The organism is Marinobacter salinexigens (assembly GCF_008370345.1).
Taxonomy (GTDB): Bacteria; Pseudomonadota; Gammaproteobacteria; order Pseudomonadales; family Oleiphilaceae; genus Marinobacter; species Marinobacter salinexigens.
The window spans coordinates 1-57,671 of sequence record NZ_VTUU01000013.1 but is presented as its reverse complement, the minus strand read 5'-3'; the positions used below and the strand labels follow the sequence as shown (position 1 = coordinate 57,671).

47 protein-coding genes and 1 pseudogene (1 of these 48 running past the window's edge) are annotated in these 57,671 nt (G+C 53.6%); 28 read left to right on the top strand and 20 right to left on the bottom strand.

The genetic code is table 11. The features are described 5' to 3' along the window. From selD to FWJ25_RS17720, 4 genes are all read right to left on the bottom strand, one after another. A protein-coding gene (gene selD / locus FWJ25_RS17735; RefSeq protein ID WP_149601603.1) for a selenide, water dikinase SelD crosses the window boundary here: on the bottom strand, positions 1-1,903 show its 5' portion. It extends 374 nt beyond the left edge of the window; the window shows 1,903 of its 2,277 coding nt (coding positions 1-1,903); the start codon lies at positions 1,901-1,903; the stop codon falls past the left edge of the window. After that, entirely contained in the window at positions 1,903-2,520 is a 618-nt protein-coding gene (locus FWJ25_RS17730; protein ID WP_149601602.1) for a helix-hairpin-helix domain-containing protein, read from the bottom strand. The genes selD and FWJ25_RS17730 overlap by 1 nt, the downstream gene beginning before the upstream one ends. Positions 2,521-2,562: 42 nt before the next feature. Then, positions 2,563-2,961: a hypothetical protein gene (locus FWJ25_RS17725; RefSeq protein ID WP_149601601.1), complete on the bottom strand. Its 399-nt coding sequence runs from the start codon at positions 2,959-2,961 to the stop codon at positions 2,563-2,565. Between the two features lie 171 nt (positions 2,962-3,132). Then, a complete protein-coding gene (locus FWJ25_RS17720) occupies positions 3,133-4,653 on the bottom strand; it encodes a GNAT family N-acetyltransferase (RefSeq protein WP_149601600.1) in 1,521 nt (506 codons plus the stop codon). 143 nt (positions 4,654-4,796) lie between these two features. On the opposite strand from FWJ25_RS17720, the gene FWJ25_RS17715 reads away from it, so the two are divergent. Continuing rightward, the gene (locus tag FWJ25_RS17715) at positions 4,797-6,683 is read left to right on the top strand and encodes a methyl-accepting chemotaxis protein (protein ID WP_149601599.1); all 1,887 of its coding nucleotides are present in this window, start codon (positions 4,797-4,799) and stop codon (positions 6,681-6,683) included. 20 nt (positions 6,684-6,703) lie between these two features. Here the strand turns inward: FWJ25_RS17715 and FWJ25_RS17710 are convergent, their stop codons facing one another. Both FWJ25_RS17710 and recQ read right to left on the bottom strand, forming a co-directional pair. After that, positions 6,704-7,555 (bottom strand): transporter substrate-binding domain-containing protein, encoded by an 852-nt coding sequence (locus tag FWJ25_RS17710; RefSeq protein ID WP_246166880.1) that lies wholly within the window; start codon positions 7,553-7,555, stop codon positions 6,704-6,706. Positions 7,556-7,771: 216 nt separating this feature from the next. Then, positions 7,772-9,637, bottom strand: a complete 1,866-nt coding sequence (gene recQ / locus FWJ25_RS17705) for a DNA helicase RecQ (protein WP_149601597.1) — start codon at positions 9,635-9,637, stop codon at positions 7,772-7,774. A 213-nt stretch (positions 9,638-9,850) separates the two neighbouring features. Between recQ and FWJ25_RS17700 the strand changes: the two genes are divergently transcribed. Both FWJ25_RS17700 and FWJ25_RS17695 read left to right on the top strand, forming a co-directional pair. Further along, a complete protein-coding gene (locus FWJ25_RS17700) occupies positions 9,851-11,068 on the top strand; it encodes a lysophospholipid acyltransferase family protein (protein WP_149601596.1) in 1,218 nt (405 codons plus the stop codon). 12 nt (positions 11,069-11,080) lie between these two features. Beyond that, positions 11,081-11,740 (top strand): alpha/beta hydrolase, encoded by a 660-nt coding sequence (locus FWJ25_RS17695; RefSeq protein WP_149601595.1) that lies wholly within the window; start codon positions 11,081-11,083, stop codon positions 11,738-11,740. Positions 11,741-11,747: 7 nt separating this feature from the next. Here FWJ25_RS17695 and glgP (FWJ25_RS17690) read toward each other — a convergent pair whose 3' ends face one another. From glgP (FWJ25_RS17690) to glgB, 3 genes are read right to left on the bottom strand one after another with little or no spacing between them, the layout of a single operon-like run. Continuing rightward, entirely contained in the window at positions 11,748-14,300 is a 2,553-nt protein-coding gene (gene glgP / locus FWJ25_RS17690) for an alpha-glucan family phosphorylase (RefSeq protein WP_149601594.1), read from the bottom strand. Between the two features lie 37 nt (positions 14,301-14,337). Next, a complete protein-coding gene (gene glgA / locus FWJ25_RS17685; RefSeq protein WP_149601593.1) occupies positions 14,338-15,804 on the bottom strand; it encodes a glycogen synthase GlgA in 1,467 nt (488 codons plus the stop codon). Further along, positions 15,801-17,687 (bottom strand): 1,4-alpha-glucan branching protein GlgB, encoded by a 1,887-nt coding sequence (gene glgB, locus FWJ25_RS17680; protein ID WP_149601592.1) that lies wholly within the window; start codon positions 17,685-17,687, stop codon positions 15,801-15,803. Before glgB ends, glgA begins: the two co-directional genes overlap by 4 nt. A 208-nt stretch (positions 17,688-17,895) precedes the next feature. Between glgB and glgC the strand changes: the two genes are divergently transcribed. The 6 genes from glgC to glgP (FWJ25_RS17650) all read left to right on the top strand — a co-directional run bounded on the left by glgC (position 17,896) and on the right by glgP (FWJ25_RS17650) (position 26,091). Continuing rightward, entirely contained in the window at positions 17,896-19,161 is a 1,266-nt protein-coding gene (gene glgC, locus FWJ25_RS17675) for a glucose-1-phosphate adenylyltransferase (protein WP_149601591.1), read from the top strand. After that, positions 19,151-20,869 (top strand): glycoside hydrolase family 57 protein, encoded by a 1,719-nt coding sequence (locus FWJ25_RS17670; RefSeq protein ID WP_149601590.1) that lies wholly within the window; start codon positions 19,151-19,153, stop codon positions 20,867-20,869. The genes glgC and FWJ25_RS17670 overlap by 11 nt, the downstream gene beginning before the upstream one ends. Then, complete coding sequence (malQ, locus tag FWJ25_RS17665; RefSeq protein WP_149601589.1) at positions 20,866-22,257, top strand: 4-alpha-glucanotransferase; 1,392 nt, start codon at positions 20,866-20,868, stop codon at positions 22,255-22,257. Before FWJ25_RS17670 ends, malQ begins: the two co-directional genes overlap by 4 nt. Positions 22,258-22,364: 107 nt before the next feature. After that, positions 22,365-22,727: a PilZ domain-containing protein gene (locus tag FWJ25_RS17660; protein WP_149601588.1), complete on the top strand. Its 363-nt coding sequence runs from the start codon at positions 22,365-22,367 to the stop codon at positions 22,725-22,727. A gap of 34 nt (positions 22,728-22,761) precedes the next feature. Further along, positions 22,762-23,532, top strand: a complete 771-nt coding sequence (locus FWJ25_RS17655) for an SDR family NAD(P)-dependent oxidoreductase (RefSeq protein WP_149601587.1) — start codon at positions 22,762-22,764, stop codon at positions 23,530-23,532. A 27-nt stretch (positions 23,533-23,559) separates the two neighbouring features. Further along, positions 23,560-26,091 carry an alpha-glucan family phosphorylase gene (gene glgP / locus FWJ25_RS17650; RefSeq protein ID WP_149601586.1) on the top strand — a complete coding sequence of 844 codons (2,532 nt, stop codon included), beginning with the start codon at positions 23,560-23,562 and terminating at the stop codon, positions 26,089-26,091. Here the strand turns inward: glgP (FWJ25_RS17650) and FWJ25_RS17645 are convergent, their stop codons facing one another. Then, complete coding sequence (locus FWJ25_RS17645; RefSeq protein ID WP_149601633.1) at positions 26,092-27,504, bottom strand: TrkH family potassium uptake protein; 1,413 nt, start codon at positions 27,502-27,504, stop codon at positions 26,092-26,094. 249 nt (positions 27,505-27,753) lie between these two features. Between FWJ25_RS17645 and FWJ25_RS17640 the strand changes: the two genes are divergently transcribed. From FWJ25_RS17640 to FWJ25_RS17630, 3 genes are read left to right on the top strand one after another with little or no spacing between them, the layout of a single operon-like run. Next, positions 27,754-28,293 (top strand): porin family protein, encoded by a 540-nt coding sequence (locus FWJ25_RS17640; protein ID WP_149601585.1) that lies wholly within the window; start codon positions 27,754-27,756, stop codon positions 28,291-28,293. A 23-nt stretch (positions 28,294-28,316) separates the two neighbouring features. Beyond that, the gene (locus tag FWJ25_RS17635; RefSeq protein ID WP_149601584.1) at positions 28,317-28,889 is read left to right on the top strand and encodes an acyl carrier protein phosphodiesterase; all 573 of its coding nucleotides are present in this window, start codon (positions 28,317-28,319) and stop codon (positions 28,887-28,889) included. Beyond that, positions 28,889-29,488, top strand: a complete 600-nt coding sequence (locus FWJ25_RS17630) for an ATP-dependent zinc protease family protein (RefSeq protein ID WP_149601583.1) — start codon at positions 28,889-28,891, stop codon at positions 29,486-29,488. The genes FWJ25_RS17635 and FWJ25_RS17630 overlap by 1 nt, the downstream gene beginning before the upstream one ends. Positions 29,489-29,494: 6 nt before the next feature. Here FWJ25_RS17630 and FWJ25_RS17625 read toward each other — a convergent pair whose 3' ends face one another. Next, entirely contained in the window at positions 29,495-30,493 is a 999-nt protein-coding gene (locus tag FWJ25_RS17625) for an AraC family transcriptional regulator (protein ID WP_149601582.1), read from the bottom strand. A gap of 106 nt (positions 30,494-30,599) precedes the next feature. On the opposite strand from FWJ25_RS17625, the gene FWJ25_RS17620 reads away from it, so the two are divergent. From FWJ25_RS17620 to FWJ25_RS17600, 5 genes are all read left to right on the top strand, one after another. Next, positions 30,600-31,658: a 2Fe-2S iron-sulfur cluster-binding protein gene (locus tag FWJ25_RS17620; protein ID WP_149601581.1), complete on the top strand. Its 1,059-nt coding sequence runs from the start codon at positions 30,600-30,602 to the stop codon at positions 31,656-31,658. Positions 31,659-31,684: 26 nt separating this feature from the next. Then, positions 31,685-32,869 carry an alkane 1-monooxygenase gene (locus FWJ25_RS17615; RefSeq protein WP_149601580.1) on the top strand — a complete coding sequence of 395 codons (1,185 nt, stop codon included), beginning with the start codon at positions 31,685-31,687 and terminating at the stop codon, positions 32,867-32,869. Between the two features lie 199 nt (positions 32,870-33,068). Continuing rightward, positions 33,069-33,398: a hypothetical protein gene (locus FWJ25_RS17610; RefSeq protein ID WP_149601579.1), complete on the top strand. Its 330-nt coding sequence runs from the start codon at positions 33,069-33,071 to the stop codon at positions 33,396-33,398. A gap of 178 nt (positions 33,399-33,576) precedes the next feature. Continuing rightward, entirely contained in the window at positions 33,577-34,440 is an 864-nt protein-coding gene (locus FWJ25_RS17605) for an ABC transporter substrate-binding protein (protein WP_149601578.1), read from the top strand. A gap of 104 nt (positions 34,441-34,544) precedes the next feature. Beyond that, positions 34,545-34,832 carry a YebG family protein gene (locus FWJ25_RS17600; RefSeq protein WP_149601577.1) on the top strand — a complete coding sequence of 96 codons (288 nt, stop codon included), beginning with the start codon at positions 34,545-34,547 and terminating at the stop codon, positions 34,830-34,832. On the opposite strand, the gene FWJ25_RS17595 is transcribed toward FWJ25_RS17600, so the two are convergent. Next, positions 34,829-35,926, bottom strand: a complete 1,098-nt coding sequence (locus FWJ25_RS17595) for an aldo/keto reductase (RefSeq protein WP_149601576.1) — start codon at positions 35,924-35,926, stop codon at positions 34,829-34,831. The genes FWJ25_RS17600 and FWJ25_RS17595 overlap by 4 nt on opposite strands. Positions 35,927-36,072: 146 nt before the next feature. Here FWJ25_RS17595 and FWJ25_RS17590 point away from each other — a divergent pair, with 146 nt between their 5' ends. Both FWJ25_RS17590 and FWJ25_RS17585 read left to right on the top strand, forming a co-directional pair. Further along, positions 36,073-36,990, top strand: coding sequence for an AraC family transcriptional regulator (locus FWJ25_RS17590; protein WP_246166879.1), 918 nt, complete (start codon positions 36,073-36,075; stop codon positions 36,988-36,990). A gap of 720 nt (positions 36,991-37,710) precedes the next feature. Then, positions 37,711-38,979, top strand: coding sequence for a tyrosine-type recombinase/integrase (locus tag FWJ25_RS17585; protein ID WP_149601574.1), 1,269 nt, complete (start codon positions 37,711-37,713; stop codon positions 38,977-38,979). 13 nt (positions 38,980-38,992) lie between these two features. Here FWJ25_RS17585 and FWJ25_RS17580 read toward each other — a convergent pair. Then, positions 38,993-39,658, bottom strand: a pseudogene (locus FWJ25_RS17580) (enoyl-CoA hydratase-related protein); the annotation flags it as partial. Positions 39,659-39,976: 318 nt separating this feature from the next. On the opposite strand from FWJ25_RS17580, the gene FWJ25_RS17575 reads away from it, so the two are divergent. Beyond that, positions 39,977-40,891, top strand: a complete 915-nt coding sequence (locus FWJ25_RS17575; RefSeq protein ID WP_149601573.1) for a pirin family protein — start codon at positions 39,977-39,979, stop codon at positions 40,889-40,891. 26 nt (positions 40,892-40,917) lie between these two features. Here the strand turns inward: FWJ25_RS17575 and FWJ25_RS17570 are convergent, their stop codons facing one another. Continuing rightward, positions 40,918-42,315, bottom strand: coding sequence for an aminotransferase-like domain-containing protein (locus FWJ25_RS17570; RefSeq protein ID WP_149601572.1), 1,398 nt, complete (start codon positions 42,313-42,315; stop codon positions 40,918-40,920). A 352-nt stretch (positions 42,316-42,667) separates the two neighbouring features. Between FWJ25_RS17570 and FWJ25_RS17565 the strand changes: the two genes are divergently transcribed. From FWJ25_RS17565 to FWJ25_RS17535, 7 genes are read left to right on the top strand one after another with little or no spacing between them, the layout of a single operon-like run. Beyond that, positions 42,668-43,150, top strand: coding sequence for an MSMEG_0572/Sll0783 family nitrogen starvation response protein (locus tag FWJ25_RS17565; RefSeq protein ID WP_149601571.1), 483 nt, complete (start codon positions 42,668-42,670; stop codon positions 43,148-43,150). Between the two features lie 16 nt (positions 43,151-43,166). Then, a complete protein-coding gene (locus tag FWJ25_RS17560) occupies positions 43,167-44,174 on the top strand; it encodes a Nit6803 family nitrilase (RefSeq protein WP_149601570.1) in 1,008 nt (335 codons plus the stop codon). Further along, positions 44,137-45,231, top strand: a complete 1,095-nt coding sequence (locus FWJ25_RS17555; RefSeq protein ID WP_188093660.1) for an MSMEG_0568 family radical SAM protein — start codon at positions 44,137-44,139, stop codon at positions 45,229-45,231. The genes FWJ25_RS17560 and FWJ25_RS17555 overlap by 38 nt, the downstream gene beginning before the upstream one ends. Positions 45,232-45,251: 20 nt before the next feature. Further along, complete coding sequence (locus tag FWJ25_RS17550) at positions 45,252-45,878, top strand: MSMEG_0567/Sll0786 family nitrogen starvation N-acetyltransferase (protein WP_149601569.1); 627 nt, start codon at positions 45,252-45,254, stop codon at positions 45,876-45,878. A gap of 2 nt (positions 45,879-45,880) precedes the next feature. Then, complete coding sequence (locus FWJ25_RS17545) at positions 45,881-46,879, top strand: sll0787 family AIR synthase-like protein (protein ID WP_149601568.1); 999 nt, start codon at positions 45,881-45,883, stop codon at positions 46,877-46,879. Positions 46,880-46,882: 3 nt separating this feature from the next. Then, positions 46,883-47,167 carry an MSMEG_0570 family nitrogen starvation response protein gene (locus FWJ25_RS17540; protein ID WP_149601567.1) on the top strand — a complete coding sequence of 95 codons (285 nt, stop codon included), beginning with the start codon at positions 46,883-46,885 and terminating at the stop codon, positions 47,165-47,167. A gap of 36 nt (positions 47,168-47,203) precedes the next feature. Further along, a complete protein-coding gene (locus tag FWJ25_RS17535) occupies positions 47,204-48,493 on the top strand; it encodes an MSMEG_0569 family flavin-dependent oxidoreductase (protein ID WP_149601566.1) in 1,290 nt (429 codons plus the stop codon). Between the two features lie 78 nt (positions 48,494-48,571). On the opposite strand, the gene ccoG is transcribed toward FWJ25_RS17535, so the two are convergent. The 6 genes from ccoG to FWJ25_RS17505 all read right to left on the bottom strand — a co-directional run bounded on the left by ccoG (position 48,572) and on the right by FWJ25_RS17505 (position 56,469). Further along, positions 48,572-49,954, bottom strand: coding sequence for a cytochrome c oxidase accessory protein CcoG (gene ccoG / locus FWJ25_RS17530; protein WP_149601565.1), 1,383 nt, complete (start codon positions 49,952-49,954; stop codon positions 48,572-48,574). Between the two features lie 109 nt (positions 49,955-50,063). After that, positions 50,064-51,575 (bottom strand): MFS transporter, encoded by a 1,512-nt coding sequence (locus FWJ25_RS17525; RefSeq protein ID WP_188093659.1) that lies wholly within the window; start codon positions 51,573-51,575, stop codon positions 50,064-50,066. Positions 51,576-51,577: 2 nt separating this feature from the next. Continuing rightward, positions 51,578-52,120 carry a DUF934 domain-containing protein gene (locus FWJ25_RS17520; protein WP_149601563.1) on the bottom strand — a complete coding sequence of 181 codons (543 nt, stop codon included), beginning with the start codon at positions 52,118-52,120 and terminating at the stop codon, positions 51,578-51,580. Continuing rightward, positions 52,117-53,799 (bottom strand): nitrite/sulfite reductase, encoded by a 1,683-nt coding sequence (locus FWJ25_RS17515; protein ID WP_149601562.1) that lies wholly within the window; start codon positions 53,797-53,799, stop codon positions 52,117-52,119. The genes FWJ25_RS17520 and FWJ25_RS17515 overlap by 4 nt, the downstream gene beginning before the upstream one ends. A 109-nt stretch (positions 53,800-53,908) precedes the next feature. Then, on the bottom strand, positions 53,909-55,312 hold the full coding sequence (locus FWJ25_RS17510) for an aminotransferase-like domain-containing protein (RefSeq protein ID WP_149601561.1): 1,404 nt from the start codon (positions 55,310-55,312) through the stop codon (positions 53,909-53,911). Positions 55,313-55,581: 269 nt separating this feature from the next. Continuing rightward, positions 55,582-56,469 carry a LysR substrate-binding domain-containing protein gene (locus tag FWJ25_RS17505; RefSeq protein WP_149601560.1) on the bottom strand — a complete coding sequence of 296 codons (888 nt, stop codon included), beginning with the start codon at positions 56,467-56,469 and terminating at the stop codon, positions 55,582-55,584. 118 nt (positions 56,470-56,587) lie between these two features. Here FWJ25_RS17505 and FWJ25_RS17500 point away from each other — a divergent pair, with 118 nt between their 5' ends. Further along, positions 56,588-57,463 carry a PhzF family phenazine biosynthesis protein gene (locus FWJ25_RS17500; protein WP_149601559.1) on the top strand — a complete coding sequence of 292 codons (876 nt, stop codon included), beginning with the start codon at positions 56,588-56,590 and terminating at the stop codon, positions 57,461-57,463. Positions 57,464-57,671 lie beyond the last annotated feature (208 nt).

Here is a 57,671-nt window from a genome sequence, read left to right as displayed (position 1 = left end):
ACCCCGTCACATCGGTACAGGCCTTTGAACCATAGCGCCTCAGGCACTCTGCAGCGGTTTTGTTTGATTGCACCATGGAGGAAAGCGCGGAATCAATCCAGCGACCTTTCGCTGCCAGGCGGGCGTGAGCCGCAAACAGAGTTCCGGTGCCAATGGGTTTAGTCAGAATGAGCACATCGCCTGCCCGAAGGCCGCCTTTGCTCATGACATCTTCGGGATCTATCAAGCCATTAACCGCAAAGCCCAGTGCAAGCTCCTTTCCTTCGCCGGTATGCCCGCCCACCAGCGCGCAGCCTGCTTCGTTCAACACTTCGATGGCCCCAGACATCATCTGGAAAACCACATCCTCAACCTTGGATTCAATGCCGTAGGGTACGGTCGCAACAGCGGTGGCACTCTGGGCTTCTGCGCCCATAGCAAACACATCCCCGAGGCTGTGATTTGCTGCGATGCGCCCAAAAACATAGGGGTCATCAATAAAGGCACGGAAGAAGTCGACGGTGTGAACTACAGCCTTTCCGGGCGGAACCGTCAGGACTGCAGCATCATCCGGGGCATGAAGGCCAATGATGATGTCGTCACGTTCAATGGGTTTCAGTTCACCCAAAGCGCGGGAAAGCACCGTGCTGCCAACTTTCGCGCCACAACCACCGCAACGCATGGCAACCGCAGAAATGGCTTGAGACGCTTCTTCGGCGGACTGCGCAGCTCCGGTGTCGGGCAGTTTCGTGTCTTCTTCCATCGGCGGAAGGTCACTGAATTTCGCCATAAACCGGCGATCGATCCAGTCCTTCCAGCGCCAGACCCAGGCGCCGTCAAACTCTCGGTCGCCCTTTGAAGCCACCGCGTATTTATCGCCGGTACTGATCAGCGCGAGCCACGTTTTCTGCGGCTTAAAGTCTTTCGGTGCCTTTCCGAGCGACATACGTTTAAGGTTATCGGCAAGCGGAGGACCCTGCCGAACCGCAAATACCCCGGCCTTTTCACGCGGGTGGTTGACTACGTTTGCGATGTCGCCAGCGGCAAAAACACTGTCATCGGTTTCCGTTTGAAGAGTATCCCGAACACGGATAAACAAACCGTCGTCCAAGGCCAGGCCGGTGTCCTTTAACCACTCGGGGCCCCCGGCACGGGTTACCCAGAGCACTTCGTCCGTTTGCAGTATATCGCCGGATTCTGTGACCAACTGGCCGTTGCGCACCTGTTGCACGGGAGACCCAAGATGCAGTTTGACTCCGCGCTCGGCGAGTGTTCGGGAAAACACCGAACGAACCTTAGGGTTGTGGGTCGGGAGAATCTCGTCAGCGCTATCAAACAGGTGGAAATGAAGCTGACTGGGATCTTTACCCCTTTGCTTCAGCTCATTCTGCAATCGAAACTGCATGGCCAGTGTGAGTTCGACACCGCCCGCGCCAGCTCCGACCACGCCTACCGTGAGTGGCCCCTCATGGTTCTCCATGCGGGAGAGCAGGGCGAGCCAGCGTGCGTTGAAACCATTAATGGGTTTGACCGGAACCGCAAACTCCGATGCGCCTTCCACCTCGTTAACCCGAGGGGAGGAACCAATATTAATGGAGAGCAGGTCGTAGGGAACATCCGGGCGGTTACGGCATTTTACCCGCTTCAGATCCCGGTCGAGGCCGACAACCTCATCCCTGTAAAAACGTGCGCCTGCATACTCCGCGAGGCGGCTGAGATCGATATGGACATCGTCGTAGCTGTAATGCCCTGCGACATAGCCCGGGAGCATGCCGGAATAGGGTGTGTGGGTATCCCTGCAAATGAGGGTAAGGCGCACGCCGGGGACCGGGTTCATAGCAAACCGTTTAAGCACCCCGACGTGGCTATGCCCGCCACCTACCAGGACAATGTCCCGTAATACAGGTTGGTCAGGCGTTCGCATCAGAGCAGTTTCTTGGCTTCAGCGCTGAACTGATCGGAGCCTTTAACTTTGGAGAATGCTTTGAGTTTTTCCTGATCAGCAGCCGATGGATTGGCAATCTGGTCGATGGAAGTAATACCGGCTTCCTTCATTTTTTTCGCGGTTGCCGGACCGATGCCTTTCACCAGGGTTAAGTTGCCCTTGTCCAGCTTCTTGGGGGCGGCAGGGGCTTTCTTTTTGGCAGCAGGCTTCGCCGCAGGTTTTGCAGCGGGCTTTTTAACAGGTGCTTTTTTGGCCGGAGCTTTCTTGGCTGCCGGCTTGGCGGCTTTCGGTTCCACTTCTGGTGCTGGCAGATCCTTCGGAGACACGCCCAGACGCTCAAGCACGCCGTTCTGCAGATCCTGGAATTCCTTCAGACGACGTTCAAACTCGTCGTTGAAGCGTTTCATTTCGCGTTCCCGCAATTCATCAAAGTCTTTAAGGAGCTTCTTCACCGGGTCCTGAATCTGGTGCTGCAGCGAATCGAATTGCTTAAGTGCGTCACTGATTAGGGATTCGATCTGGGAGGAGGTCTTTTCGATCTCCTTGTTGACCTTTTTCACGATCTTATCAACGCTCGGTTTGGCTTTCTTGGCCATGGAATTGTCTCCTTCGGGGACGGGTGGGAACGGGAAACGGAATCAGGCCATTTGCCGGAAGCCGGAGATAGGCCCTGAAGAACGCCTGGATTTGAGGCTCTGTTTCTTTGAAAGAACCTCCCGAATACGCCGCAACTTCTCAGAAAGAGCGGAGCGGTTTCCAGAATCAGGCTCAACAAAATCAATGGAGTAGAAGAAGTTGCTACAGTGTTTTCTACGTTCAGTAACCAGCCCGGAGACACCTTCTGCCCGGATCTGGTCAAAGGGCATGTCCATAACGACATCCAGCATGATTGTGTCACCCGGGTCGAAAACCTTGTCTGTTTTCAGGACGCAGCCGTACGCATCCAGTTCGTACAGCAAGGCTTCAACAAGTTCTTTCCGGAACAGGCCATGCCTGACGCGGAAGCGGGCGACAAGATCGGGTAGTGCTTCGTTCATGAACATTTTCTCTGCTGATTTCCTTATCCAACTTCTGCCTATCTAACCCAAGACAAGACTGGATATTGCCTAAACAATAGACACTGATGGATTCTTTGGCAATATCATCAGTGTCCTACACCGCTTCTCTCATGAGATTTATCAATGTATTGGCCCTTCAGTTGAGGCCAATCAGTTTTTTCTCACATCATACATATCAACACGCCGGTCTTTCAGGTTTGTAACAGAACCCTCGTTTCTGACCAGTTTCAGCTTCTCAAGATCCATGTCTGAGAACATGATCATTTCAGTATTCGGTGTGGTTTCAGCCATCACTGCATCATGGGGGAACGCAAAGTCGGACGGTGAAAAAACGGATGACTGGGCATACTGCACGTCCAGGTTTTCAACCTTCGGAAGGTTACCGACGCTTCCCGTGATCACCACATAACACTCGTTCTCGATGGCTCTTGCCTGAGCACAATGCCTTACCCGCAGATAGCCGTTTTTGGTATCCGTCCAGAAGGGGACCATAATGATGTCCACGTCCTGACTGGCCGCAATGCGGCCCAGCTCAGGGAATTCGATATCGTAACAGATCAGTATCGCGACGCGCCCGGCATCGGTATCGAAAACCTGGAAATCGTGCCCGCCTTCAATAACCCAATCCCGACGCTCATGAGGGGTGATGTGGATTTTACGCTGCTCGTCCACACGGCCATCCCGATGGCACAGGTAGGACACGTTGTATACCCGGTCATTTTCTATCAGGGGCATCGATCCGGTAATGATATTGATGTTGTAACTCACCGCCATTTCCGACATTTCGTTGCGGAACTGTTCAGTAAACCCGGCCAGGAAGCGGATAGCCCGAGTCTGGTCCACCTGATCTGTCAGCCCCATCAGCGGTGCGTTGAAAAATTCAGGGAAGAGGGCAAAGTCACTTTTGTAGTCGGATAGCGCATCGACAAAGTATTCCACCTGCTTCAGCACTTCCTCAACCGAACTGAACTCCCGCATCTGCCATTGTACGGCACCGAGTCGCACCTGAGTTTTCTTGACGTTCAGAACCAGTGACGGTGGGGTGTAGAGAATGTTTCGCCATTCCAGCAACGTCGCATACCCGAGGGATTTTTCATCCTCCGGCAGGTATTTGTGCATCAGGCGGGTCACCTGGAAATCGTTGGAAAGCTGGAAAGTCAGAATCGGGTCGTAGATTTCCTTTCTGTCCACCCGCTGGATGTACTCTTCCGGCGTGCACTGGTCTGAATACTTGTAGTAACTGGGTATCCGGCCACCGGCCAGAATGGCCCGAAGGTTCATCGAACGGCAAAGCTCCTTTCGGGCTTCGTACAGCCGTCGTCCAAGCCGGTAGCCCCGGTATTCCGGGTGAATAAAAACATCAAGTCCGTAGAGCGAATCCCCGTTGGCGTTGTGCCAGATCTTCTCGTTCCGAAGGATCAGGTCGTCATAGGTGTGTGGGTTGCTGAAGCGCTCGTATTTCACGCACACCGTCAGCGCGACAGCGACCAGCTGCCCGCTGTCTTCTATGCAGATCTGACCGTCAGGGAACTGCTCAACCAGTGCCTTGATCGTCTCTTCCGGCCATGCTCCGCCGATATCGTCGTAGATGCGGTCCATCAGTTCCTGAAGCTGGGGATAGTCTTCGAGCGTCAGGTTACGGAGATTAAGGTGCAGCTCCTCGTGGGCCATTAAGCTGGGCTCCCTGAAGGTAAATGTAGATAAACAAACATGGGGATTTTGGCCTAAGTTTATCAGAAGAAATTAAAGTCTACGTACCACGGGCCGAAACCTATTGTAGTTTCGAACGATTCCCATTGGTTGAGGATAAAACTGTGCAGCTGAGCTTTGGGCAAAAACTTCTGATCGCATTTGGTATTTTGCTGCTGCTGGTGATGGCGGCGTTCACTTTCTCTGGAGATGTTCGGCTGAAGAATACGACGTCCACTTACGTTGAAGCCTTGATTGACGATACGGTCGCGCAGAGCACGTCCAGCATTGCAGAGTGGCTCAATACCCGGCTGGCGATGACGGAATCTGCCGCCAAAGGCCTTGAGTCAGCTGAAGACGATGTGCAGGCCAGAACATTATTGCAGGCCATGACAGCCGGTGGCGGTTTTCGTGATGTGTATGTCGGCACCAGCGATGGCTACATGCTCATGAAGACCCAGGCTGATAACGACACGCTTCCATCAGACTACGACCCCAGAACACGTCCCTGGTATCAAAAAGCTGAGAGTACCGGGCAAGCATCGTTCACCGATCCGTATCACGATGCCAGCACGGGAGACACTATCATTTCGACCATGGCCCCGGTCAAGCGTGGTGCATATGAAGGCGTAGCAGGTGCCGATATCGGCCTGGGTGCCATCGATCAGATCCTGAAAACCATCACACTGGCCGATACCGGATATGCAGCATTGATTGGTGACGATGGAACCATTCTGTTTCATCCGGACCAGGAGTTCATTGGCAAGCCCATCAAATCCCTGATCGGCTCAGATCCGATGCTCGATGGGTCTGAACACAACTACGAACTCGACGGAGCTTCGTGGAGTGCCAGCTTCCATGAGATCAGCGAAGCGCGGGGGGTTAAATGGTACCTTGCTACCTTCGTCAACGAGGACAAAATAAGCGCGCCCGTTCAGAACGCCCGGATGGCGGGGCTGATCATGGCTGCGATCGGGCTGCTGGTATCGCTGGTCATTCTGCACATTGGAATCAAGGCTCTGATGGCTCCCGTCCGTCGACTGAACACGGCTATGGCGGCTATTGGGAGCGGTGACGCGGACCTTACCCAGCGCCTGGATCATAGTTCCAGAGATGAGTTTGGCCAGTTAGCCGAGAGTTTTAACCGCTTTGTGGAGAACATTCAGACCGTGGTCCGCGATGTTCAGCACGGCAGTAAGGAGCTGGGTGAAAACGTAGCCGCGTTACGTGACACGTCCAGTAAAAGCCGGCATAGCGTGGAAGGCCAGCAACACGAAGTGGATATGGTTGCCACTGCAATCAATGAAATGTCTGCAGCGGCAGGGGAAATCGCTCAGAACGCCCAGCAGACTGCTGACGCTGCAAATACAGCGGATCATGACAGCCGGGCCTCCCTTGAAACCGTTGCAGCCTCGCGGGATGCCGTTCAGAAGCTGGCCACTGAGGTGACGGCTGCGGCCAATGTGATCGACACGCTCGGCAAAGATGTTTCCTCAATTACCACAGTACTTGAAGTGATTCAGGGTATAGCGGAACAAACCAATCTTCTGGCTCTGAACGCCGCCATTGAAGCGGCACGGGCAGGTGAGGCAGGGCGTGGTTTTGCGGTGGTCGCCGATGAGGTTCGCAATCTGGCCCAGCGAACTCAGGCCAGCACCGAGGAAATCAATAATATGATCGAACGGCTGCAAAAGGGCGCGAACGACGCAGTGGATGTGATGAAAGCTTCAACCGCTGTTTCCAACGTGAGCATGGAAAAAGCACAGGATGCCATGGAGGCTCTTAACCGGATCGCAGAGGCCATCACGTCCATCAGCCAGATGACCTCCCAGATTGCAACGGCATCGGAGGAGCAGACGTCTGTGACCGAAGAGCTCAATTCATCAATTACCCGTATCTCGGATCAAGGCCAGGAGGCGGCTGCCGCTGCAAGCGAAAATGATGTGTACAGCGGCCATATTGAGCGAATCGGAGATGGCCTGAATCGGAACGCCTCTCGATTCCGGGTTTAGGTCCTGGGGCGAAACTCCGTCTAACGGGAAAGGATGTCGAGGCGGCGCTGGAGGTTTTCCAGCGCCATTCGGCTGATATTCCAGGAGTCTTCGGTCAGATAGGGGTTGTCCAGCACGATAACACTTCGCTGGTGGAGGCTAAGAAGTTCAACCGCCCGGCCGTAATACTTCTTGAGGAATTCTGCAAAGCTGCCGTCAATAATGGCTCTTTCCATTCCAAGCTGTAAGCGATGAGCGGTTTCATGGTCGCCCGGTGCGACAAACAAATAAGAAGGCATGGGGTAAGCAATCAGCAGGTTTGGTTCAATCACGAGGTCAGGATCTTTCTCCTTCTCCATGTCGTAAAGCACTTCACTGACCCCGCGGGCGAAACATTCAAACCGCCCTTTTCGTATCATTCCAAACAGGATCTCGAAGCGGGTATGGGTGATTACCTTGACCCCATTCGCCTGAAGCACCGGCGTATCCGGCCAGTGTGACCCTTGGCCGATGCGAATATTGGAGTTCGACAGATCATCGAGATTTTTGATGTTGCTGAACATTGGGAGGTTCTTCGGCATCACCAGGCAAACCCGAAAACCGAGCAGGCCACCATCGATGGGGATTGGAATCGGGGTGAGAAACGTCTCCCGCTCGGCGGTGGTAGCCACATTGGCGATGTCTACCAAGCTGGAGCGATTCGTACTGAGTTCACGGAGCACTCGCCCCTGGCTAAGTTCTTCGCTGCGCAGGAGGCGGAAGTCGCCATATTCAGGCGTTTTCCTGAGAGAAAGTTCTACCAGCGCCCGGATGGCGGGGCTATCGTAGTTTCGATACCAGAGGATGTAGTCTTTCGACGGAACGGTATTCGCACGTAGGGAAGGGCTGGCCAAAATGCAGGCACAAAGCAAAACTGTTAGCGCTTTATTAATGTGGAAGCGTTTTATATTGTTGTTTGTCTGGACCGTGGTGGGCTGTTCCAACATCAGAATCCTTTCTATCAGGGCCTATTCCCCTAGCGGAACGGTGCTGCTTTATCCCTAACTTTAGAACAGAATCTTCAATAAAAACGCTAAAACATTCAAAAATAGTGTTAAAAATTTCACCGCCTAGTTCAGGCTGGCGAGCGTTTCAAGAAATACCTCACCGTACTTTTCCAGCTTGGCCGCACCGACACCGTTCACTTCAGACAATTCTTCCAGCGTTGCCGGGCGGCGTTCGAGCATGTCAAACAAAGTTGCATCATGGAATATCACATAGGGAGGAACACCCTGTTGCTCCGCCAGCGCTTTCCTGCACGCCCGCAAGGCTTCCCAGCCAGCCTGATCGGTAATCTGATCCCGAATTTCTGAACCTGAAGGCTTTCGACCTTTGCTTCCCCGTGATTCCGATTTTACCACCGGATCTTTCCTCAACTGGATCGACTCTGCCCCTTTGAGTAGCGGGCGGCACTTCTCGGTGAGCTGCAGAGCGCCGTAGCCCTCAGGGTCGGCACGAAGATAGCCATTAGCCACCAGTTGGCGAAACACGGATTTCCACTCATTGGTGGATAGCTCGGTACCAATGCCGTAGGTAGAAACCTGATTGTGACCAGACTGAATAATCCGTTCATTTTCAGAACCTCTCAAGACATCAATCAGGTATGTGACTCCGAAGCGCTGGCCGGTACGGTACACACACGAAAGAGCTTTCTGAACCGCCAGCGTGCCATCCCAGGTTTCTGGCGGCGTCTGGCAGGTGTCACAGTTACCACAGGGTTCTTCGAGCTGGTCTCCGAAGTAGTTCAATAACACCTGGCGGCGACAACCGGTGACTTCACATAGCCCGAGCATGGCGTCCAGCTTCTGCCGCTCAATACGCTTGAAGTGATCGGTTCCCTGAGACGCTTCAAGCATTTGCCGCAGTTTAATAACGTCCTGCAAGCCATAAACCATCCACGCGGTGGACGCCTTGCCGTCACGACCCGCCCGGCCGGTTTCCTGATAATAAGCTTCGAGACTTTTCGGCAAATCAAGGTGCGCTACAAAACGCACGTCTGGCTTATCGATACCCATTCCGAAGGCAATGGTTGCCACGATGATAATTCCGTCTTCCCGTAGAAATCGCTCCTGGTGATTCGCCCGGTCTTCTGCTGATAAGCCCGCATGATAGGGCAGTGCGTTATAGCCTTTATCTGCAAGCATGCGAGCAGTGGCCTCAACCTTGTTTCTGGAAAGGCAGTAGACAATGCCGCAGTCTCCTTCATGTTCTCCATTAATAAAGGACAGTAACTGCTTGTTAGCGTTTGTCTTTGGTGAAATCCGGTACTGTATGTTCGGTCGATCAAAGCCACTGACGAAGTGGCGGGCACCGGTCAGGGACAGGCGTTCTGCGATCTCTTTACGGGTGCGCTCGTCTGCTGTCGCCGTCAGTGCAATTCGGGGAATGCCCGGGAATTGCCCGGCGAGCATGCTCAGTTGGAGATAGTCGGATCGGAAATCATGGCCCCACTGTGAAACACAATGGGCTTCATCAATGGCAAACAGCGAAATGGATACCCGGTGAAGAAGATCAATGGTTCGTGGCTGGATCAGGCGCTCGGGGGCACAATACAGCAGATCGAGTTCGCCGGTAGTGAGGGCATATTCGGTTGCTCGAGCTTGCTCGAAATCCATGGTTGAATTGAGATAGGCGGCCCTCACACCCAGTTCGCGCAAGGCCGCGACCTGATCCTGCATCAGTGCGATCAGAGGGGAAACGACAATAGCGGTGCCAGGGCGAACCAGTGCCGGCACCTGGTAACACAAAGATTTACCGCCACCGGTGGGCATCAACACCAGGGCATCGCGGCCTTCAACGACTTCACGGATGATATCGCCCTGAAGAGGACGGAATGTCTCGTATCCAAACACCTCATGAAGCACCTGTTCCGGATCTTTCTGTTGTCCGGTGGGGCGTTCGGTAGAGAGTTGTTCGAAATCCTGATCAAAAAACATAAAGTGACCCGATTGTCCGGCCAAAGCCGGGTTTGGTGCAGGGATACGGAAACTGCCTGAATTGAGGTGGCAGATAATATCAGATTAAGTGCTGGTCATGCGGTTACAGACGTTTGAATGAGGCAATCAAAAGAGAGAAACGCTACAATAACGCGCCTTTGAACAACTGCTCCCTGGCAGCCAGTGCCAGCTTTCGATAACAACAGGGCTTACATGCAGGAATTTGATGCCATCCGTCCGTATTCGGACGAAGAAACCGGCCCCGCTATTCACCGTCTGGTCAATGACCAGGAATTTCTGGATATGGTTGGCCGCTTCAAGTCGCCAACGGTCGCTCGTTGGGCTCCGGGCGTTCTGCGTATGTTTGTACGTCGATGGCTAATCAGCCATTTCGGCCACTACACCCGGATTGATGATCTCCAGGCCCGTCTATCGGGATACGTCACGGATCTGGTCGAGGATACCACGACCCGTGTGACGACCAGCGGCCTTGAGAATCTCGACAAGAAAAGTGCCCACCTGTTTATCTCCAACCATCGGGATATTGTTTTTGATCCGATGGTGGTTAACCATCTGCTGTTTCATAACGGATTTAATACCACTCGTATTGCCATTGGAGACAATCTGCTGGCCAACCGTGTGTTTGCTGAGATGATGCGTCTCAACAAAAGCTTCGTTGTTCGCAGGAACATGACCAGCCCGAGGGAAATGCGTGATGCCTATCTGACGCTCTCCGGCTTCATAAACCACAGTATCGAGACCAATCACAGCATCTGGATTGCACAGCGGGAAGGGCGTGCGAAAGACGGCCTGGATTTTACCGACCCGGCCATCATCAAGATGTTTTACATGAGCCTCAAGAAGAGCGGACTCAGCTTTGCTGAAGCCATGAACCGCCTGCATGTCGTGCCCGTGTCCATCGCCTATGAATACGACCCGTGTGATGCCGACAAAGCCAGGGAGCTGGAAACCCGGGCAAGAGCGGGTTCCTACACCAAGGCTGAGGGTGAGGACACCGAGCAGATCATGCGTGGTCTGACAGGCTTCAAGGGCCATGTGCACGTGCACTTTGGTGCACCGATCACCGACGCGCCAGCGAACGCCAAAGACATGGCAGATCGTATCGATCGGGAGATGCACGCCAATTATCATTTGCACGCCTCGAACCTCGTAGCTTACCAGATGAGAGGCATCCACCCGGAAGCCCATGACACGCCGGACAGCGTCAGTGATTCCGTTGTGACGGCGGAAACCTGGTCTGCGGCGGAAATAGAAGCGGCTGAGGCTGAACTTGAGCGCCGGCTTGAGGCCTGTGACCCGGCCATTCGCCCCTATCTGCTGGACATGTATGCCAACCCGGTTGTGACGGCTTTGGAAGCCAATGGGGAATCAGCCGAGCAGAAAACTCCCGTAGCCCCTAAACGAGCTTGATGAGGTACCCACGTGCAGGATTTGCAGTACATCGAAATAGAAACCGCTTCTAACCCAACCGCAGCCGTCATCTGGCTTCACGGCCTGGGAGCGAGCGGACATGATTTTGAGCCTGTGGTACCCGAACTGGGCCTACCGGACGATGCTGCGGTGCGCTTCATTTTCCCTCACGCGCCCAATCTCCCGGTCACTATCAATGGTGGCATGGTGATGCCAGCATGGTACGACATCAAAGCGATGGATATTGACCGTGTGGTTGATACCGGGCAACTCAGGCAATCTGCGGATGCGGTGGCCAGGCTTGTCGACCAGGAAATAGAGCGGGGTATCCCGTCAGAAAACATCATCATTGCAGGCTTTTCCCAGGGTGGGGCTGTTGCCTACGAATTAGCCCTCACATACCCTAAGCGACTGGCAGGCCTGATTGCCCTGTCGACGTACTTCGCTACCGCAAAAACCGTTGAACCCAATACCGTTAATGCCGGCATTCCCATCAACATATACCATGGCACATTCGATCCCGTGGTGCAGGAATCGCTGGGGGTGCAGAGTGTTGAAACACTGAAGTCCATGGGATTTGATCCCAGCTATCAGACCTACCCCATGGAACACAGCGTTTGCCTGGAGGAAGTGGTCGATATCGGTCGCTTCATCCGCCGACACGCCCTTTAATCTGGCATCAAACCCAGAGCATGGCGCCCATTTCCAGAGGGTGGGTGAGGGCGTCATGGTAGGGGTACATCCGAAGTTTCAGTGACTGAAGACCGGGATAGGGTGGCGATACCCGGGCAGAATAGACCGTTTTCCCGTCCGACTCTGATTCATACTCGAGCAACACCAGCCCTGGGCCCGGTGATTCGTGGGTGCCGGTGCATTTGGGTGCAACCAGGCATTCGACGCGCACATCCATCGCCGTCAACCCATTCAGAGCGGCCTCCACACGAATTTCGACAGTTTCATCGTGGGAGCACTGGCTCACCACGGTTCCGCTTATGTTAAAGGAAACTCCTGGCCAGGCCTGGTGTACCCGCTGCTTCCAGGCTGCCAGCTCAATCGCCAACGCTCCCTGATTTACCGAGAGCTTCTGCCCCTGCGCTGAGGCAGTGCAGTAATACTGATCCACGTAGTCCATCACCATTCGCTGACTGTTGAATCTGGGCGTGATGGTTTTCATGGAGTTTTTGGAACGCTTAACCCATCCGCTGGAATAGCCCAGCGCTGCCCGGTCGTAATAGAGCGGCACGATTTCGAATTCCAGAAGATCCAGGAGGTCCCGGGCTTCTTCTTCGTTCCTGAATTCGTGGTCAAGCTGGGTATCTCTTGGCGTGATGGCCCAGCCATTGGAACCGTCGTAGCCTTCTCCCCACCAGCCGTCCAGTACACTCAGGTTAAGTGCTCCGTTCAGCGCGGCCTTTTCGCCGGAAGTACCGCTGGCTTCCTTGGGATATTCCGGGGTGTTCAGCCATACGTCGACTCCGCTCAGCAAACGGCGGGCCATGGCCTGATCATAATCTTCAAGCAGAACGATGTGGCCCATGAAGGCAGGATTCATCGACAGGTCGTGAATGACTTTGATCAGGTGCTGGCCGGGCTTGTCCTTTGGATGGGCTTTACCCGCAAACACCAGGACCACGGGCTGGTCAGGATGGGTGAGGATAGATTCAAGGCGCTGCAGGTCTGAGAAAATGAGTGTAGCGCGTTTATAGGTGGCAAAGCGGCGGGCGAACCCGATCACCAGCGTATCTTTTTCTGGTGATACCAGTTGCCGGGTCATTCGTTCAGTTACCGAGTGCCCGGTACCATTGCGTCTATGCTGACGCCCCAGGCGGTCAACGACAAACTCGGCCATTTGCTGTTTGAGGGCCTTGTGGACGCTCCAGTAATGATAATCCGGGATGTTGTCGACAAATTCCCAGAATCCGGGACTGCGCAGTTCGCTTTTCCAAGAAGGAGCCTGAATATCGAAAAGGCTTGCCCATTCTGGTGCCAGAAACGTGGGCACATGGACGCCATTGGTAATGTACCCAATCGGATTCTCCGCGGGCGGGACCTGAGGCCAGATAGCCCCCTCCATTTCAGAGGCAACGCCACCGTGGATACGACTGACGCCATTATGGAAACGTGAGCCGCGCAGGCCCAGGCTGGTCATATTGAAACTTTCCCCACCGTTTTTGCCACCCAGATCAAAGACTTTGTCAAAGTTCAGTCCGGCTTCGTTCAGGTAATCGCCCATGGCGTGTTGCATGAGGCCTTTAGAGAAGATGTCATGACCGGCCGGAACAGGCGTATGGGTTGTAAACAGCGTTGCTCCTGCAACGGCTTCCAGCGCGGCCTCGAACTCCAACCCTTCCAACATTTTGACCCTGCAACGTTCGAGTATCTGGAAGGCTGCGTGCCCTTCATTGATATGCCATACCGTTGGCTTGAGCCCTAATGCCTGAATCACGCGGGTACCACCAATGCCCAGCAACATTTCCTGCCCGATCCGGGTCGATTCATCACCTCCGTATAATTGAAGGGTCAACTCCTGGTCCTCCGCTGAGTTTTCCCTGGTATGGGTATCGAGGAGGTAAAGCCTGATGTGACCAACTCGTGCTTCCCATACGCATGCGGTGACTGTGCGGCCGGGGAAGGGAACCGTGACTTTGAGCCATTCGCCCGAAACCATCACAGGAGAAATTGGGAGCTCATCACTGGAATGGGAGTGGTAGCGGGCAATCTGATGGCCCTGAGGATCAATGGTCTGTATGAAGTAACCCTGCTGATACAGAAGACCAACCGCCACAAAAGGCAATCCCAAATCGCTGGCCGCCTTACAGTGATCTCCGGCAAGGATACCCAGGCCCCCGGAATAGATAGGGAAACTCTCGTGGAAGCCGAATTCGGCGCAGAAATAGGCCACAAGGGCTTCATCAGGATTCAGCTTATCTGAAACTTCGGGAACCGGAGAGGCTTCCAGATAGGCGTCGTAGCTACTCAGAACCCGCCGGTATTCGCCGAGAAAGGCGCGATCTTCTGCCGCTTCTTCAAGAGATGCCTGCGCTACCCGCCGCAAAAACAGTTTCGGGTTGTGTTCCACCTTTTGCCAGAGTGGAAGGTCAATACGAGCAAACAGGCTTCTTACCCCGTTATCCCAGCTATAGAACAGGTCGTTGGCAAGTTCATCAAGCCGTTCAAGGGCTTCAGGAAGACGCGGGCGAGCCTCAAGACGGAATTCAGTAGCCTTTTGCATGATTGCCTCCTGTGCGGGCAAATAAGTGCCAGGTACGTCAGGGATCCTGTGTAAGTTGTTCCCGTTCAGTCACTATGCTCTGGTATAGCTCACCGTACAGAGTCGCGCTTCTCTTCCATGAGTAGTCGCCGGCCATACCGTTCTCCTGTAACCGGTGCCAGGCTTTGCGGTTGTTCATGCAATCAAGAGCCCGTTCTATGGCGTGCAGCAGCGCCCCTGAGTGAGGTTCCCGAAAGCGGAAGCCATTCGCCTTATGGCCATCCACTTCTGCCGGATCAAACACCGTATCGCCAAGACCACCGACCCCATGAACCACCGGAATAGTTCCATAACGCAGGCTGTACAGCTGGTTCAGGCCGCAAGGTTCATAACGGGATGGCATCAGGAAAATATCCGCGCCCGCGGTAATCCCGTGGGAGAGTCCTTCGTTATAGCCCAGGGTGAGCGATAGTTGCTGCGGCCAGTCACGGGCAAGTTGTCTGAGCGGCACCTGATAACGTTCCTCGCCGGCGCCCAGAACAACAAACTGGCAGCCACGTTCAAGCAATGGGGGAATGACGTCCAACAGCCAGTCGATGCCTTTTTGCTCTACCAGACGGCCAACGAAACCCAGTAACGGAGCACCGTCCATGGCCAGGCCCAATTCCTGACGCAGACGAGTCTGGCATTGAGCCTTGTTTTTAAGGTGATCGATGCCGTAATGAAACTCAAGATGTTCATCCTCTTCGGGGTTCCACTGCCGGGTATCGATGCCGTTAAGAATGCCCACCAGCGCCTGCTGCCTGTGCCGCAGTAGGCCATCCAGGCCATATCCAAACTCCGGCCTCTGGATTTCATTGGCATACCCCGGGCTGACTGTGGTTACCCGGTCACTGAATACCAGGCCACCTTTAATGAACGAAAGCTGCCCGTGAAATTCCAGTTGATCAAATTGCCAGAGCGAATCCGGCAGCCCCAGAGCCCGGAAGGTTTCGTGGGAGAATAGCCCCTGATAGGCCAGGTTATGGATGGTGAAGACCAAACCGGGCCGGTGTTTGTAATGGGACAGGTAAGCCGGGATCAGTCCCGTTTGCCAGTCGTTGCAATGCACGATGTCCGGAACCCAATTAATTCCGGCCTGGCCGAGGGACATCATCACGCCAACCCTGGCAAACAGGTGGTATCGATGAGCGTTGTCCCACCAGTCTTCACCCTCATCGTTCTGGTAGGGGTTGCCGTCACGTTGAAAAAGCGAAGGGCAGTCCACCAGCCACAAAGAAACCGCCGTTCCCGGCAGGCGGGTACGCCAAAGGCTGACTTCGTACTGTCCGATGGAGAAGCGGGCCTGCCGACGCGAACCCGCACTCCGGGCCGCGCTTAGCGCAGTAGGGTAGCCAGGCAGAAGTATATTGACGTCATAGCCGTTGCGACACAGAGCCTCGGGCAAACTTGCCGAAACATCGGCCAGGCCACCGGTTTTTACCAACGGAAAAACCTCGCTGGTGGCAAATAAAACCCGGATCATGACGCAGGTCTCAGTATGACCGCACCCAACGGTGGCAAGGTCAGTTCAATGGATTGTGATCGCCCCATCCAGGGTTGGTCATCAGTAACCATTGGAAAAGGATTACCCAGATTACTTCCACCATAATATTCGGAGTCTGAATTAAAGACTTCCTGCCAGGTGCCCGGGGATGGAACGCCGATCCGGTAACAAAAACGGGGAACTGGCGTGAAATTGAGAACAATAACCGTCGACTCATCTCCACTACAGCGCACGTAACTAACGGCAGACTGCGTCGAGTCGTGACAATCAATCCACTCAAAGCCGGACGGATCGAATCCCTGTCCATGGAGGGACGGTTCACGTCGGTAAAGGCCGTTAAGGTCCTGAACGAGCTTTTTCAGGCCTTGATTCTCGGGGGTGACCAGGAGCCCCCAGTCCAGTTCACGGCTTTCATTCCATTCCCGGCTTTGGCCAAACTCACCACCCATAAACAACAACTTGGCACCGGGATAGGTGAATTGGTAGCTGAACAAAAGCCGAAGGCTCGCACGTTTCTGCCAGTCGTCACCGGGCATTTTGTTGATCAGGCTTCCTTTTCTGTGGACCACTTCATCATGGGAAAGCGGGAGCATGAAGTTCTCAGAGAAGGCGTAAAGTAACCCAAATGTCAGCTTATCGTGGTGAAATTGCCGATGTACGGGGTCGTGATGAAGGTAATTCAGGGTATCGTGCATCCACCCCATGTTCCATTTGAGGTTAAAACCCAGGCCCCCCAACTCTGGTGGCCGGGTCACAGCCGGCCAGGAGGTCGATTCTTCCGCAATCATCAGTGTTCCGGGGAAACGTTGCTGGCATACCCGATTCAACTCTTTCAGAAACTCTATCGCTTCCAGGTTTTCATGGCCCCCGTGGACATTTGGAAGCCACTCACCTTCCGACCTTGAGTAATTGAGGTAAAGCATGGAGGCAACCGCATCGACCCTGAGACCGTCAATGTGGAAGGCATCGAGCCAGAAAAGGGCACTACCAATCAGGAAATTACGCACTTCGTGGCGGCCATAGTTGTAGATCAGCGTGCCCCAATCCTTATGTCGCCCTTTACGGGGGTCTTCGTGTTCGTACAGGGCAGTTCCATCAAACCTGGCCAACGCATGTTCATCGGTAGGGAAATGGCCAGGAACCCAGTCCAGAATGACGCCGATACCGTGGCGATGGCATTCGTCCACCAGGTAACGCAGGTCATCCGGGCTGCCGAATCGACTGGTAGGCGCATAGTAGCCGGTTGTCTGGTAGCCCCAGGACTCATCCAGTGGATGTTCTGTGACGGGGAGGAGTTCGATATGAGTAAACCCCATTTCAAGAACGTATGGCACCAGTTGGTCAGCGAGTTCTCGGTAGGTTAACCAGCGGCCCGATCCGTGGTGTCGCCAGGAGGCCGCATGAACTTCGTAGATCGAAACCGGCGAATGTTGCCAGTTCCAGCGGCCTCTGCGAGCCAGCCAATCGCCGTCACCCCAGCTGAACCGGGCTCGTTCGGTGACAATCGCTGCATTTGAGGGCCTCAGTTCAAAGCTTTGACCATACGGATCCGTCTTGATCAGCCTGCGGCCGCTCTTGCTGGTAATTGAAAACTTATAGATGGCTCCTGCATGCACTGCGGGTACAAACGCGGACCAGACGCCACTCGACCCGTGAGCCAGCATGGGGTGGTGATCCGCGTTCCAATCGTTGAAATCGCCGATAACGCTGACTCTGATTGCATTGGGAGCCCAAACAGCAAACTGGACACCTTCAACACCATTTTCACTGCGGGGGTGAGCGCCCAGCACATTGTAGATATGCCAATGACGCCCCTCACCGAAGAGGTGCAGATCGAACTCGCTCAGAGAGGGGCTATCCATAGATCTCACTCCCCATAGATCTCACTCCCGACATCCCATAAATACCATTGAACGCGAAAGCATGTGATCAAAAATTGATCCACGCCAATTCTACGTCATAATCTCGAGACAATGTTCTACTATTATTATCGACGTCAAAAAGATGTCGAACTCATCGTTCGGTACACGCAAAGGGGCAGAAAGCGCACGGGCTTTCAGGGAAGCTGCTATGCATACGACCAAGCGTTACGTCAGCCGCCTGACGCGGCAAACACTTGCGCTGGTGCTTGCCGGGGGGCGCGGCTCACGCCTCCAGGACCTCACCAAGTGGCGGGCCAAACCCGCTGTTCCATTTGGTGGCAAGTTCCGGATCATTGATTTTCCACTCTCAAATTGCATCAACTCCGGCATTGGTCAGGTCGGGGTGATCACCCAGTACAAATCCCATTCCTTAATTCGCCACATACAACGCGGATGGAGTTTTCTGCGGGCAGAAATGGATGAGTTTGTGGAACTCCTTCCCGCTCAGCAAAGAATTGAAACGTCCTGGTACGCTGGCACCGCCGATGCGGTTCTGCAGAACATGGACATTATTCGTAGCCATAACCCCGAATACGTGCTGATTCTGGCCGGTGACCACGTCTACAAAATGGACTACGGGACCATGCTCGCTGCCCACGTTGAGGGCGAAGCGGACATCACTGTGGGGTGTATAGAAGTCCCGATATCCGATGCGTCCGCGTTTGGTGTGATGGCGGTTGATGAAGAGCTGCAAATTACCGAGTTTGCTGAGAAGCCGGAGCATCCGCGATCCATGCCGGGGGACCCGAATACGGCCCTCGTTTCTATGGGTATCTATGTGTTCAGTACCCGGATACTGCAGGAAGAATTACTGCGGGATTACGGACTGGACGACGAATCGTCCCATGACTTTGGCAAAGACATTCTGCCATCGGTCATCAAACGGCTCCGTGTGGTGGCGTTTCCATTCCGCGACCCGGTTCAGGGCAAAGTGGCTTATTGGCGCGATGTCGGAACGGTGGATGCACTCTGGCAGGCTAACCTTGAGCTGATCGGCGTGAGTCCGGAACTCAATATGTATGACTCGCAATGGCCAATATGGACTTATCAGGAGCAACTGCCGCCGGCCAAGTTTGTCTTCGATGATGAAAACCGGCGCGGCATGGCTGTGGACTCCATGGTGGCCGGGGGCTGCATTGTGTCAGGTGCCACGGTGCGGCATTCTCTGCTGTTTTCACAGGTCACGATTCATTCTTTCAGCACTATTGAGGATTCAGTGATCTTTCCGGATGTAGAGATCGGACGACACTGCAAGATCAGAAAGGCTCTGATTGATCGTGGTTGCCGCATACCGGAAGGTACCCGGGTCGGGTTTGATGAGGCCGAAGACAGCAAACGGTTTCACGTTTCCCCCAACGGCGTAGTACTGATCACACCTGAAATGCTCGGGCAGGATTACCCTCATGGGCTCTGATCCCCGCACTCCTGTCGTGCTTTGCTGGCACATGCATCAGCCCTGCTATCAGGACCTGAAATCCGGAGAGTTCCGGTTTCCCTGGGTATACCTGCATTCCATCAAGGATTACAGCGACATGGCTGCGCATCTCGAAGCGCACCCAGAGGCCCGGGCAGTGGTTAATTTTGCGCCTATCCTTCTGGAACAGATTGAAACCTACCTCTTGCAGATCGAGCGTTGGCGCCATGGCGCCGGGCCCATTGGCGATCCCTTGCTGGCGTCCCTGGTAGCAGAGCAGCTTCCAGAACCAGGGTCACCCGGATTCCTCGACCTTATGGAAAAATGCCTCAGGGCCAATAACGAGCGGATCATCCAACGATTCCCGCCCTACGCGAGGCTTTCCGAGCTTGCCGGAATTTACCGTAATAAACCCGAAATGCAGCGTTATATCTCGCCATCACTGCTCACGGATTTGCTCGCCTGGTATCACATAGGCTGGATGGGAGAAACGATACGCAGAGAAAACCTGAACCTCCAATGTTTCCAGGAGAAGGGCTGCGGGTTCACCATGGAAGACCGGATTGCATTGCTCGACCTGATTTTCGAGACGCTTACCAGTATCGGGCCTCGATACCGTCATCTGGCACAGAAAGGCCAGATAGAGCTTTCTGTCAGTCCATACACCCACGCCATGTTGCCGCTGATTCTGGATTTGTCGTCTGCCTGTGAGGCCATGCCTGATATCACACTTCCAGAACACCAGGCGTATCCGGGTGGTACAGAACGTGTGCACCAACAGCTTCAGAGCGCGAAGAGGATATTTGGGCGTTTTTTTGGACTCGAGCCAACAGGTTGCTGGGCATCCGAAGGAGGACTTAGCCAGAAGACACTGGACCAGTTAGAGCGTCATGGATTCCGGTGGACTGCCAGTGGTGATTCCGTGATCCACAACAGTCTCAACCAATCCAGAGCGACGGCCCCTGGCTCAGAGAATGCCGGCATCCATCAACCGTACACGTTTGGTCATTGTGGAACGACGGTGTTTTTCAGGGATGATGGCCTGTCGGATCTGATCGGGTTCACCTATGCCGACTGGCATGCCCGGGATGCCGTAAGTGACCTGGTACAGCATATGGAAAATATTGCAAACCACGGTGAAACGTCGAAGGAACCCACCGTCATTTCCATCATTCTGGACGGGGAAAATGCCTGGGAGCACTTCCCGGAAAATGGCTTTCATTTTCTTGATGAGCTGTACAGGGTACTGGAGCACCACCCCCATCTCCGGTTAACCACCTATGGCTCCTTGATGGAGGAGGGTGGCCTTAGACCGGTGAATTTGCCACATCTGGTCGCTGGTAGCTGGATATATGGCACTTTTTCGACGTGGGTTGGCGATCCGGACAAAAACCGGGCCTGGGATTTACTCTGTGAAGCAAAAGCACATTACGATCGCGCGATGGACAATGGAGCACTCAGCGCTGAGCGGAAGCAGGCTGCTGAACGTCAATTGGCTATCTGCGAAGGATCAGACTGGTTCTGGTGGTTTGGAGACTACAATCCAAGCCAGATCGTCAGAGATTTCGAACACCTCTACCGGCGACATCTGGTTAATCTCTACGACCTCATCGGATATGAAGCACCTGCATCCGTATTCCAGCAACTGAGCCAGGGGGGCGGTGAACCAGCCCGTGGCGGGGCTATGCGACCAGGACATTCGACGTGAGTGAAGGCGGCGATGGCTTTGATCTGTTTTCGACCCGAAGAGCCGGCGTCCTGCTGCATCCTACCTGCCTTCCGGGGAAGCAGGGCGTACTCGGGGAAAGTGCCCGCAGATTTGTAGACTTCCTGGCGGATGCCGGGATGACCGTGTGGCAAACCTTACCACTGGGCCCGACGCACTCTGATCTGTCGCCCTATCAGGCGTTGTCTGCCCATGCAGGCAATCCGGACCTGATCGACCTCACAGATCCAATTGCCCGCACACCACTACCCGAAGCAGGCTTCGACCAGTTTCGGGAAGACAATCAATACTGGCTTGAGCCATTTTCTCAATTCATGGCGATCCGGGAGCAATACCCGGCTCAGACCTGGCAACAATGGCCGGAAGGCCTGAGAGACCGCCATCCCGAGAACCTTGAGGCCTTCTGCAAGCAGGCAGCCGACGCCATCCTGCACATCGAGGCGCAACAGTATCTGTTTTTCCGGCAGTGGCAGTCACTCAAACACTATGCTCATGAAAGAGGCGTACTGCTATTCGGGGATATCCCCATCTTTGTAGCCCATGACAGCGCCGATGTCTGGGCCAACCGCCGCTGTTTCAAGCTGGATCAGGAAGGCAATCCCCGTGTTGTTGCGGGTGTTCCGCCCGACTATTTTTCCGAGGATGGGCAACACTGGGGCAACCCGCTTTACGACTGGGAGTTCCTCGCGAGAGATGGCTACGACTGGTGGCTACAGCGACTGGATAGCCAAAGGCATCTTTTTGACCTGATTCGCATTGATCACTTTCGTGGGTTTTCTGCATCCTGGGAAATTCCCGCAGACCAGCCCTGGCCCAAATGCGGACATTGGGAGCCCGGGCCTGGTGCAGATTTTCTTCAATCCTGCTTTCGCCGTTTTCCCGATTTACCTCTGGTCGCAGAGAATCTCGGGATTATTGGTCCGGAAGTAGAAACGCTACGGCATCAGTTCCACCTGCCCGGAATGACTGTACTGCAGTTTGGATTTGACGGTAGCGACGATAATCCTCATCTGCTGAAGAATCACCGGGAACGAGATCTCGTCTATACAGGCACCCATGATAACGACACAACACTCGGCTGGTACCGGAGCCTGGACGACCGGACCCGGAACTACATCAACCAGTATTTCTCGACAGACGGATCCGACATGCCCTGGCCGGTGATTGAGGCGGCGTTCAGATCGGTCAGCTCAATGGCCCTGGTACCCATGCAGGATCTCATGGGCCTCGATAGCAGGGCACGTTTTAATACACCTGGCACCATAAACGACAACTGGGTATGGAAACTCGATTGGGATCAGTGTCAGGAGGGGCTTGCCAAGAAAATCAGAGCATTACTTTTGGCTGCAGAAAGACTCCCGAATGGCTGATTATTTTTTGATCGGAGTCAAAATTCAGCCACTCAATGTTGGATATAAAGTAACCAGCATCTGTCCAATAAAACTAGAAATATTTTACGACTCAAATGGGGGAAGCCATGGAACACCGACTCAGCAAGCGCATTCCCGGAAAGCTCGGCCTGCTTGTTTATAAGAGAGGAATGCCAGTTGCCACGGGCCAGATTCGCGATGCCTCAAAACGCGGCCTTTTTATCGCAACCGATTACACAGACATCCAACTGAATCAGGTCCTGGAGGTCGAATTCCGGTTTCCCGAACGTGATGAAAAGAATTTTCGACGCTTGCGGGCTCATGTCGTCCGCAAATCCGACCAAGGGCTTGGCCTGGACCTCGAAGGCGTCGATAACGACCATTTCACCGTGGCCGCGCTGATGCAATGGCTTCACCAACATCATCGACCCCAGCACTATTTCCCGGTGGCGGGAACCGTTGCCCACTGATTGCCCCCCTGATGACTTAATGAGGAGAAATCCGATGGACAGGCTTAAAGGAAAGGTTGCCGCTGTCACTGGAGGTTCCCACGGCATTGGTGCCGCGGCGGTAACCCGGATGGCAGAGGAGGGCGCTAGCGTTGCCATACTGGATTGCCTCGACAAAGAGGGCGAAGCTCTGGTGGATACACTGAGTGCGCGCGGGTTTAATGTCGGCTATTGGCACTGCGATGTGGGCAACGAGCAAGCTGTTAAATCAGCGATTGATGGCGCGGCGGAAGCGTTTGGCCACCTGGATGTATTGGTCAACAATGCCGGTATTGCCGGCCCCAACAAACCGACCCACGAGTTAACCGAAGAAGAGTGGGACAAAGTTCAGACGGTTAATGTCAAAGGCGTTTTCTTCTGTACCAAGCATGCAATTCCTCATATGAAGAAGGCCGGGCGGGGCAGCATCATCAACCTTTCGTCAATTTATGGGCTGGTCAGCGCCCCGGATGTTCCTCCTTATCATGCCTCCAAAGGCGCGGTGAGGCTGATGACCAAAACCGACGCCATGCTCTATGCAGAGGACAAGATTCGGGCAAACTCGATTCATCCCGGGTTTATCTGGACTCCGATGGTAGAAGGCCATCTCGGTAGTAGCGGCGATGACCTGGAAGCGGCGAAGGCCGCAACAGCAGCACTTCACCCGCTGGGCCACATGGGCGAGCCGGATGACATTGCGTGGGGAATCGTATTCCTGGCCTCAGAGGAATCGAAGTTTATGACTGGCAGTGAGCTCGTCATTGACGGCGGCTATACCGCACACTGATAGACGACAACCTCCGGACTCTGCCCGATGACTCTGGCCGCATACACACCCAGGCACATCCCGGAGGCCCTTGCGGACCTCTTTACCATCGCCCTTGACCTACGCTGGAGCTGGCATCATGGAAGTGACGAACTCTGGCGTGCGATTGATGCCGAAACCTGGAACGCGACCGGCAATGCCTGGCTTGTACTGAACAGTGTGTCAGGCGACAGGCTCGACACACTGGCGGTCGATGATAATTTCAACGACCTGTACCGCAAACAAGTTGAAGCTCACCGTGAGTTTTCCCGCGCAGCAACCTGGTATTCGGATACCTATCCCGGCAAGCTTGACCGGGGCGTCGCCTTCTTTTGCATGGAATACGGCCTGGCCGAGTCCCTGCCACTGTACTCCGGCGGTCTGGGTGTTCTCGCCGGGGATTTTCTGAAGGCCTCCAGCGACCTCGGGGTTCCGGTTACCGCTGTTGGACTGTTATATCAACAGGGCTACTTCCGACAGACGCTTGACGCCGATGGTGACCAACTGGAGTTCTACCCTTTCCACGACCCCACGATGCTCCCGGTATCGCCGCTCACCGATCCGGAAGGGCAATGGATTCGAGTCAATTTACCTTTCCCGGGCCGGGAGGTGCGTCTCCGGGCCTGGCGCGCCCAAGTCGGGCGTTGCGAACTCCTGCTTCTGGACAGCAACGATCCCCGAAATGAACCCGGAGACCGCGGGATTACCAGTGAACTTTACGGCGGCAGCCCAGAGAAACGGCTGCAGCAGGAAATCGTACTGGGGATCGGTGGATGGCGTTTGCTCAACGAACTGGGACTGGACCCGGCAATTTGCCACATCAACGAAGGCCACAGCGCTTTCGCGTTCCTCGAGCGAGCCGTGCAATGGGCACAGATTCACGGCACAGATATCGAGACAGCCCGGCTGGCCACTCGAGCGACCAATCTCTTTACCACCCATACCTCTGTCGAGGCTGGATTTGACCAATTTCCAAGCCATCTCATCCGGCTTTACCTTGAACCATGGATGGAGGGGACTGACGTCACCATGGACAAACTCATGGTGCTGGGTAGCAGTAACGGCGGACATTCCCGGCGGGCCGGTGACGAGGCAACACTGAACATGGCCTTTTTGGGGCTGAACATGGGTGGCCGACTTAATGGAGTTTCCGATATACATCGGCAGGTTACCCAGGCATTGCTCCAGCCCTATTTCCCGCGATGGCCCCGGCAGGATATACCGGTCGAGTCGGTGACCAATGGCGTTCACACCCCAAGCTGGGACTCACGCCATTCAGACAGCCTATGGACCAAGGCCTGTGGTAAAGACCGGTGGCGACGGCCGATGGCGTTCAGTTGCCCGATGGAAACCATCACTGACGAAGAGCTCTGGCAGATGCGCCAGGCCGAGCGCAGTGATCTGATCAGCTATCTTCAGGAAAAGCTAAAAAGTCAGCATTGCGAACACGCACCGGGCAACAACCCCAACGCGGCTTGCGGCCTGTTACTCGACCGGGAAACACTGACGCTCGGCTTCGCCCGTCGGTTTACCGAATACAAACGCCCGGACCTGCTGTTGACGGATGAAACGAGGCTTCTGGCCCTCCTGAACAACCAGGACCGACCTATACAGATCGTTCTCGCAGGCAAGGCCCACCCAAGAGACGATTATGGAAAACAAATTATCAAACGCTGGCGGACGTTTGCATCTCAGCCGGCGGCAGAAGGAAAGGTCGTATTTATTGAGGACTATGATCTCGCCGTTGCAGCTCGTCTGATCCAGGGAGTGGATGTCTGGCTCAATAACCCACGACATCCATGGGAAGCCTGCGGTACAAGCGGAATGAAAATACTGGTAAATGGCGGTCTTAATCTTTCTCAATACGATGGCTGGTGGGCAGAGGCATGGGAGCCTGGCCTGGGCTGGGCAATCCGGCCCGGAGCAAGCTTTGCGGAATTGAGCAATTCCAACGAGCATGACCATTCTGACGCAGACCAACTCTATGAACTGCTTGAGACCTCCGTTATTCCTGAATTCTACGACGTGGACATGGAAGGGCGCCCGAAGGCCTGGATTGCCCGCATTCGCCGAAGTATGAATCAGCTGACCGCGCGCTACTCAGCAAACCGCATGGTGCGTGAGTATGTCGAAACCTTTTATCTCCCGATGGCCGCCAACGGGGCTTTGAGGACACCCGCCGAGGCGCGGAACCTTCTTGAGGAATACCAGGAGCTGGAATGTTATTGGCCCCGACTCAGGTTCGGTGCGATGGAAATAAAGCCCGAAAACGGTATGGAGCGAGTTCTGGTAAACGCCTTTCTGGATGGTATTGCCGAGAGCCGTATACAGGTTGAACTCGTCGCCGAGGAAACAGAATGCGGCCCGAGAAGTATCGTGGTGATGGAGAGAACCCATGCCCTGGAAGGAACCCTCCGTGGCTATGCTTATGAGGCCTTGGTGGATGCCAGGCCACCGGGGCATTACACCCCGAGGATGAGGGTCCGGGATGATCGGCTTAACCTGCCATTGGAAAGCCCGAAGGTTGTCTGGATGAGGTGATCAACTGCGCCAGAATGCCGGTGAGAGAACAATCACCACACTGAGAATCTCCAGACGCCCCATGAGCATACCGACCGCGAGCACCCACTTTGCACCGTCCGGCAGCGGGCCAAAGTTGCCAGCAGGACCAATGATTTCACCGAGGCCCGGGCCAACGTTAGTCAACGAGGTGAGGGCACCACTGAGCGCTGTAGTGAAATCAAGTTGCATGGCCGCCAGTGCAATGGTGATTGCGAACAGGCAAAGCAGGAAAATAAAGGTGTATGCGATCATCGACGAAATGATTTCATCACTTACCGCACGGCCATTGTAGTTTCGGGTCATGACTGCGCGCGGATGAAGCAAGCGCATCAATTGCTCACGGAGGATCATGAGTGAAAGCTGGAAGCGGAAGATTTTCATACCACCGGCGGTAGAACCCGAGCAACCGCCCACAAACATCAGGAAGAAGAAAACCACGAATGCCAGAGGGCCCCAGGCTGAGTAATCCTCGGAAGCGTAACCGGTGGTTGTCACGACGGATGTCACATTAAACAGGGTTGCGGTGTAGTTATGCAGTGGATCAAAAGGAATAGGCGAGACTGCCCAGCGGTAGAGTGTCAGCAACGCCGGAACGACAAACAGAATGGCGAGGAACATACGAACCTGCTGGTCCCGGAACAACACCCCGTGCTGGCCGTGCATTTCCCTGACGAACAGGAAAAAAGGCAAGCTTCCGACAATCATGAAGAGGGTCGCTTCCATGAGAATCAGATCATTGAATTTTCCCATGGAAAGATCTGATGTGGAAAAACCGCCGGTCGCAATGCTGGTGAGACCGTGGTTGAAGGCATCAAACAGCGTCATTCCGGAGAGCCAGTAGGTCACCACGGCAATGATGGAAAAAACCACGTAGACGAACAGCAAGCCCCTGCTCAGGGTTTTCATACGAGGTAGCGCCTTGTCTGTCCATTCAGAGGATTCCGTGGCAAACAGGCGCATACCGCCAACTCGAAGGAAAGGCAGAACGGCAACAAACATACCGATGATACCGATCCCGCCAATCCACTGGAGGATTGATCGCCAGAGCAGAAGGTCTTTGTCCATCGTGTCCAGACCGGTGAACACCGTGGCGCCTGTCGTCGTGATGCCGGAGGCGCCTTCAAAAAAAGCATCCGCCGCAGAGATGTCATTATGGCTGAGATAGAAAGGCAGCGACGCGAACAGGGCAATTATGAACCAGCTGGAAACCGTGAGCACAAACATGTAGCGGGGTTTCAGATCTCGTTCCTGCCGGTACGTTGCCAGGATGCCGAGCAGACCTGCACCAAAGGCAATGCCAGCCGATTCCGCAAACGCCATAGCATTGGGCGCCTCGGATCCGAGCAGCAAAAAGACCGGTAACGTCATGAATATGCTAAGAAGCACGAACATAACGCTGACGATAAAGATTACGGGAGTCAGGTTTTTCAAAAGATGCTCTAGCCAGCGTGAACTCAGAGACCGCGCCAGAATACCCGTGGCCAATGGGATGCGCAACACAATGGGCATTATATGAAGTAATTAACGGCACATTACATACCGTTAAAGCATCGGTTTTTACGGATCTATCCAAACCTGAAGATCGTCAGGATGATAGGTCTTGAAAACATGCCGAGCGATCGGCCAAGGAGGAGCAAAACCATGAACAATTATTCAAAAGCGGCTTTTCTGGTAGCAGGCCTCACTGCAGCAGGCACTGTGGCGGCCCAGGACATGTATAAGTCTGGTGTTGGCGGGTTGTATGCGGGGTTGAACTACACCTTCATGATGCTGGAAGACGGAGACCTTGATGCCGATGTAGGCACGCTGTCTGGTAAAGTAGGTGTTGAGGCCACCCCTTATCTCAGCCTTGAGGCCCGTGCCGGCTTCGGTGTTGACGATGACCGTATCAGCGGTGTTGACCTGTCTGTAGACAATTTCTTCGGCGGTTACGCCAACATCAAATTGCCCAACGAATCGCCCGTTACGCCCTATGCCGTCATCGGTTTTACCCGGATTGAAGCGGAGGCAGAATATCTTGGAAACAGAGTCACCGACGACGACTCCGACCTTTCATACGGTGTCGGCCTGAACATGCAGTTCCAGAAGAACCTGTCGGGTAACCTGGAGTACATGCGTTATTATGATGACGACAACATTACCGTTGACGGCCTTGGACTCGGCCTGCAGGTAAATTTCTGAACCCCGGTTAAACAGGTAGAACATTGAATCATCTTGCCCACGCATTCCTGGCTCCGGACTCTGCTGAGGCGCGCGTGGGCAGTATTCTCGGGGATTTCACCCGGGGCGTTAACCTCGACGCGCTGCCGGAGAACGTCATGCTTGGCGTTCGCCACCACCGGACGGTCGATGCATTCACCGACCGTCATCCGGCCGTTCTCCAGAGCAAGCAATTTTTCTCGCCCCAACGGAGGCGCTTTGCCGGTGTTGCCCTGGACATCCTCTACGACCACTACCTGTTAAGGCACTGGAAAGCATTCAGCAACAGTTCCCGTGATACCTTCATCGAACTTGTTTATTCCGAGCTCCGGGAACACGAAGAGCTGATGCCGGAAAACATGGTCAAAGTGTCCAGAAGAATGATTGAGCACGACTGGTTTCGCTCCTATGCCGACCTGAACAACATTGGCTATGCTCTGGATCGGGTAGCGATGCGGATACGGTTTCAGAACCGGTTCGAAGGAATTATTGAAGAAATCCGGGAGCATGATCACCAACTGGAATCTCTATTCCTTGAGTTTTTCCCAGATTTACAGAAAGTTGCAGGAGGTATTTGATGCGTTTTGTAGTTTTGGCAGCCGCGACCCTGATGCTCGCAACGTCCCTTGCCAACGCGGAAACCGATACCAGCCAGCAGGAAGCCCGCGTACCTGAAGTGCTCGGTTTCGTGGAGTGGGCGGTTATCAAAGATACCGGATTGCGGCTAAAGGCGCGGATGGATACAGGAGCCAAGACATCATCTTTACACGCCATCAGAATTGAAGAGTTCAAGAAAAATGGCGAGGAATGGGTGAGATTCGAGTTGCCCCTGGGTGACCACGAAGACCAGCCATCCATGGGCGAAATCGAGCATGACGAGGTCACACTGCAGTTCGAGCGCCCCGTGTACAGAACGGTCCTGATCAAACGCAAAGGCGCCGAATCCCAGCGGCGTTATGTTGTGAAAATGAACTTCTGCATCGCCGGCACCGAACATGAAACTCAGTTTTCGCTGGCTGACCGCAGCAACTTTTCCTACCCAATGCTGCTGGGCCGCCGGTTTATGGGCGATGACGACATCCTCATTGATTCCGGAAAGGCGTTCAAGTCTGAGGTGGAATGTGACTACCGGACACTGGAAGCGCTGGCTGAAAGCGACCACCGAACAAACTCCTGATGGCGTTCAGGGCGCTTTATAGGAGGACGGCGGAACAGACTCCCAGCGTTTGAAGGCCTTCCGGAAAGCAGCCAGATCTGAATAGCCCAGGGCGAAGGAAATCTCCTGTATGGTCATCTGGCCGGTTTCCAGGTAACGAATCGCTAGCTGGTGTCTGACTCCGTCAACAACTTCCCGGTAGGATGTCCCTTCATCAGTCAACCGTCGGTGCAAGGTTCTGGGCGTTACGTGAAACCGCCGTGCCGTCATTTCAAGGGAAGGGAATGCGTGTGTTCGTTGCAGCATCAAGCGCTGAACCCGTGCTGCCCAGGTCTGTTCTTTCGAACTGTTTGTGAGCTCCTGGCGACAAACTTTGAGCGCCTCCTGGAAACTGACGGAGTTGGCCATTTTCAGGGGTTTATCAATCGTCGAAAGCGGCAGGGAAAACCCGGCACTGTCGCAGTTGTAGATGACCCGACAACGAAAAACACTTTCCGCCAGTTTTTCATCACCGCTAAACGGAAACGTCACTTCTCCGATTTCACAGCTGCCCATGGTGGTGAAGTCAAGAATGTTACGTATTGCCAGCACAATCGCCTCAATGATCGCTGGCCGCACATCACCCAGCGGTCGGCTCTCGGTGAAACTAACCCAAAGAAAACCTCCGCGCTCTTCTGTTTTCATAGTGACCAGATCGGTCCTCAGCACCAGATATTCATCCAGCAGGTTCACAACCTGCCTGACCGTGCTGCTGCTCATGGCGGCGTAACCCAGAATACCGTGTGTATTGATCAGCAATCGCTCGCCAATCATAAGGCCCAGCGCTTTTTGACCGGTAAACCTCGCCGCATCGAGCAGGAATTGACGAAAGCGTTCCCACGGCATGGAAATCAAAGATTCTTCATCCGAATTTGCGATAATTCCGAGGTGCTGTAACCAGGTATCAGTGCGGCAACCCGCATCCTGAACGATCGCAATGATCTGCAGAATGTAGTGGTTGGGGAGTGTGACTTTATTATTTTGCATTTGAGGATTGTCAATTAATAACCCCTGACTGTCAAAAAATAACCCCAACCCAGCGCGCACCCTTGGATAGCATGTTCCTGCCGAGACCAACAAACGAGGGCAGGGTATGTTTTCACTATTCAGTAAACGGTCAAGCAAACCGCATTACGCCGACATCAACGGGCGACGTCTTCAGGTAGAACCCAAGGAAACCTTGCTGCATGCGGCGCTGCGGGAAGATATAAACTTTCCCCACAGTTGCCGTGTTGGAGGGTGCGCAACGTGTAAATGCCGCCTGCTAAAAGGGAAGGTCAGGGAACTCACCGATGTTGGATATATTCTGAGCGATGACGAGCTGGACCAAGGATACATTCTTGCATGCCAGAGCGTCCCCACCAGTGATGTGACCATTGAGGTAGATCTCAGTGCACAGTCACGTCAGACGAAGGTTGCCGGCCGGATCATCCTGCAAGAGCAACTGACTCACGACATTACTCACCTGAAAATTCGCCTGCAGGATTCGATAGAGTACAAATCCGGCCAATACGCCAACCTCCAGATTCAATCATTGCCGGAGGTGTCCCGCAGCTATTCATTTGCAACGCCTCCGTCACCAGACGCAACGGTGTCGTTCTTCATCCGCAAAGTTCCGGGGGGAACCTTGTCCACCCACATTAACCTCGGGAACCTGGTGGGTACAACGGCCACCGTTGAGGGCCCATTGGGTGACTTTTGGTTGCGCCCGTCCAATGCACCTCTCCTGATGATTGCCGGTGGCAGCGGGTTAGCACCAATTCTCGCGATTCTTCAGGATATGAAGGAGCAACAGATCCTTCGTCAGATAACACTTCTGTTCGGGGCACGTACCCAGAACGATCTCTACGCACTGCAGGATATCCAGGAGCTCTCCAACCACTGGGGCTCGTCATTCAGATTCATCCCCGTTCTGTCAGATGAAGCTGCCGATACGGGCTGGCGAGGCAACCGGGGCTGGGTAACCGACATCCTGCCATCGCTGAATATCCACAACACTCATGCCTACCTGTGCGGCCCTCCCGGGATGATTGATTCAGCTGAACAACTGCTCATGAAATCTGGCGTCGATCGCCGAGACATTCACGCTGATCGTTTCCTGACCATCGGCGATAGCCAACCCCAACAGGCTTCAGTACAAGCAGCACAATAAACCTCATCAGATCAAGGAACTGGCACATGATGCTCTTTCACTATCTAAAGTTCTTTTTCTTCCACCTTATCGGACTGTGCTCCATCGCGGCCCTGTTGGCGGGGGGCCACTGGATCAGTATTGGCCTGTTTACCGTACTGGGGATTTACATCATTGGCGACGCTCTCTGTGGCGATGACACCAGCACCCCGAAATACAAGCGCCCTCAGATTCTTACGTTTCAACTATGGATGGCCCTTCCACTACTTGCATTCATCGTCTTTTCCGCGGTGTGGAGTGCAAGCTCCAGTGATTTCGCCGGCTTTGGAGCTATGGTCACCAGCGCCACCGGTTACGACGTGCTCTCAGCAAGGGAACACACTACCTTTGGCCATCATATTTCAGGTGTTCTTCTGGCAGGCCTGATGATCGGTCTTATCGGAACAATCACCGGCCATGAGCTGACACACCGCACATGGGACCCTGCATCAATGGTGATTGGTCGCTGGTTGCTGGCATTCAGCTTCGATACGGTGTTTTCCATCGAACATGTTTATGGCCATCACCGGTATGTATCCACCACGGAAGACCCGGCAACAGCACCTCGTGGTCGCAATGTCTATGCTCATATTGTTATCTCAACCCTGAAAGGGAACCTCAGTGCCTGGCGAATCGAACAACGCCGTCTTAAACGAAAAGGAAAGCTCGCCTTGTCTCCGAGTAATGCCGTTATCCGCGGGCACCTGATGAGCCTGGCCCTGGTCGCAGCGGCCTATGGAATCGGCGGGCTGGAAGGAATGCTGTACTTTATCGCCTGTGGCCTTTGGGGTAAGTCTCTACTCGAAATCGTAAACTACATGGAACATTACGGCATGGTCCGCAACCCAGAGACCCCGGTACAGCCTCGCCACTCCTGGAATACCAATAAGCGAATCAGTTCCTGGACCATGTTCAATCTGACGCGCCATTCACACCACCACGCTCAAGGTGAGGTGCCGTATCAGGATCTTAAACCGTTTCCGGAGGCGCCAATGATGATCAGCGGATACCTGACGACGATCGTAATCGCCATGATCCCGCCACTGTGGCATCGCCTGATGACGCCTAAAGTGCTGGACTGGGATCACAACTTTGCATCTACTGAGGAACGGAAGCTTGCTTCAAAGGCAAATGCAGAAAGTGGCATTCCTGAATTGGCAAGCAGGGTTCCTTCCCAGCCAAAGGTCGCCTGATACGTTTTCGAGCTGGATTCCAACAGAGTCCGGCTCGTTTTTGATGCTTTAGTCGTAAGCCCAAAAGACCTGAAAACAGCACCAGTTTAAGAGTTCACCATAGCGGCAAACGGAGTAGGGTAAGACTTAACGGAGCTGTTCACTTAATGACCAGGCAAGGAGTCGCAAACCGGATTCGATTGTTCCAGAGGTGATCACAATGTCCGCCCGACAACCCGCATTTCTGCAAGAAGAAAACCGCCTCTTTGCCGGAACCGGAGGCATTAGCGAAGGCAACGCCCACGCTTGCTTCATGCCTGCTTTCAAAGACGCCCGAACCGGGCAGGTGGAACTCTCCCGTTACCGGGATGGGCGTCCGGCACCTTTCCACCTCATTGATGGCCTGCCCGAAGAGTGGGTGATTAACCGGGACCCGAAAGGGCATGCCGTCGCCATTCAGTCATCCATTGTGTCCGGATTTGTCCGTCTTGGACGTTTTTTCACTCGCCAGGAAGCGTCTGAGTTCGTTGATCAGATGGCCGGCTGTTGATCTATTAATGTGCGGGCCACTGAGCCCCGAAACACTCTCCCTCCAGAGTTCCGACATACGGAACCGTTCGTCCCGCATCCCTTCACCATCGGCTCTCACAATAGTGAGATAATGGGAATCGTTATCACTAAATATATCCGGTTAACAACCGGACGATTCCTTGAAAATGGAGACTGGAATGCGTGTAGGAACTTTCTTGCTTGCGGGTGCTATTGCCCTCTGTGGTGCTTCGGAAATTGCCCAGGCCGCGGATCACCGTGTCGTGTCATTTGATCACGGAAGTCTCGACACTCTCGATGCGCTGGGCCTGGGAGATCAGGTCGTGGGGCTACCAAAACAAGGGTTACCCGCGTATCTGCAAGAGTATCAGGCAAACCGTTACACCGATGTGGGCAGTCTCAAAATCCCGGACACAGCAGCCATTAAAGCTCTTGAACCGACGCTGATACTGGTTACCGGCCGCCAGGGTGAAGCCGTTGAAGAACTTAAAGACATCGCAGATGTTCACGAGGCCAATGTGGGCGAAGGAACCTACTGGACGGCCTTTGAGACCAAAGTACTCGATCTTGCTGAACATTTTGACCGTTCACAGGAGGCAGAACGAGCATTGTCAGATCTCAATGACTACATTGCCAAGGGCAGGGCATCCATCGACACGACTGGTCGTATGCTTGTAGTCACTCATAATGATGGCAACTTCGGATTGAGAACCGAACCTGTGGTCTATGACCTGCTGGGATTCTCTGTGCCCAAGCTGCCCGAGAGCGTTAAGACCGTAACACGAGGTACCCGAACTTTTACGCCATTAACTCCCGCTGACATTGCAGAGATTGGCCCTGACCAGCTACTCATCGTGGATCGTAGTAACGCGATCGGGCAGGGTGACAAGGCACTGAATGTGGAAGCCCTCCGAACCTCCCTGGATGCCGTGGGTGGTGAAGCTATATCCATCAAATATCTCTCACCAAGACTCTGGTACCTCTCAGGGGGCGGACTTGAGAGTGTCCGTTTACAGGTTGATGAGGTCCTGAAGGCACTCTGACCCCCGATTTCATATCGGGTCCGCGATCGCAAGCTCTACCCATAGCGCCAGACACCATGATACACTGTTCAAATATACAGTATGCCAATGACATGAGGTGATACATGGCTGTTGAAGCACTCTATTTTTCAACGCGGGACGGACTCGATATGGCTAAGAAAAACCCGGACACCATGCTGTTTGCTTCCAAAGCGGAAGCCGATGCCCGGGATAAGCTGCTGGAACTGACCGAGGAACTCCGGGAATTTCTGGTTAAACGGGTTGATGGCCTGAGCGAAGAACATGCAGACCAGTGCGCCCTCGTTATTGCTGAAAACAGGGATCTGTTCCAGCGAGCACTCAAGAAGCCCCATCTACTGAATGAGACTTCTGAGTCTGCCGACGAAGGTTAACCTTTCGCGTGGGCACGGTATTCCCCCTGGCGCTCGAGCATCCACCCCGGGTATTCCTCAGGAAGACGGCTAACGGTGTCGAGCGCCTCCAATTCGTCTTCTGTAAGGCGGATGCGAGCGGCCATAATATTATCAAGCAACTGATCCTTTCTTTTGGCGCCCACAATCACACTGGTGACGGCCTTCTGGTGTAACAGCCAGGCCAGCGCTATCTGCGCAACACTGACAGCCGTCCCATCAATCACTTTACCCGCTGCGATCTCTCGCATAACCTCGATAACCTGGCTTCCTCGTTCCCGGTTCACGGGCGGGAAATCAAAACTGGCGCGTCGGTTTTCTTCGGTTGCTTCCGAGCCTTCGTATTTGCCGGACAGATATCCGCCGGCCAATGGGCTCCACACCATCAAGCCAACATTCTCGGACTCCAGCATAGGTATGATTTCTCGCTCCAGATCACGACCAACGATGGTGTAGTGGGCCTGCAGTGAGAGAATAGGGCAGAGGCGACGTGCCTCAGCGATACCAACGGCCTTCATTACCTGCCAGGCCGCCCAGTTGGAAAGCCCAACGTAGCGAACATGCCCCTGTTGCACCAAAGTATTCAAGGCCTCGAGGGTTTCAAGCATTGGCGTTTCCGAATCAAAGCCGTGAATCTGGTAGAGGTCTATGTAGTCCGTTTGGAGGCGCTGAAGGCTGGCTTTGCAGGCATTGAGAATATGGCCTCGTGAAGCCCCGCGACTATTCGGTGAGGCCCCCATAGGACCAAGCACCTTTGTCGCCAGCACAACATCCTCGCGATTAACGCTAAGATTCTTCAGGGATTGGCCAACGATACGTTCGCTTGCCCCGCCACCGTAGACATTCGCCGTATCGATGAAATTGATACCGGCTTCGAGAGCGGTTTGCATCAGTTCATCGGCGTCGTTTTGCTGCAAACGCCCGATCAATCCCCACATATCCTCACCACCACCAAACGTCATTGTCCCGAGGCAGAGTTCCGACACAAACAAGCCTGAATTACCAAGCTTGCGCATTCTAAGTGCAGAATTAAGTAGAGAGTTATCTGCAGATTGTGGAATATTCGGAGTTGTCATAACCAATCACCTCACTGTTTTCAGAAAACCCTTATGGGTTGGGAGTGGATTGGTATGTTACGGTCATCAAAGGAAAGTTTGCCTGAACAATAGCCGCAGCTTATTGCCTGATTCTGTCAACGTACGTAAACCGCAGAGGTCGTATTGTGAACATCAAAGCCGAATTACACCTTCAGCAACTTCAGGATCTGGCAGACCAACTGTCGCTCAAATTCGGCCCTGAAACAGATATCACCGGATTACGCCTGACCAGAGCAACCGAGCCCAGCGGAACCATACGGGCCCTGTACGACACATCCTTCTGCATTGTTCTTCAGGGCGCAAAAGTCAGCAGTATCGGCGAATGGGAATTCGGGTACAGGCAGGGCGAATGTCTCTTTGCGTCGGTTAACGTTCCGGTCACGTCACGCATTGTGGAGGCAAAAGAAGATGCACCATACCTGGCTCTGAGCCTGTCTATCGACCCGATGATGATTTCCGAACTATTGCTATCACATCCGGAGATGGTCTACAGCGGACCAAAGCACCTGGCACTTGTAACGGCTCAAATACCGGGCGATCTCTACGATCCTTTCTATCGCCTGTTACAGCTTCTCAATCAGACAGGAGAAGACAGACTCGTACTGGAGCCCATGATTCGGCGCGAAATCTGCTGGCGTTTGCTTCGATCCCCGTTAGGGCCAGCTCTACAACAAGCGGGATTGAAAGATAGCGAAACTGCGCGAATCGGTACGGTAACGGCCTGGATCAAAGCGAATTACAGCAAGCCGTTTAAAGTCTCCGATCTTGCTGAGATGGCGAATATGAGCCAGGCGACGTTCCACCGGTATTTCAAAAACATCACCCAGCTGACACCGATACAGTTCCAGAAGCAGGTACGTCTTCAGGAAGCCCGACGCCTTTTGCTAAACCATCAGGAAGTCGCCAACGTCGGTTATGAAGTCGGGTATGAAAGCCCGTCGCAGTTCAGTCGTGATTACCGGAAACTGTTCGGGGCGCCTCCCGGGAAAGATAAGGCTGTGATGCGTTCGAGTGTAGCTATTGAGGTTGGCGGGGAGGCGTGAGATTTAATTAACCTGGTGCGCCACATTATACCATTTAACATAATATACATTATGCGCAGTATAGTGTTTACATCACAGCAGCGGGGTGCGGACCGCGCTATCGTCATCATCGCTGAAAGCTTCCTACACGAAGCACAACAAAGCCCTCTAACCGGAGAACATCGCGACTGTGCCTGATGACCCGAAAACACCTGCAGACCTTCACCTTGTTCTCTGCGGCATGTTGTCTTATACGGCTATCGTTATTGTCACCCACATTCAGCAGCCAATCGTGCTCATTCTACCAGCGGCTGTCGTTCTGACCGGACTCAGTGTTCATATTTCAAATCGCTAAACGCCTAGCTCATCTCCGGTTCCAAATTCATCGAACGTAGAGCGCGCTGCTATCCAGAGATAGCATTCCTGAGCTTCTCGTTTCCGGTTCCCCTGTATGTTTCACGCAACCGCTGTGGCGCCGCACTTTATCCAATGACTGCCCAGAGGTAGATCCACAGAAAGAGAATCCTTTTTCCATGCCATACGCCATATTCACGACTCAAGGATACGCAACAGGCCACCGATGCCGTACCAAAAGCTATGCAACTGGAAAAACCATAGTCCTGAAATGTGGCGTAAGGAACTGATTTTATGGCAATATACTATATGTCCAATATTTAGGAGTATTGGACATTATGGCCACCCGCCCATGCAGGTAAAACATCTCAGGAACGTGATAACCCTATGAATTCAAAAGCGAGATTTCCCGGTTTCCCGCTGTTTGATACCGCCGAACTCATCCACGAACAGGCTGAACTAGCGTTGTATCCTGACCTCCAGACAGCATTGGGCGCTCTCAATCTTGATCATAAATTGGTACAGAGCGACTACGAAATTACCCAACATTTCCTCGCAAAATACAGTGATGTTTCAGGTACCTACAATCGATTTCGAAGTGAACTTCAGAGGTTCCTTAACTACACTTGGCTGATCGCGAAGCGCCACCTTTCGCAAACTGATACCGATGTGGTGAGCAGTTACTTCAACTTCCTCAAAACGCCGCCCGCATCCTGGATTTCCTCAGGGATTTACCCTGCATTTATCGATCAGAATGATCTGCGGCGTTCTAACTCTAAATGGCGGCCAATAGCCCTGCGCTCGAAAGACACCCAGACCCCCTACTCCATTTCACAGGCAAGCCTGAATGCCAGCCGGACAGCTTTGCAAACATTTTTCAAATACCTCGTTTCCAAGGATTATCTTCAGCGTAATCCACTGCTGGATGTCCGTAAACGGGATCGTAATGCCAAGCCAAATCTTAACGCAGACCGGGATGCCGAGGTTCGAAGGCTCACCGACTGGCAGTGGTCTTATCTGCTGGAAACACTCACTGAACTGGCCAGTGCCAATGCAAAGTTCGAGCGCCATCTCTTTGTGGTTGTCACGATGAAAAGCCTTTTCCTTCGTGTCAGCGAATTAGCTCCACGCCCCGTCGACCGAAACCAGATGCGAACACCGAGCTTCGGCGATTTCAGGCGAACCATCGTCGATGGCGAACCCTATTGGATCTATTCGGTTTTCGGAAAAGGCGATAAAACACGGCAAGTGACACTCCCGGATGCCTATCTGGCTTATCTCAAACGCTGGCGTACCCATCTGGGGCTCGCGTCTCCCCTGCCCGTACCGGGAGAATCCACCCCTATCCTCCCGTCCAACAAAGGTGATGCTATCGGTAAAAGGCAGGTGCAAAGGATCTACGAACAAGCCATGGTTGCCACGGCAGACCGAATGGAGGATCAAGGTTATGCGGATGAAGCCAGGCAGATGCGGGCTATCCGGTCGGAAACCCACTATCTAAGGCATACCGGCGCCAGCCAGGCGATTGAAGCCGGGGGCGATATCCGGCACATCAGCGAAGAACTCGGTCACGCCAATGCGACGTTTACCGAGTCGGTTTATGTGAATTCTGAGCAGGCTCGGCGTCGTACTGAAGGGCGTCGGCGAATGGTTTGAGTGGCAAACAAGGTTACAGCTGAGAATACGGAGGCTCGGATTGCCAATCAAAGAAATCTGGCATATCCCGTGATACCCGCGCCGAGTACGTAGGTTGCCGTTTGTCGAGAAAGGATTCAACACCTTCTCTGGCATCATCAGAGCTTCCCCGGTGCCGGAGCGCCAGAGTATCTAACTTGTGGGCTTCCATTGGGTGGCTTGCGCTACTCATTCTCCATAGCATCTGCCTCGTCATCGCAACCGAGACAGGTGCGCAATTGTCGACGAACTCCTGTGCAATGGCACGGGCAGCAGGAAGCAACTCATCGAGTTCGTGTAGGGAGCGAACCAGTCCCCGTTCGCACGCTTCCTGGGCAGAAAAAATCCGACCGGAATAACACCACTCCAACGCAGTTGACAGCCCCACGACTTTTGACAGGAACCATGAAGAGGCGGCTTCGGGTACGAGGCCTCGACGGGCGAAAACGAAGCCAAACCGTGCATCGGTAGACGCGATACGGATATCCATGGGAAGTTGCATCGTTGCCCCCACTCCAACAGCAGCCCCATTAACGGCAGCAATCACCGGCTTCAGGCTCCGGAAGATGCGGAGGCTGACCATACCACCGCCATCACGGTAATTATCCAGTTCTTCTGAAGTTCTGGTCTTGCTGTAGTCAAAAGTGTCACCACGGCTGGATAGATCGGACCCACATTATTGTTGAAATTATTTTTCACGTGTTATGTCGTCAAAAGCTTAAATACCCATCGTTCGAATAACGTGAGAACTGACAGGTTTAATTACGCTAGCAGGGGCCGATAACCTCAACAATTATCTATATTAGATAATATATATTCGTTTTTTTTTATTGCCTCATGAACTGGCCTAGAGCCTGAGCAGCAAGAGTTCTGATCAATGGCATCCAAAACCTTCCTGGTATCAGCGTAATCAAACACCACAGATTCATCATCTTCAGCTAAATTGGATAGACACCCGCCCAATGTATTGAGGCCAGCCATGAGCAATCTCAGCGATACTGTGGAATCTGATTGCACCGTTAGCAATCCGTGTGACGCCATTGAACTGTTGATCCAACCCAAGGACCGCGACCTTGGTGGTTTTTCTGTACGCCGACTGCTACCACACAAAGACCGCAGGATGGTAGGCCCGTGGACCTTCTTCGATCACATGGGCCCGGCAATTTTTCAGGCAGGTGATGGTATTAACGTGCGCCCTCACCCCCACATCAACCTGGCAACAGTCACGTACCTGTTCGAGGGTGAGATCCTGCATCGTGATTCGCTGGGCAGTGTGCAGCCAATCAGGCCCGGAGATATCAACCTGATGGTTGCGGGCAAGGGCATTGTTCATTCAGAGCGTGAACGCCCGGAAATAACGGCAAAAATTCATACCCTCCATGGGCTGCAGCTTTGGCTGGCGCTTCCGAAAGCATTGGAAGAGATGGAACCCGATTTTCTTCATTACCCGGCAGACGCCATTCCAACTGTGAACCTGAATGGCGTGCCGGCGAGGGTCATCATGGGAACAGCGTATGGCGTCACCTCCCCGGTTAAGTGCTTTGCCGAAACGCTCTATGTGGAGGCCCACCTGGCCAAGGGACAATCCATTACCCTGCCAACGGCGAAGGAACGAGCACTGTATGTAGCCAAAGGCACCCTTGCCGCCAGGGACGCACAGATTCCCGAGTATTCCATGGCGATTTTAGGGCCTCAGGAAGGCATCGAAGTTGTGGCCCTGGAGGAATCCCGGATCGCGATCATTGGCGGCGAACCGTTCGAACCAAGACGGATGGACTGGAACTTCATTTCAACACGCAAGGAACGGATTGTGCAGGCCAGAGCCGACTGGAAAGCGCATCGATTCCCACTGATCCCCGGCGATGACGAAGAATTTATTCCTCTGCCAGAGTGAGTGTTTTTCATATCCCAATTGCTTTTCTAGCGAGCCATTGACGACAGGTGGGCCGGCTGATTGATCAACTCCGATACCTGTTGCAAACCTTCCTCCCAGTCATCACGGCTGATGGGGCCACCAAAGCAGATCCGCAACGCATCAGGCGGATTGTTGTCAGTTGAAAATGCCGCGCTAGCAACAGCACTGACGCCGTGCCCTCGCAAATCTACGGCGAGCTCTGATGGGTTCCAGTTTGAGGCCTTAGGGATCTTCAACCACATATGAAAAGCGCCTTCGGCTGATGCCATCCGATTGCGGCCAAGATACTGCTCAGCCAACTTCAACCGTGCAATAGCTTCGGTGCGAACAGCCCGAATAACTGCGTCTGCAGTGCCGTCCAGGATCCACTGAGTCACAAATGCGTCAGTTATTGGGCTCGACATCACAGAGAGGGCCCTCATGGCACCCGAAGCCCTTTGCGCCTGACGTTTGCCTGGCGCATGCAGGAAAGCTGAGCGAAATCCCGGGCCAAGGCATTTGGATGTACCCGTAATGTAGTAGGTAAGCTCTGGCGCCAAATCTGCCATCGCCACAACGGGCTCATCACTCAACAGCGTGTACGCATCATCCTCAATAATCGGAATGCTGTATCGGAGTGCAACATCAGCAAGCGCTTCGCGTCGCCCCTGCGGGATCGTTGTCGTGGTCGGATTTTGGATTGTCGGGTTCAGATAGAGCGCTGCAACCTGCCCTTGTTTACATATTTCCTCAAACGGCGTCACCAGTGGGCCATCCGCATCACGCTCAAGCGAATGCAGCGTAATCCCCAGTTGGGCGGCTATAGCTTTAATGCCGGGATAGGCCAGGCTCTCCACACAAATCACCTGCCCTGGCGCAACCAATTGGGTGAGCAATCCGAGAAGCGCACTATGGATACCGGGGCACACAAGGACATTTTCCAAACGCGCATCAAGCAAACGCCTGTCGAGCCATTGAAGAGCCGCTTCCTTGTCCCGCTGGCCGCCACCAAATGCCTGGTATCGTAGGAGTGAATAAATATCCCGTTGTGCGAGCACGCCGATGGCGCTTTCGCGCATCTGCTCGACAAGAGTCGGGATTGATGGCTCGACCGTCAGGTTCATTGTCATTTCATAGCCACCGGACAGACGAACCTTTGCAGCCCGTCCTTTAACAAAAGTCCCTGAACCTGGATGCGAGTCAATAAGACCTCGTCTTTTGGCTTCGTTATAAGCCCTGGCAGCGGTGGTGTAGTTGATGCCTACAGCCGTTGCCAGATCCCGAAGAGTGGGCAATTTGTCGCGGGGCTGGAGACGACCGCTATCGATGTCTTCGGCGATCAAATCAGAAATGAGCCGATATGCTGGCTTTCCCCGGTCGCTTGCCAGTCGTTTCGCCCAGCGCTCCAATTCAAAGGTATTCATGCCTCTGCCTGTCCCTCATTCAATTCATAGAAATTGATCGTATCACTGCCACCAAAAGATTGCTTCCCGAAGTGGATAGCTACGTTCTGATCGCACCATTTTGCTTCAAGCCGCACGATCATAGGGCAAAACACCCCTATCCCGACAAACCGTGAATGAACTCCTACAGGGCAAGCAACGAGAGGTTAAATAAATTTTGATTGTTTTTCGATTAGAGCGAGTTGATTGATTGCATATTGATTGCTTTTTAAGTCATATCAATTGGCATACCGGTTGCTCCTTCAGCTTCGTGCCCTGCGAAATTTTTCGTAAAGGGGCCACTCGATACCTGAAACAATTAAGGAGCAACCAGATGCCCAAAGTAACTCAAGAACTGCATAAAAACGGTGATTTTTTCGTCGACTATGAAGAGAAAGTATTCGAGGACGTTAAAGCTGAACCCGGAGAAAAGGCACTGGTGACTTTCCATACGGTCGCTTTTGAAGGTTCCATCGGTTTCGTAAACATGTTGCAGGCCACGCGCCTACAACGGAAAGGCTATGAAACATCCATTCTGCTATACGGCCCCGGCGTAACCCTGGGCCTCCAGCGAGGCTTCCCAACCATCGGCGACGAAGCGTTCCCTGGCCACCTCAACTTCAATAACCAGCTCAAAAAGTTCATGGCTGAGGGCGGGAAAGTCTACGCCTGCCGCTTCGCTCTGCAAGCCCTTTATGGGCACGGCGAACCCTCCCTGATTGAAGGTATCCGCCCGATCAATCCGCTTGACGTACTTGACCTGAAGCTTCTTCACGTCCGCGACAACGCAGTGATCATCGATACCTGGACGGTATAAAAGGAGCGCAGCGGTCATGACACAGCCTAAAACTGTAAGGGCCGCTGCTGTCCAGATTGCGCCAGACCTGGAAAGTGCCGCCGGCACTTTGGCCCGGGTTCTGGATGCAATCGATGAGGCAGCAGCAAAGGGAGTTGAACTTATCGTCTTCCCGGAAACCTTTGTGCCCTACTACCCATACTTCTCTTTCGTATACCCGGCAGTGGCCTGTGGGCCGGAACATCTCCGTTTATATGAGGAAGCGGTTACGGTCCCGGGTCCGATCACGGATGCTGTTTCGGAAAGAGCGCGGGCCTGCAAGATGGTTGTTGTTCTCGGTGTAAACGAACGCGATAACGGCTCCCTCTATAACACCCAGGTCATTTTCGATGCGGACGGCAAGCTCGCTCTGAAGCGCAGGAAGATCACTCCCACCTACCATGAACGAATGATCTGGGGTCAGGGAGATGCATCTGGCCTGAAAGTGGTGGATACCGCTGCAGGAAAGGTTGGTGCACTCGCCTGCTGGGAGCACTACAACCCGCTGGCTCGATATGCACTGATGACCCAGCACGAGCAGATTCACTGTAGCCAGTTCCCAGGCTCTCTCGTAGGCCCTGTATTCGCAGACCAGATCGAAGCAACCATACGCCACCATGCACTTGAGTCCGGCTGCTTCGTCGTCAACGCAACAGGATGGTTAACGGACGATCAGATCGAATCAATTACTCCAGACGAAAAGCTACAGAAAGCCCTTCGGGATGGCTGCAACACCGCCATTATTTCACCGGAAGGAAAGCATCTGGCTGAGCCTATGAGGTCTGGTGAAGGCCTGGTGATAGCAGATCTGGACTTTGCCCTGATCACCAAACGCAAGAGGATGATGGATTCCGTCGGACACTATGCGCGCCCGGAATTGCTCAGCCTTGCGATCAACGACAAACCTGCCCGCTATAGCCATGCGCTATCTCAAACAGCTGAACCCGAACGATTCCAAGGAGCCGATGATGAGCCTGGCAAAACCATCGAATCAATTGATTACTGAGCTACAAACCCGAGGTCTCAGAATGCAGGGGGCGGCTGGTGACCATGTAAGTCGTCGAGGCGGAGCCGGACCTTCCGACCATCAGGCCATCACTGTGGACGGTACAACGGTGATGGTACCCATCTATACCCAATCTGCGTGGAATTCACCGTTCAGCATAGAATCAGCGGATGAAGGGCACAGGCTTCTACGGGATCAGATTCCCATCACCGACATTACATTTTCAAATACCCCGCGATTTTATGATCTGGAAACGTCTGATGGTATTCCCTATTCCCATATCGCCACCCTGCATAGCAAAGACGTACTCGCGACAACGGTTCTGCAAACCTGTATTCGCTATGAGAGCCGTCGCAAAGCCTGCAAGTTCTGTTCGATTGGCCAGTCCCTGCAGGCCGGCCGTACTGTTGCCCATAAATCCCCGGAACAACTGGCGGAAGTAGCCCGGGCGGCGGTGGAGCTGGATGGCGTAAAGCACATGGTGATGACTACCGGTACACCCGCAACAAGTGATCGCGGTGCTGCCGTACTGTGCGATAGCGCAGCGGCGGTGCGCAGCGCAGTAGACATACCGATTCAGGCCCAATGCGAGCCTCCCCGGGACCCCATCTGGTACCAGAAACTCAAAGATTCAGGTGTTGACACACTGGGAATGCACCTTGAAGTGGTTACTCCCGAACGACGGAAAAACCTGATGCCGGGAAAATCCGAAGTATCGATTGAGGAATACATGGATGCCTTCAGAGAAGCGGTAAAGGTATTTGGGCGAGGACAGGTTAGCACCTACATCCTCGCGGGCCTGGGGGATAGCCAGGAATCAATTCTCGCGATCAGCGAAGAGCTCATCGCTATCGGCGTCTACCCCTTCGTGGTGCCTTTCGTACCGATTTCCGGAACCCCTCTTGAGGATATTCCACCGCCAAGCAGCCAGTTCATGGAATCCATTCTCGCACCTCTTGGAAAGCGTTTGCGTGCCGCAAGGTTGCTGTCGAGCGATATCAAGGCGGGCTGCGGCCGCTGTGGTGCATGTTCAACGCTCTCAAAATACGAGCACTAAGGCACAAGGGAGTGATTACGATGAACTCAAGCCATCAACCTGACTACTCCGAATACACCATCAAATGGGCCAGTCTGGATTGGGAAAAGGATGAAGCCTACGCGCTGCGAAAGCGGGTCTTCTGCGACGAGCAGTCCCTGTTCGAAGGCGATGATCTGGACCAGAAGGATCAGACTGCCCAATTACTTGTCGCTCTGGGCGGATACGGTGGGTGGCATGAACGGGTTGTCGGTACTGTGCGCATCCACGAGGAAAACCCCGGGCTTTGGTATGGTTCAAGACTGGCAGTCGATCCATCGTACCGAGCCCATGGCAATATCGGGTCGACACTGATCAAACTGGCTGTGTCCAGCGCCCACGCGCTGGGGTGCCAATCTTTCCTGGCAACGGTACAGGCACAAAACGAAGAACTTTTTCGGCGCCTCCACTGGCACACCCTTGCCAAAAAAACGATTTACGGTCGCCCCCATGTCTCCATGGAGGCAGGTCTTACCTTCTATCCGCCGTGCCACACTCCGTTCAGCGGCTTCGTACTCAGGGCCAAACAGCGCCATGAAGCTACAGAACTCGCCCCTCAGTTGACCGGTATGTTAATAGCGAACCCGTTGGCAGGTGCTCGTCAACGCACTGCTTTGCAGGGAGTTTAATCATGAACCGTACCTGCAGTCTTGAACATACGCTGAGACACGTCCGTCAATATGCCGGAATTTCACAGAAACAGGATATAAACCAACTGGCCCCCGGGCTTCGGCCCCTGCCCAAGGGTTGGCACCCGAACGGGGATGATGCAGCTGCCATTCCGGACGCCGAAGGGTATTCCCTGCTTGCCATGGAAGGCTTTATCAACGACTTTGTAGAATCCGACCCCTGGTTCGCAGGCTGGTGCGGCGTAATGGTCAATATCAGTGACATCGCAGCCATGGGCGGACACCCTCAGGCCGTCGTGAATGCATTGTGGAATCATGACAGCGACAATGCCCGTCTCATTCTGGAGGGCATGACAGCAGCAGCCGAAACCTTCGGGGTGTCCATTGTAGGTGGCCATACGAATCTCAGGGCCAATCAACCACAGTTGGCTGTCGGGATTCTTGGCCGGAGCCGGAATCTTTTATCCGCCTTCAACGCACAGCCGGGCCAGATTCTTGTCGCGGCCATCGATTTACGCGGAGCCTTCCGAAAGCCATACCTAAACTGGAATGCTGCCACCACTGCGACCCCAGAACAGCTAAGGGCCGATATCGCGCTATTGCCCGAAATAGCAGACCAGCACCTGGCCGCCGCAGCAAAAGACATCAGCCAGGCGGGTCTCCTGGGAACGACCCTGATGCTGCTCGAAAGCTCGGCTGTAGGGGCTGCCATCTCTCTGGACAACATACCCAAACCTTCTGGCGTCAGCTGGGATGACTGGCTCTGCGCCTTCCCTAGCTTTGGCTACATCCTGACGACAGACGCCGCTTCACTACCAGCACTGCTTGACCGCTTTCATAAACGGAATATCAGCGCCGCTGCAATTGGTGAGATCACAGACACCAACCAACTGTGGGTCTCACAAGGGCAAAAAGAACAGCTCTTCTGGGATCTCGATACCTCTTCGTTGACGGGACTTCACCGCCAACCTTCAGCCGAAAAAATGACATTTGAGGACTAAAGAATGCCTGCTATCAATTTTTGTATTCGATGGCCCGATGGCTCAGAAGACAGCTGCTATTCGCCCTCAACAGTTGTCCGCGAGCACTTCAGTTCCGGCCAGAGTATGCCTCTCGCCCAGTTCCTGGAAACGGCAGAAACTGCACTCAACGAGGCTAGCGGCCGAGTAGAAAAAAAATTTGGATATTTCTGCTCCAGTGCCATGGATCAATTGTCCACCATCAAATCCAAAGCGGCACAGTTCGACAGTGCCGACAACCCACGAATCGAAATAGTAAGCGTGTCCTGACGCTCATCCGATTGCACAACGAAAAGGAACAACACTATGACTAGCAACTCTTCTGGTATATCACACTACCCTGTACTCGTTATTGGCGGGGGACAGGCTGGCCTGTCCATGAGCTACTACCTCAAGAAAATGGGGTTTGATCATCTGGTTTTCGAAAAGAACACCGCCGTCCATGGCTGGAAAAACGAGCGCTGGGATTCGTTCACTCTGGTTACTCCTAACTGGCAATGCGACTTGCCAGGCCACCCATATGACGGGGATGATCCCCACGGTTTCATGACCCGCCAGGAAACTATTGGCTATCTGGAACGGTTTGTTGCAAAGCTGGATGCGCCCCTTCGTGAAGGCGTGTCTGTCAACGCTGTAAGAACCGATGCTGATGGCCTGTATCGTGTTTCTACCTCAGACGGTGAATACACAGCAGACCAGGTTGTTGTGGCTTCAGGCGGCTACCATATTCCGGTGATACCCCGCATGGCTGAGCGGTTACCTGAGTCAGTACTCCAGATGCACTCTGCGCAATACAAGAATGCAGGGCAGCTGCCAGAAGGTGCTGTGCTGGTTGTTGGTTCCGGACAGTCTGGCGCTCAGATCGCAGAAGACCTCCACCTTGCCGGACGCAAAGTATACCTCGCAACCGGCGATGCCCCCCGGGTATCACGTTTTTACCGTGGTAAAGACGTTGTCGAATGGCTCGATGACATGGGGTATTACCAAATGTCTGTAAGTGACCATCCGCTTGGAAAAAATGTACGTAGCAACACCAATCACTACGTGACTGGCCGGGATGGTGGACGCGATATTGATCTTCGAAAGTTCGCCAAAGAAGGCATGGAGCTCTTTGGTCTTATGACCGACTACGACGGTGAAAACCTTACTTTCTTGCCGGATCTGGAAGCAAAGCTTGATAAAGCTGACGCAACCCTCAACAACATCAATGCCCGCATTGATGCCTGGATCGAGAAACAGGGTATCGACACTATAGAAGGGCCTTCGGTATATACACCGGATTGGGCACCAGAGCGAGAGCGTACAGAACTGAATCTCGCCGAAAGCGGTATCACCAGTATCGTTTGGTGCATCGGATTCCGGCCTGACTTTGCCTGGCTGGATGCGCCGGTGTTCAACGGACAGGGTCACCCCCAGCACATCCGCGGTGTCACCCATCAGGCTGGCCTGTATTTCATCGGACTGCCATGGCTGCATACTTGGGGATCCGGACGTTTCTCCGGAGTCCGTCAGGATGCAGAATACCTGGCTAGCCACATTGCGGCGTTTGCTAAAAACCACCAGCCCGCAAAGAACGAAGAAGCACTTGCGTCCTGATCTAACCACACTGCGTACAAAAAAGGGGCAGATGAAGAATCTTCTGCCCCTTTCTCCGTAGATAAACGCCCTGATCTTTTAGTTTGGCTGGCCTGTAAAGCGACTGGATGTCACCAGACTTTCGCCACCTTCGTTGGCGGAGTTCAAGTGAAACGCTATATCAGCCACGCCTCCATCAAGCCCTGCAGGCTCGGCAGCTACCGATACAGGCATTTCAAAACGCTCTCCTGCCCCAACGGTGATATAGGTATGTCCGATCAGGCTAAGATCGTTCATGCCGCTTACACTCAGCTGGAATGCCTTGCTCTCCTGGCTCTTGTTCAGCACTTTAAGGGTGTAGCTGTTTTCAACATTCCCCTGGGCATTGAAACGGAACAGCCCTCTGTCTTTGACCACATCGAACTCGACCATCGGCCGGGCCATAATGGCCCAGAAAAGCGTGGCGATGCAGGCGACCAGGAATGCGCCGTACCCAAGGAATCTGGGCCGAATAATCCGCAGTGGCCCGCCCTCAAGTTCCCTCTCACTGGTATAACGGATCAGGCCTTTTGGATAACCCATTTTGTCCATGATGGAATCGCAGGCATCAATACACGCTGCACATCCGATGCATTCCATCTGCAGGCCATCCCGAATATCAATACCGGTTGGACAAACCTGAACGCACATCTGGCAATCAATGCAATCACCCAGTCCTTCAGACTGATAATCAGAGCCAGCCTTGCGCGCACCTCGGCTCTCTCCCCTCGCTGCATCGTAACTGATGACCAGGGAATCCTTATCCAGCATCGAAGACTGAAATCGACCATACGGGCACATGTGTACACACACTTTTTCTCGAAGCCAACCAGCATTGAGATAGGTGGCTGCTGTGAAAAAGAACACCCAGAACGCAGTCATACCGCTCGCCTGCAGGGTTACAAGGTCAGGAAGCAGTTCCCTGATCGGGGTAAAGTAACCGACGAAAGTCAGAGCTGTCGCCAGGCTGATTGCCAGCCATAACCCGTGTTTGACCACCCTCTTATAGAGCTTTGATACTGAAAAAGACGCCTGATCCAGCTTTTTGCGCTGATTGCGGTCGCCTTCTGCCACCCTTTCAGCCCACATGAATACCCACATCCAGACACTTTGTGGGCAGGTATATCCGCACCATACCCGGCCGGCAACCACGGTTATGAAAAACAGGCCAAATGCGCAAATCATCAGGATAGCAGACAAAAGGACCAGGTCCTGGGGCCAGAAAGTGCTGCCAAAAACGTGGAATTTCTTATCAGACAAATCCCACAACACAGCCTGCCTGTCTCCCCACGACAACCATGCGGTGCCAAAAAAAAGAGTAAACAGAAGGCTCCCGCCGATGATTCGCAGTCTTCGGAAAACGCCCTGAAACTTGCGCGTATGGATCTTGCCATTAGCGTCTGCACCCGCGGCAAGGTTGCGTACAGGAATGGTATTGCTCATCGGAAACTCTCCCCGGCAATTGGATAATTGGTATGCCCGGGAGAGTAATCCTTAGCCCGCAATAGGTGCAGGCCCAATTAAATTAAAGTCAGTAGGGTCAGATGGCCATCTATATTTCTTCAGCCGGAGCAGGCTCAACTGATGTAGAGCGCTCGCGCGAAGAGAGTCCGACACACAGCAGAGCAGCGGCCACCGCGATTGCTCCGGCACACAGGAACAGATCAGCAAACCCGTTGAGATAGACAGTCACAGGAGAAACCGACATCTGCGCAGTGATTTCGCTGCCCTGACCAGTTATCACACTCTGAAAAACCTCATCCAGCTGGGTGCAGTCGAACGTGCCGGGGCCGCACGACGATTCCTGTAACTGGCGTCTTACCCCGACGGCCATCACCGTAGAGAGACCTGTAAACCCAACCAACACGCCAAAAAAGCGCGCAGTTGTACTGATACCAGACCCCATTCCCTGTCTGGCTACGGGCAGCGATCCGAGTATTGCTTTCTGAGTTTCGCCGTTGATCAATCCACCGCCGACCCCCAATATCCCCATGCCGATAAAGCTCCAAACAGGATTTCCCATCGAAGCAGCTAAGGAAAGCCAGAAATTACCGGCACCGATAACAAGGAGCCCTGAGCCGAGAAGCCAGGCCGAGTCCAAACGTCCTGACAATCTGCGCGCTAACGATGGCAAAAGAAACATCGCGACAGAGAACGGAAGAAGCGCAAGGCCTGTCCATAAGAAAGAAACACCCATACCTCTCTGCAGATAAAGGGGCAACAGCGCTGCCATAACCTGAGCCGTGCCTGCGTATCCCAACATGGCGATGATGGCTCCAACAAAACGACCTGAACGAAATAAATTCAGATCCAGCATAGGTCTTTCTTTACCGCTTTCTACTCTGACAAAAGCTACAGTCGCTATACATCCGAAGACTGCGACCATCAGTGTCTGGGGATCGACCCAACCGTTTTCAGATCCGCTGATCAGGGTCCAGGTCCATGCGAACATGGTAAGACAGAAAGCGAAAGCTCCGACCCAGTCGAAAGACCCTTTAATATCGCCACGGGTTTCCTGGATCACTTTAGGAACGACGACAACAAGTGCCCCGCAGATAACAACCATGCTCAAAAATGCCGAACGCCATCCAAATAGATCGCCCGCGAGACTGCTAATCAATGGTGCGGTCACCATTGTCAGGCCCATCAAGCTTCCCCACATAGCCCAAGCCTTTATAGAATCCTCTGGGTCACGAAAGGTATGGCCAATGATGGCCAGAGCAGGTGCCAGCAGAAACGCTGCTCCAACACCCTGAACAGCCCGGGCAGCAATAAGCACACTCATCGCTGGAGCCAGACTGCACGCCAGAGCTGAAAGTCCAAACAGATATAATCCATATACAAATACCCTACGCCGACCAAACCGGTCAGATAGTGCTCCTGCCGCCATCAACAAAGACGCAAAACTGAGCAGGAAACTGCTTTGTACCCAGGTCATTTGCGCATAATCAGCACCTAGATCGTTGACAAGGCTGGGCAGAATAACTCCAACCAGGTTGGTATCAAATATCGTTAACGCGCATCCCAAGGATGCGGTAATCAACACAAGCTGCCTATCTCTCATAGTTATCTTTCTTCTTCCGTAGGGGTGGCGAGTTGGTGCCCACGGTTGTAGCGGCGATACAAAGGCTCGGGCGTGGTTGCGGACCGCGCATAAATCATGTCGTACCCATCGAAACCTTTGAGGGCATCCGAAACACATTTGTCTGCACGAATTGCAAATGACGTGAACCCACAGTGGCGCATAAGCGCGAGTTGGTCTCTAAGTACATCACCGATAGCCCTCAGGTCGCCTTTAAACCCATAGCGGGTACGCAAAAGATTGGCCTGACTGTAGGCACGCCCATCACGAAAGCTCGGGAATTGCAGCGCAATGATTGGGAGCTCACCTGATATCGGTCCAAGTACCGCAGGGTCATCGTCCGGACCGAGCCACACACCATGTATTGATCGAACGCCAGTTCCGGATTCATCAAGCTTCTGCCATTGATCCAACGGTAGAATCATGGGCCGACTCTTAGTAACCCACACCTCGTCATCTACAAAGGTCCATTGGTCGTCCGCAAGATAAACACCTCCCCCATTGACCAAGCCGATGATATTGTTCATTGCGCCAACTCCTTATGGTTCTGGAGCTTGCGATAAACCTCATCCTTGAATGGACCGATTCCTAAACGGCGAACGGTTTCTACAAAGGGTTCATCCAGTTCACGGTAACGAAGGTAGGTGCTTAGAAGACGGTCAATTGCATCAGGAACTTCTTCGACCTTAAATGCAGGGCCAATCACTTTACCCAGCGAACTATCCTCACCCTGAGCCCCTCCAATCGTAATCTGGAAAAACTCTTCGCCATTTTTGCTGACACCGAGAATCCCAATATTACCGATATGGTGATGTCCACAAGCATTCATACAGCCGGAGATGTTCAGGCTCAGGGCCCCCAGGTCATGTAGGAAGTCCAGATCATCGAAGCGCTGCTGGATATCGCGGGCGACCGGCAGTGAACGAGTATTGGCCAGGGAACAGTAATCACCACCGGGGCACGCAATTACGTCTGTGAGCAGGCCGATATTGGGAGTCGCAAGGTTCAGTTCCTGAAGCTTTCTCCAAAGGGAATAAAGATCTGTCTTTCTTATATCGGGTAAAACGAGGTTTTGCTCATGCGCAACGCGAATTTCACCAAAACCATAGTGATCTGCCAACTCTGCGACTGACCGCATTTGGTCTCCGGTTACGTCTCCCGGTGGAGCGCTGGCTCCAGGTTTGGTGGAAAGCACTACCGAGACATAGCCCTTAACTTTATGGGCTTGGGTATTGTTCTGCACCCAGATTGCAAAGCCGGAATCTCTTGCCAACCAGGCGCCAAAGTCCATGTCCACCGCATCAACTTTTTCGTAATCCGGGGCGGAAAAATCCCGAGCTACGCGGAAATACTCTTCTTTGGTAAGTTCCGCCGCTCCGTCTCGAATTTGCTCCCATTCCCGTTCAACCTCTTCGGCAAAGGCCTCAACTCCGAGCGCCCGCACCAAGATCTTGATTCTGGCTTTGTATTTGTTGTCGCGGCGGCCATGTCGGTTATACACCCGGAGTATCGCCTCGACATAAGTCAGGAGGTGCTGCCAGGGTAACGCCTCACGAACGATTTCATTGAGGATTGGCGTCCTTCCGAGACCACCACCAACCATCACGCGAAGGAACATCTCGCCCGAATCACCAGAATAGAGGTAGAGCCCAATATCATGAGAGCGCACAGCTGCCCGATCGGACTCCGACGAAGAGATCGCAATCTTGAATTTACGGGGCAGGAACAGGAACTCCGGATTCACAGTCGACCATTGACGCATGATTTCAGCAAGGGGCCGCGGGTCTATGAGCTCGTCCTCCGCAACGCCTGCAAATGCCTCTGTAGTGATATTGCGGACACAGTTTCCTGAAGTCTGAATGGCGTGCATATCATTGTCGGCAAGCCGCTGGAGTATATCCGGGACCTGCTCAAGCTCTATCCAGTTGAATTGGATATTTTGTCGAGTACTGAAATGGCCGTACCCCCTGTCGTACTCATCAGCAATTAACGCCAGCGTTCGAAGCTGATCAGAAGACAAGGTTCCGTATGGTATGGCCACACGCAGCATATAGGCGTGCCGTTGAAGATAAACACCGTTCTGCAAACGTAATGGAAGGAACTCTTCTTCACTCAGCTCGCCATTTACGCGACGGGATACCTGATCCCGGAACTGATGAACCCGTGCCTGTACCAGCGCACGATCATAGCTATCGTAGTTGTACACCTCGAATTACTCCCTGATATAGGTTTTCAGGGAACAAGGCTAACGACGACACTAGCCAGAGTGCAGGCCCAATAAAATTAATTTCTATAGGGACAGGCTTGAGTTTCTGCTAGCTGAGTAATAAATCCTGAAGTCGCCCAAGACCTTCGATTCGCGAAGTATTCCAGGGGTGAGCGAAACTGATTCGCAAGCAATTTTCAAATTGACCAGATACTGAAAACAGGGGGCCCGGTGTAATAATGATCCCGCGCTCTAGGCCCGACATGTACGACGACAGTGTATTCACGTCATTCGGCAGTTCGACCCAAACGGCCAACCCGCCCTTCGGAGTGCTTACGCGAACTTCACCGGGCCAGGTATGCAGCAAAGCAATCAGCTTGTCCCTGTTAGCTCTCAGTTCGTGACGTTGTCTCCGTAAGTGGGATGAAAAGCTGCCATCGGCCATATAGTCAGCCACTCCTTGTTGGAGGTAGCGACTACTGGCCAATTGAGTTACCAGCTTCAGATGCAGGATTCTGTCATGCCAACGGGCCCCCGAAATCCATCCAAGCCGTAGATCCCTGGACAGACATTTCGAGAAGGAACTACATAAGATAACCCGGCCATCCATATCCAGTGCCTTGAGTGGATCAGGAGCGCGGCCCAACGCAGTATCCGCGTATATGTCGTCTTCAATAACCGCCAAATCATGGCGCTCAGCCAAAGCCAGAAGGCGCTTCTTTTCTGGCTCCGGCATCAACGCACCGCCCGGGGTAGAAAACGAAGGTGATACAACGCAAGCTCTTACCTTCCAGCGCTCAAGAACTTCTTCAAGAGCATTCATGTCCATTCCGGTTTCAATAGAGGTCGGCACTTCCACCACTCGCAGGCCTAGCTGCTCAAGAAGCTGCAATACACCATAAAATCCAGGAGACTCTACGGCCACAACATCGCCCCGTTCACAGGTCGCCATTAACGCTAAAAACAACGCATGTTGGCAGCCAGACGTAACACAAAGCTGCTCTGGAGAAGCCGTCCAGCCACGACGGGCATGATGTAAAGCCAGTTGTTCCCTTAAGCCGATATCCCCTGCGGGCTTATCATAATATTGGTAGTCGTCCCCCTTTTGTCGTCGGAGAGCCCGGCCTATTGAACGGTTCAACGTTACAATGCCTGGAGGCAGGTCTCCGCTACGTAGATCTGGCAGTAAATCGAATGCTGCGCTACGCCCCATTATGTCGAGCAGCAGATCGCTTACATTGACGGGGCGCGGCGCTTCAATGCGGGCACGACTCACCGGCTTCTTCACCCCGTCCGGTTGCAGCAATACAAAGTATCCGGCTTTCGGACGGGCCTCAATCAGCCCTTGTGCCTCCAGCCTTTGTAGGGCGTGTTGTACCGTCGCCTTCGAAAGATCCATCTCACTGCACAATGCCCTGATTGATGGCAGGCGCTCGCCCAATCGCCAGCGTTGATCAAGAATGCCCTGCAATAACCAGTTTTCGAGCTGCTGATAACGGTATTCATCTGCCATTTTGCGCTACATCTGTACCTATTTGGAGCTGCTTTTTTACACCTGATCTCATCGGGAATGCAAACGCAGGACGAACTGGAAAGCACATCGATTCCCACTGATCCCTGGCGATGACGAAGAATTTATTCCTCTGCCAGAGTGAGTACCGGCGTACATCCCAATTGCTGTTGCTCAGATTGCCGGAGCGAGCTTCTTCCATTCCTTAAGACCTTTTAACAGATCCCATAGAGCGGAATCACCCACCAGGCTGAGCTGGCTCTCTGACTAATTTACCCCGAACGCACTTCGCCGTTAATCCAGGAAACGAAAGCGCGAACTTTATCGGTACGGAACTTGGCCTCCGGTGCAACGAGGTAATATTGATACTCTGCGGGTACCGATACATCGACCGGGCTAAGAAGTAACCCCGATTTCAGGAGATCAGACACAAGGCTATAACGCATCAGGGCAATCCCTCTTCCAGCGAGAACGGCCTCCACAAGTGTTGTTCCCTCAGTAACCCGGAGAGCTATTGCACTCTCCGGTATTTTAATACCGAGCTTCTCCTGGAACTCCAGCCAGGAGCGTTCCATATCCATCGACTCATCGATCAGCCACGGGAGTCGGACCAGGCTCTCAGGGGTCATGGGATCAGATCTAACAAGCCTGCTGTGGCATACCGGTAGAAGCCTTTCCTCAAGCAAGGGCCTGCATTCTAGACCGGGGTAATTTCCGGCGCCGAAACGAATCGCAAGGTCGACACCGTCTCCCTGAAAATTAACCAACTGGAGTGTGGCCTGTAGGCTCAGCTGTATATCCGGATGGGCGCTCTGGAAAGAGTCAATTCGAGGAACCAGCCATCGACTCGCAAAGGATGGCACTGTGGTTACGGTTAAACGTCCGGGGTCTGTGTCTGGTGAAAACAGGGCAATGCCTCTTTCCAGCTCTTGAAAACCGGATTCCACATAGCCGGAGAGTGCCCGGCCTTCATGGGTTAATTTCACTTCGCGGGTCAGCCGGACAAAAAGTTTTAAACCAAGAAACTCCTCAAGACCGCGAATATGGGTGCTAACGGCCGCCTGCGAAATATTCAGAGCCTCAGCTGCCGATTTGAAACTCAGTTCCCTGGCAGCGTAGCGAAATGCCTGCAATGCCCTTAGCGGAGGTAGTTTCTGCATTGGCTCAACTCTACTTACGGTTAAGTTTTAATTAAGCATATACCAGTTTTACCCGTTTGTTATCCGAACCGTTCATTGAAAACATTCAGTGACTAAATCCACTGAAGGAACACGCATCATGAAAATTCAAGTCCCAATCATCAGTGCCTTTGTCGACGGCGATTCAGGTGGCAACCCCGCCGGTGTGGTTCTGCACGCCGAGCGATTCAGCGCTACGGAAAAGCAGCAGATCGCCACTGCGGTCGGACTTTCGGAAACGGCTTTTGTCTCCCCGTCTGATTCAGCAGACATAAAGCTGGAATTCTTCACTCCAACTCAGCAAATCGCACATTGCGGCCACGCGACCATCGCAACCTTCAGCTTTCTGAGGAAAAAAGGTCTGTTAGCGAATGATCGGTCGTCGAAGGAGACCATAGATGGCCTGCGAACAGTTAACATGGAGGGCGAAGCCGCCTATATGGAACAGAAAGGTCCTCGCTTCGAGTCGCTGGACGAGAAGGATTTTCAGACCGCCCTGCTCTCCCTTGGAATTACTGCCGGGGATCTGATCAAGGGTGCAGAACCGATGCTGGTTAATACCGGAAACAGCTTTGTGGTTCTGGGCATTCGCGACAGCGAAACACTTAAAGATCTTGAGCCGGATTTCAGCCTCATCGAGAAACTCAGCGAAGCTCTGGATCTAATCGGGTTCTACGTGTTCTCCCTCGATGGCGTTGGCGCAGGCAGAGACGCAGGGGCCCGGATGTTTGCGCCCCGATACGGCATCCTGGAGGAGTCTGCGACGGGAATGGCTGCAGGTCCGCTTGCATGCTATCTGCGAGAACAACTGGGTATGCAACAGCAGGAATTCAACATCGAACAGGGGAGCTGGATGGCCGCACCTTCACCAAGCGTCATCAACGTAAGGCTGACCATTGGAACCGACAACAGAATTGAAAACCTGTTCGCAGGTGGTCGTGGCACGATCAGAGACATTGTTGAAGTTGTCTTGTGATGATTTAGAGGCGAGCACACCGAAAAAGGGCGGTCACCATGACCGCCCTTTTTTTGTCTGCTGACCCGTCCTGAATAAGGTTTACACCTTCCGACTGAAGATTATGGAGGGTGTTATGAATACGAAGAGGCGCAGGAGTCAGCGGGATTATTCGCTGGCCTTTAAATTGGCGGTGGTAGGTCAGGTTGAAAAGGGCGAGATGACCTAC

Excerpts from the sequence above, each read along its gene's own strand:
- FWJ25_RS17730 (WP_149601602.1), bottom strand. The coding sequence starts at position 2,520 with ATGGCCAAGAAAGCCAAACCGAGCGTTGATAAGATCGTGAAAAAGGTC.
- FWJ25_RS17725 (WP_149601601.1), bottom strand. The coding sequence starts at position 2,961 with ATGAACGAAGCACTACCCGATCTTGTCGCCCGCTTCCGCGTCAGGCAT.
- FWJ25_RS17720 (WP_149601600.1), bottom strand. The coding sequence starts at position 4,653 with ATGGCCCACGAGGAGCTGCACCTTAATCTCCGTAACCTGACGCTCGAA.
- recQ (WP_149601597.1), bottom strand. The coding sequence starts at position 9,637 with ATGTTTTTTGATCAGGATTTCGAACAACTCTCTACCGAACGCCCCACC.
- FWJ25_RS17700 (WP_149601596.1), top strand. The coding sequence starts at position 9,851 with ATGCAGGAATTTGATGCCATCCGTCCGTATTCGGACGAAGAAACCGGC.
- glgP (WP_149601594.1), bottom strand. The coding sequence starts at position 14,300 with ATGCAAAAGGCTACTGAATTCCGTCTTGAGGCTCGCCCGCGTCTTCCT.
- glgA (WP_149601593.1), bottom strand. The coding sequence starts at position 15,804 with ATGATCCGGGTTTTATTTGCCACCAGCGAGGTTTTTCCGTTGGTAAAA.
- glgB (WP_149601592.1), bottom strand. The coding sequence starts at position 17,687 with ATGGATAGCCCCTCTCTGAGCGAGTTCGATCTGCACCTCTTCGGTGAG.
- glgC (WP_149601591.1), top strand. The coding sequence starts at position 17,896 with ATGCATACGACCAAGCGTTACGTCAGCCGCCTGACGCGGCAAACACTT.
- FWJ25_RS17670 (WP_149601590.1), top strand. The coding sequence starts at position 19,151 with ATGGGCTCTGATCCCCGCACTCCTGTCGTGCTTTGCTGGCACATGCAT.
- FWJ25_RS17660 (WP_149601588.1), top strand. The coding sequence starts at position 22,365 with ATGGAACACCGACTCAGCAAGCGCATTCCCGGAAAGCTCGGCCTGCTT.
- FWJ25_RS17655 (WP_149601587.1), top strand. The coding sequence starts at position 22,762 with ATGGACAGGCTTAAAGGAAAGGTTGCCGCTGTCACTGGAGGTTCCCAC.
- glgP (WP_149601586.1), top strand. The coding sequence starts at position 23,560 with ATGACTCTGGCCGCATACACACCCAGGCACATCCCGGAGGCCCTTGCG.
- FWJ25_RS17645 (WP_149601633.1), bottom strand. The coding sequence starts at position 27,504 with ATGTTCGTGCTTCTTAGCATATTCATGACGTTACCGGTCTTTTTGCTG.
- FWJ25_RS17640 (WP_149601585.1), top strand. The coding sequence starts at position 27,754 with ATGAACAATTATTCAAAAGCGGCTTTTCTGGTAGCAGGCCTCACTGCA.
- FWJ25_RS17630 (WP_149601583.1), top strand. The coding sequence starts at position 28,889 with ATGCGTTTTGTAGTTTTGGCAGCCGCGACCCTGATGCTCGCAACGTCC.
- FWJ25_RS17625 (WP_149601582.1), bottom strand. The coding sequence starts at position 30,493 with ATGCAAAATAATAAAGTCACACTCCCCAACCACTACATTCTGCAGATC.
- FWJ25_RS17620 (WP_149601581.1), top strand. The coding sequence starts at position 30,600 with ATGTTTTCACTATTCAGTAAACGGTCAAGCAAACCGCATTACGCCGAC.
- FWJ25_RS17615 (WP_149601580.1), top strand. The coding sequence starts at position 31,685 with ATGATGCTCTTTCACTATCTAAAGTTCTTTTTCTTCCACCTTATCGGA.
- FWJ25_RS17610 (WP_149601579.1), top strand. The coding sequence starts at position 33,069 with ATGTCCGCCCGACAACCCGCATTTCTGCAAGAAGAAAACCGCCTCTTT.
- FWJ25_RS17605 (WP_149601578.1), top strand. The coding sequence starts at position 33,577 with ATGCGTGTAGGAACTTTCTTGCTTGCGGGTGCTATTGCCCTCTGTGGT.
- FWJ25_RS17600 (WP_149601577.1), top strand. The coding sequence starts at position 34,545 with ATGGCTGTTGAAGCACTCTATTTTTCAACGCGGGACGGACTCGATATG.
- FWJ25_RS17595 (WP_149601576.1), bottom strand. The coding sequence starts at position 35,926 with ATGACAACTCCGAATATTCCACAATCTGCAGATAACTCTCTACTTAAT.
- FWJ25_RS17585 (WP_149601574.1), top strand. The coding sequence starts at position 37,711 with ATGAATTCAAAAGCGAGATTTCCCGGTTTCCCGCTGTTTGATACCGCC.
- FWJ25_RS17575 (WP_149601573.1), top strand. The coding sequence starts at position 39,977 with ATGAGCAATCTCAGCGATACTGTGGAATCTGATTGCACCGTTAGCAAT.
- FWJ25_RS17570 (WP_149601572.1), bottom strand. The coding sequence starts at position 42,315 with ATGAATACCTTTGAATTGGAGCGCTGGGCGAAACGACTGGCAAGCGAC.
- FWJ25_RS17565 (WP_149601571.1), top strand. The coding sequence starts at position 42,668 with ATGCCCAAAGTAACTCAAGAACTGCATAAAAACGGTGATTTTTTCGTC.
- FWJ25_RS17560 (WP_149601570.1), top strand. The coding sequence starts at position 43,167 with ATGACACAGCCTAAAACTGTAAGGGCCGCTGCTGTCCAGATTGCGCCA.
- FWJ25_RS17555 (WP_188093660.1), top strand. The coding sequence starts at position 44,137 with ATGAGCCTGGCAAAACCATCGAATCAATTGATTACTGAGCTACAAACC.
- FWJ25_RS17550 (WP_149601569.1), top strand. The coding sequence starts at position 45,252 with ATGAACTCAAGCCATCAACCTGACTACTCCGAATACACCATCAAATGG.
- FWJ25_RS17545 (WP_149601568.1), top strand. The coding sequence starts at position 45,881 with ATGAACCGTACCTGCAGTCTTGAACATACGCTGAGACACGTCCGTCAA.
- FWJ25_RS17540 (WP_149601567.1), top strand. The coding sequence starts at position 46,883 with ATGCCTGCTATCAATTTTTGTATTCGATGGCCCGATGGCTCAGAAGAC.
- FWJ25_RS17535 (WP_149601566.1), top strand. The coding sequence starts at position 47,204 with ATGACTAGCAACTCTTCTGGTATATCACACTACCCTGTACTCGTTATT.
- ccoG (WP_149601565.1), bottom strand. The coding sequence starts at position 49,954 with ATGAGCAATACCATTCCTGTACGCAACCTTGCCGCGGGTGCAGACGCT.
- FWJ25_RS17525 (WP_188093659.1), bottom strand. The coding sequence starts at position 51,575 with ATGAGAGATAGGCAGCTTGTGTTGATTACCGCATCCTTGGGATGCGCG.
- FWJ25_RS17520 (WP_149601563.1), bottom strand. The coding sequence starts at position 52,120 with ATGAACAATATCATCGGCTTGGTCAATGGGGGAGGTGTTTATCTTGCG.
- FWJ25_RS17510 (WP_149601561.1), bottom strand. The coding sequence starts at position 55,312 with ATGGCAGATGAATACCGTTATCAGCAGCTCGAAAACTGGTTATTGCAG.
- FWJ25_RS17505 (WP_149601560.1), bottom strand. The coding sequence starts at position 56,469 with ATGCAGAAACTACCTCCGCTAAGGGCATTGCAGGCATTTCGCTACGCT.
- FWJ25_RS17500 (WP_149601559.1), top strand. The coding sequence starts at position 56,588 with ATGAAAATTCAAGTCCCAATCATCAGTGCCTTTGTCGACGGCGATTCA.